The organism is Amycolatopsis sp. Poz14, from assembly GCF_006704225.1.
In the GTDB taxonomy this organism is placed as follows: domain Bacteria; phylum Actinomycetota; class Actinomycetes; order Mycobacteriales; family Pseudonocardiaceae; genus Amycolatopsis; species Amycolatopsis nivea.
On record NZ_JACLHD010000001.1, the window covers coordinates 6,702,379 to 6,760,049 of the forward strand.

Consider the following 57,671-nt stretch of genomic DNA (forward strand, 5'->3'; position numbering starts at 1 on the left):
GGGTCTACCAGACAGATGTCGTGCGCGACCGGGCCGCCGTCCACGGCGAACAGGGCGGTCGCCGCGCCCACGGAGGAGATCCACGACCGGATCTGTTCGTAGGCCGGAGCGACGGTCCGCACGTGCCGTCCGCCGGGCGCGTTGTCCGGGCTGACCGGCGCGGCGGCGAACGAGAACTGGTGCGCCAGCTCGGTTTCCTCGGCCGAGGACGACTGCGGAACGACTGTGAACGCGAACACCGCCGCGCAGCCGAACAACGCGACCACGCGGGCGAGATGCCGGCGCAGAAAAGGCCTCATCGGCTCTTCCTCTCCCAGAGATACCGGATTTCCGCGCGCCAGCGCTGGTAGTGCGCGAGCGTCGACGGAGCGGGCAGCCGGCCGAGCGCCTGGTCGGTCCAGTCCGCGGCGGCGCCGGTGCTGGTCCCGGCCAGCACCTCGGCCGCTTTGTCGGTGTGCGCGGGCACGATTCCGCTGACCCGCCGCGCGGCGCAGGCGAACGCGCACCCCTGTGCCAGGTGCGCGCGCAGCGGCCCGGACAGATCGGCGAGCCGGGCGAGCTCCCCGGCATCGGCACCGCCCGCGTACGTCGCGGCGAGGCCGACTCCGCTCCACAGGTCCGCCTGCCGTTCGACGGGGAATTCCGCGATCCGCAGCGCGACGCCGTCCGGGTCGGCGCATTCGCAGAACCACAGCGCCCGACCGAGCCCCTGGTCGCGGATATGCCGTGGTCCCGGCCCGATCCCGGGTTCGACGCGATGGCGGCCGACTGTCCGGTCGGTGTGGAAAAAGCCTTGGTGGAAGCCGAATCCGTCCCAGGCCAGCCACCGCAGCAACGGATCCGTTCCCGCGTTCCGCGACGGGCGCAGCCGCAGACGCGCATAGGCCCAGCCGATGCCGACGTGCACGAGGTGCGGATAGTCCGCAGCCGGTCCGTTCAGCAGGGCCGCGACCCGCCCGCGCCGGGCCGGGAGGAGCAGGTCCAGCAGGGCGCAGCCCATTCCCGCACCCTCGAACGCGAACCCGCGCAGCTCCGGTTCGAGCGCGGACACCCGCTGCCCGAGCGCGTCCCGGTCCGGCTCGACCGAGGCGTTCAGTCCGGTCAGGAACGCTCGTCCGGACGCCTCCAGGACACCGCGGGCGGGGCCGGGACGAAGCCGGAACCGGCGCAGCCCGAAGTCGACCTGCCGCATGTCCTGGCGCAGCGCCCGGGCCACGACGCCGGGCATCACCGCGTTTCCTGAGGCATGGCGACGACGCGTTCCATCAGGGCGGTGACCAGCATGGGCCGGGCTTCGCGCTGGAAATCGACGTCGGGATGGAATTCGCGCACTGTGCCCTCCAGGACCAGCAGGGACAGAATCGGGAACACGAACTGCGGATCGGCGTGGAGGCCGTGGCGGCGCTGGAGGTCGAACAGCTTGGCGGCGAACGAAACCAGGTCGAAGTCGGCCGCGCTGCGCCCGGTGTGCTCATCGACCAGTGCGGACAGTTCGGCGCGGAATCCCGCGGGGTCGGACCCGGGCGGTGCCGTCGCGGTCGACAGCACGATGTCGGCGCAAGCTTCGCCGTCGCCCTGGCTCATGCAGTAGAAGAACGCCGCGAACTTCTCCCGCGCGGACTCGGACAGCTGGACGATGAAACCCGCGTCCAGCACGACGATCGAGCCGTCCTCCCGGAAGTAGAGGTTGCCGGGGTGCAGGTCGCAGTGGACCACGCCGTCCAGGAACAGCATCCGGTACACCGCGCGCAACGCCGTGACCACCGCGTTCCGGCGCTCCTCCTCGCCGAGGTCTTCCGGACGGCGACGCGCCAGGCCGTCCAGGAAGTCCATCACCAGAATGTCCTCAGTGGACAGTCCGCGATGAACTCCGGGCACCGTCACTCCGTCGGCGGCGCTGAGCGCTTCACGGAAGCCTTCCAGCCGCTCTGCTTCCCGCGAGAAATCCAGTTGCGCACGAATGCTTTCGGCGAGTTGCGCGGCCACCGCGTTGACCGGCACCCCGCGCAGCATCGGCAGCCGAGCCGCCAAGCGCGCGCCGCATTCCAGCATCGCGAGATCAGCCGAGAGGGACCGGACGATCCCCGGCCTGCGCACTTTCGCCGCGACCGTCCGGCCGTCCGGGAGGCCCACCCGGTACACACAGGCGATACTGCCCGCACCGACCAGCCGCGGTTCGGCCGCGCCGAACCGCAGCGCGGGCGGCATCGTGCGCAGCGGTGCTGGGCGAACCTGGTCGTGCAACCGGGAAAGCGCGCGGCATCCGCGAGGCGGCAGGAGGTCCGCCCGGGTGCTCAACAGCTGGGCCGCCTTCACGAACGCCGGTCCCAGCGCCACCACGGTGTCCGCCAGCCAGACGTCCCGATCGAACCGTTCGCCGCGCAGCCACGCCGCTGCCGTCGCCGGTCCCAGCAGCAGCGTTCGTCCGGCGAGGACCGCCAAGGCCCGCGCCGTCCGCAGCGCCACCGCGCCGCCGCTGATTCTCGAAAACGTCATCTCTCCCCTTCGCCGTCCGGCCGCACTGCCGACGACCGACGTTACAACCAGTAGCGCGGCGAATGCACCCTGTTACTACAGGACCATCCGTTCCAGCGAAACCGGGCCAGAAACACCCGGCCGGGCAAGCCGTTTCCCTTTCGTGGCCGGGAATCCGGCCCGGTTTCCTGCGCATGGTCGGCCGCGGGTCACCGCCGCCGCCTCGGCCGTACCCTCGCCTGCCCCGATCCAGGCACGGAAAAACACGGTGCGTAGCGACCGCGGGGCGATTTCCCTTACCGCGCGCGATAATCAGTCGACAGCGGCGGCATGGTGCGCATCCTGGCCAGTGCGGGCAGCGGGAAAACCGACGCCGAGCTGTTCCGCCGCGAGCGCGGTGCCTTCCAGCCGCGCGCGGATCTTGGCGAACGCGGTCTGCCGCGAGGTCGACTGGTCGTCCGCGAACGGGGAAAAGCCGCAGTCGTCACAGGTTCCGAGCTGCTCCACCGGGATATGACGAGCAGCGCGCAGAACCCGGTCGCGCACCTCTTCGGCCGTCTCCACGCGCGGGTCGATCGGGTCGATCACCCCGACGAACACGCGGACGCCCGGCCTGAGCTGATCCGCGATGACGCGCAGGACCCGGTCCGGGTCGGGTTCACTGGCCAGCTGGACGTAGAAATTGCCGACGGTGTGCCGGAACAGCGTCGGGAGCAGGTCGGCGTAGTCGACGTCGAGGCTGTGCGTCGAGTCCAGGTCGCCGCCGGGGCAGGTGTGGACGCCGATGCGCGCCCGCTCGGATTCGCCGAACCTCGCCAGGACCCGGTTGTTCAGCTCGACGAAATCGCGCAGCACCTGACCGCTGGGATCGAGTTTGAGCGACAGGCGTCCCTCGGTGAAATCCAGCTGGACGACGTGCGCGCCCGCGTCGAGGCACCCGCGGATATCGGCCTCGGCCCCGTCGACCAGGTCCTCGAGGAATTTCTCGCGCGAATAGCCGTCGATGCCCGAGGCCGGGTAAAGCAGCGACAGCGCGGAAGGCGCGATAACCGCTTGTTTCACCGGAATATTCGTGCACTGCCGCGCGGCCCGCACATACTGCTCGGCGTGCTCCTGGTAACGGAACGGCCCGGAGGTCAAACAGGGCAGCTGCCGCTGGTGGCCGTCGGCGAACGGGATGACGACGCCGTCCGCGGAAAGGTTGCCCGAGCCCGCGATCGGGTAGGTGACGAAGCTGGGTTTGCGCTGCTCGCCGTCGGTGACCACGGTCGCGCCCAGCTCCGCTTGCGTTTCGATGGTCTCGCGGACGGCCCGGTCGAGAACGGAGGCGAAGGCCGCGTCGCCGAGCTGCCCGCTTTGGCGCGCGGCGAGAGCGCCGAGCAATTCGGGCGAACGCGGGACGCTGCCGATGGGTTCGGAAGGAATGGTCATGCGGCGAGCCTAGAAGCGGCGGCACGGAGCGGAACAGGAAAGGAACACCGGAGAACGCCGTTCTCCTTCTTTCGAGCCATTACCGGTTCGAAAGTGTTGACACGGCACTTCGACGAGAAAAGCGCTTTATTGGCGCAGTGCAAAAAGCATTTTCACCAGCAGCACAAAACCGAGGGGACGGCGGCCGGTTCCAGCCGCCGCCCCCTCGGTCAGCGTGCGCTCAACGCCAGCCCAGCTCCGGAGCGACGTGCGTCAGGATGCTCTCCAGCACATGGGCGTTGTAGTCGACACCCAGCTGGTTCGGCACGGTCAGCAGCAAGGTGTCCGCGGCCTGCAGGGCCTCGTCCTCCTTCAGTTCCCGCACCAGTTCGTCCGGTTCGGCGGCGTACGAACGACCGAAGATCGCCCGGGTGTTCTCGTCGATCATGCCGATCTGGTCGCGCGAGTTGCGGTCGCTGCCGAAGTACGCGCGGTCCAGGTCGTTGGTCAGCGCGAAGATGCTGCGGCTGACCGAAACGCGCGGCTCGCGTTCGTGGCCCGCCTCCTTCCACGCCTCGCGGTAGGCCTCGATCTGCTTGCGCTGCTGGACGTGCAGCGGTTCGCCCGTCTCGTCGTCCTTGAGCGTGGAACTCTGCAGGTTCATGCCGAGTTTCGCCGCCCAGACGGCCGTCGCGTTCGAGCCCGAACCCCACCAGATGCGGTCGCGCAGGCCCTCGGAGTGCGGTTCGAGCCGGAGCAGGCCCGGCGGGTTGGCGAACATCGGCCGCGGGTTCGGCTTCGCGAAGCCCTCGCCTTCGAGGAGCTTCAGGAAGACCTCGACGCGGTCGCGGGCCATGTCCGCGTCGGTCTCGCCCTCCGCGGGGGCGTAGCCGAAGTACCGCCAGCCGTCGATCACCTGCTCGGGGGATCCCCGGCTCACGCCGAGCTGGAGCCTGCCCCGCGAGATGAGGTCGGCGGCGCCGGCGTCCTCGACCATGTACAACGGGTTCTCGTAGCGCATGTCGATCACGCCGGTGCCGATCTCGATCTTCGACGTCCGCGCGCCGATGGCCGCGAGCAGCGGGAACGGGCTGCCCGCCTGCCGCGCGAAGTGGTGCACGCGGAAGTACGCGCCGTCGACGCCCAGCTCCTCGGCCGCGACCGCGAGGTCGATCGACTGGTGCAGGAAGTCGGCGGCCGACCGGGTCTCGGAGTGCGGGCTCGGCGACCAGTGGCCGAACGACAGGAAGCCAATGTTCTTCACGCATCGTCAAACGTTCAACTACCCCGTCTCATTCCCCGGCGGCCGCCGCGGCGTCGAGATGTGCCGGTGCGGGACGGCTGAGTGCCCGGTCGACCACGTTCCGCAGCACCTGCGCCACCACCGGGTCCACCCGGACGGCGCCGTTGAACGTCAGCGACGACGCGCTGAACACGAACCCGCCGCCGGGCAGTTCCTTGCACGCCATCGCGGCGCCCGCGCGGTCGGTCGGGTTCGTGCCCTGCGCGATGACCCCGCTCGGCGGCACCTCGCCGTCGAGGCCTTGGAGGGTGTCGAACTCCCAGGCGCTCGCCGCGCCGTTGCGGCCGTGCGCGCCGAACTCGCTGCCGACCGTCAGGCCGGTCCCGGCCAGGAACGGGTGGTCGCGCAACACGCGGTACGGCGCGAAGGTCATCCAGCCGTCGTACTCGAAATTCACCCCGAGCAGCTGCGACTCCGGCAGGTCGTAGTGGTCGAGGAACAGGTCGCGGCTGCCGTCGGCGGCACGGAACGTCAGCGTGGTGCCCGCGGCGTCGAACTCCGCGCGTTCGTAGATCTGGTTGCCGCCGGTGGCGATCACGCTGCCGCCGGCCGCGAGGTAGCCGGCCAGGTTGGTGCGCATGGCCATCGAGAAGTACTCCGGGTGCGAGCCGAGCACGACGGCGCTGTAGTCCTCGAGCCAGCCGCCGGTGTGCAGGTCGTGGTCGGTGTAGCAGTCGAACCCGACCTGCTCGGCACTCAGCCAGCGCAGCAGTTCCAGATCGCTGTAGAGCTCCAGGTCGTACTGGCCTTTCGGCGCGATCAGCCAGGTGTAGCTGGGCCGCAGGAACGAGATCACGCGGCGGACGCCGTCCTGGCCCTCGGAGTACTGGTCGTGCCCGCTCCAGCCGTTGTACGCGTGGTAGGTGTTGGTCGGCAGGACAACGGCGATCTTCTGCGCGGGCGCCGCGGGCCGCACCACGAACGGGATGTGCTGCACCCGGCCGAACCGGCCGGTCAGCCGCGCCGCGTACACCCCGGACGGCCAGGTCGTGGGGATGTCCGCGGCGTAGCGCTCGGCCCAGCCGCATCCGGCGGACCGGTAGTTCGCGCCCACCATCTGCAGGCCGCCGGTGACAGTGGTCGTCCCGGTGACCGCCTCCGGGGTGTCCCCGCCGGGCGCGACGCGCACGAGCTGCGCGGTGACCGTGCTGAACGCCGTCGACAGCGCGATGGACACCCGCCCGCCGGCGGGCACGCTCTGCTGCTGCGGGTACCCCTGCAGCCCGGCGCTGCGTTCGACGGTGAACCCGTGCCCGACGACGATCCCGGTGCCGTTGTTGATCCAGCGCGGCCCGCCGTCGGTGTCGACCGTCTCGTGGTTGGTGAGGCGCAGTTCGACGAGATCGCCGTCGTCGCCCGGCACCGTCGAGTGGTCGATCCGGATGAGGTAGACCGCGCCGTTGCCGCCTCCGGAGAACAGGTCCCGGCGGAACAGCTCGAACCAGTCGTTGTCGCCGATCGCGATGGGCTGCCCGTTGTTCGCCCATCCGCTGCCGTCGCGGTAGCGGAACCAGGTGAGCGCGCCGGTGCCGCTGACCGCGTAGATGACGTTCGCGGTGTCGGAGAACAGATAGCGCGCGACGTTGAACCCGTCGCCGAGCGCCTGCGGAGTTTCGAAGGTGCCGTTGATCCGCCGCGACCGGTACAGGATCCCGTTGGCGTCCACGCACCAGATGACGCCGCCCGGGCCGCCGAAAATGCGCGGGAAGGCGTTGAATCCGGTCCCGACGACGACCCCGGTGCCGTTGTTGGCCCAACTGCCCGCGCCGGTGTCCAGGTTGGTGACGAGCCGCTGGTAGTACAGCACCGTCCCGTCCGCGCGCACGCCGTAAAGGACGCCGTTCAAATCGCCGAGCACCGTGACGAAGTCCTGCCAGCCGGACCCGATCAGCAGCCCGCTGCCCTGGTTGGCCCAGTCGAACGCGCCGGTGGCCCAGCCCCGGTGCCGGTACCAGTAAAGGGCGCCGTCCGCCTGCACGGCGTAGACGATCCCGTCGCCTCCGCCGACGAGCCTGCTCCAGCGCTGGTGCGGATCGAACGCTCCGGTTTCCAGCGCTGCTTCCGGACGTGCTTCTGTCGCTTCGGCGATCGGCAATGCCGGACGGCCGCTGAGAATCCCCATGTCTCCCCCAGGAGTTCGGTGTGCGTCCCCTCGCACACGTCTGATGGGGTAAACGCTCGCCCGGCCGCCGGGCGTTTACCCGGCGGCCGGACTACCACCCGATCAGCCCAACGGCTCAGCGGGCGAGGCGTTCGAGCAGGACGACGGTCACCGTGTCCCCGGCCTCCTTGCCGATCGCTTTCCGCAGCGAGGCGTTGACCGGGAGTTTGTGGGTGCCGTCGCCGAGCGCCATGAAGGAACTGCGGAACGGTTCGCCGTCGACGGTGCCGCGGACCTTAACCAGGCCGCGGGTGCCGAAGAACTCCGCGGACCCGGGCCAGATCAGGTACGTGTGGCCGCCTTTGGCCGGGCTCTTGCGCAGGGTCGCGGTGAATTTCTCGTCGAGTTCGCCGGTCTTCATCGGGTTCTCCTTCGGATCGGGCGGGACGTTCACCTCGAGGTACGAACCTGGCCGCGGGATTTCGACACGGTACCGGCGGATCCGCGGAAATACCCTGGCTCGCGCACGCCCGGCGCCGGAACGGTCACCCGTCCCAGCGCCGGACCGCTCCCCCTTTACCGCGTCCCGCGCCGGCCCCGCGCCGCCGCCGGGACTGGGCCTCCGGTGATCGTGAACTGCGAGCCCGGTTCGCGGACCACGTCGCCGGCCGACGAGTTCGTGATCGTCACGTTCGACAGCGTCGCGCTGCCCCGGGCGCCGCTCATCGCGAGGATGCCCGCGCCGTTGTTCGACTTGTCGATCTTGACGTTGCTGATCGTCACGTCCGGCATCGAGCCGCCGCCGGTTTTGAATTGGATTCCGTCGTAGGTCGAATCGTGGATTTCCGTGTCCCGCAGCACGATGCCGGGGATGTCCTTGCCCTGGGCGAAGAACGTGATCGCGCCGAATTTCTGCTGCTCGCCCCAGAACACTCCGCCGCAGCGGTACAGGGCGTTGTTCGCGATCAGCGTCTGCCCGGAGAACGGCAGCGGGTCGTGGTCGGTCGCCAGCATGATGCCCGGGTAGTTCATCGTGTCGGAGACCAGGTTGTTCTCGATCTTGTTCCCGTACCCGCCGTAGACCGCGATTCCGTTGGCCCGCCACGGAAGCTGGACGGTGTTGTTGCGGAACACGTTGTCGTGCGCGATGTCGACGGCCGGGTCCTTCACGTACTGGTTCGCCCAGACGGCGAGCGAATCGTCGCCGGTGGTGCGGAACGACGAGTTCACCACCCGCGAGTTCCGGGTGCCGTTGGTGAAGTTGATGCCGTCGGCGTAGGTGTCGCGGATCCGCATGCCGCTGAACTCCAGTCCGTCGGCAGGGCCCCACAGCGCCGGGATGTTGCTGTAGTCCCGGCCGACCCACACGCCCACGTTCGCGTGCTCGATCCACACGTTCGAGATCTTCGTGCCGGTGCCGAACCGGCCGTTCAGCCCGACGCCGCCTTCCGCCCCGCCGTCGCCGCCGCGGATCCGGCCGGAGCCGAAGATCGCCAGGTCGGAGATCTGGACGTTCTTGTCGATGTCGAACCCGAAGTTGCCCTCGTGCGGATGGTTGATGCCGCCCGCGTCCTGCGGCTGGATCAGCGAGTACAGCTGCGAGTACCACATCCCGGCGCCGCGGATGGTGGCGTTCGAGATGCCGATCTGGTTGTACTGCCCGCCGCCGTTGGGCACGTTCGGGTCGTCGGTCAGGATCTTGCGTTCCTGCCGCCACTGGCCCGGCGGGATCCAGACGCAGCTGATCACGCCGTTCTGGTCGTCGGTGACCGCGCGCTGGATCGCCGCCGAGTCGTCGATCCCGTCGTCGGGCACGGCGCCGTAGTCGGTGATCGACGTGCACCCGGCCGGTTTCGGCAGGGCCGGTGCGACCTGTTCGAGGTCGATCAGGTCGATGACGTAGTACGCGGCGGAGTCGCCGTTGTCGCGTTGCAGCTTGAACTTCGTGCCCGGCGGGTACGACTGCGTCAGCAACGCGTGCGATTCGTCGAACAGCCGCCGCGCGTCGCCGCCAGGAGTGTTCGTCAGGCCTTCGGGATCGTCGGTGGTGCCGTAGAGCCAGCTGTGCGTGGACGACAGGTTCAGCTTCTGCGCGAAGGCGCCGTTGACGTACAGGCTGATCGTCGCGTCCTGTCCCCCGCCGCCGGGCGCGTCCGGGATCGAGTTGCGGACCACGATCGAGTTCGCCTGGTTCGTCGAGGTGAATTCCACGTACTGGCCCTGGTTCGCCAGGCGCACGGACTTCCGGCCGGACGATTCGGTGGCGAAGTTCGTGTGCCCGAACGTGCGCAGCGGATCGGTCTCCAGCAGTTGGCCTTGGTACTGCGCGGCTTCCGCTTCGTACTCCACGTACGGCAGCGCTGCGCCTCGGCCGACCACCATCGCTTGCGAAAGCGTGTTGTTGGCTTCGTTGGTTTCCTCGACCGTGTCCGTCGCGTCGGCCGTCGCGGTGAGGGTCGCGTTCGCGGCGGTCCAGGTGCCGGCCAGCGCGACGTTCGCCGTGGCCCCGGCTGCGATCGCGGGGGTGTCGCCGTTCAGAGTGGTTTCACCGGCGGTCAGCCGGGTCACCGAGGCTCCCGCGCCGCTCGTGCCGCGGTTGTGCACGGCGACGGTGAACGACACCGGCGCGCCGACGGCCGGGTTCGGCGGGTTCGACGTGATGCCGGTGACCTCGAGGTCCGGTCCCGGGGCCTGCGCGATCACCAGCTGCGTCGGCGCGGTGAACGTGTTGTTGGTTTCGTCCTGCTCGATCACCGAGTTGCCCGGGTCGACGGTGGCGGCCACGCGGTAGGTGCCCTGCGGTCGCTTGCCCGCCTGCACGGTCACCGTGGTGGACGCTCCGGCGGCGAGTGCACCGACCGGCGCGGACCCGAGGACGGTGCCGCCCAGGCTGACGTTGACCGTCGTCGCGGCGGCAGCGGCCGAACCCGCGTTTCGCACGGTCGCCGACACGGCGAGGTCGCTGCTTTCCGTCGGGTTCGACGGGGTCCAGGTCGTGTCGGTGACGACCAGGTCCGGGTTGGGCGCGGGCGTGCCGATTACCTGGAATTCGGCGGCCTGTCCGCCGGGTGCGCCGGAATTGGCGAAGAACCGCAGCTGCACGTCCGAGGCGCGGCCGGTGACCGGGATCGTCACGATGTTCTGGTTGGCGGCCGGGTCGAAGCGATAGTCGGCTCGTGCGGACAGCGTGGTGAACTCCCCTGCGCCCTGGGCGCGGCCGAGGATCTCGAAGTTCTGCGTCCGCGCGCCCCAGATCGGGTCCGGGTTGAGCTTCACGACGACGGAAGACAGGTCTGCGTCGGCGCCGAGCTTTACTGTCAGGGTGTTCGGGTAGCCTGCGGAAGACTCCCAGTAAGTACCCGTGTTGTTGTCATTCGCGTTGGCGGCCGCGAACGCGCCGACCGTCGAGGACGCTTCGATCGGCTTGCCCGCGGCGAGGTTCTGGCCGGTCTGCGTCCCGGCCCGGACGACGTGGTTGCTGTCCGCGGACTCGTTCCCGGCCGCGTCCTTGGCGCGGACGAAGTACTCGATCCGCGTGCCCGCCGGCCGGTTCTCGGTGAACGCGGTGCCGGTGACCGTGGTGACGGGCGTGCCGTCGCGGTAGACGGTGTAGCCGGTGACGCCGACGTCATCGGTCGACGCCGACCACGTCAGCTTGACCTGCCCGGAGGCGGGTTCGGTCAGCGTCACGTTCGCGGGTGCGGTCGGTGCCTGCGTGTCGCCGGTGTCCGGGCCGTACAGCTCGAACTCCGAGAGTTGCGCGGCGGGCCACTGCGTGTTCGCGGTGACGTCCAGCCGTACGTAACGCGCGGACGCGGTCACCGGGATGGTCACCGTGCCGGAGGCGAACGTGTAGCCGGTCGAGCGGACCAGGTCGGTGAACGACGTGCCGTCCGCGCTGCCGCGCACGGTGAGCGTCTGGGTGCGGGATTCCCAGGCGGAAGGCAGTTTCAGCACGATCCGCGAGAGCGGCTTGACGGAGCCGAGGTCGGCTTGGATCCACTGCGGGAAGGCGTTGTTGGCCGATTCCCAGTAGGTGGCTTGGTTGCCGTCGAAGGCGTTGGCGACCGGGTAGCCGGGCTGCACGCTGCTCGCCGAGACCGTGCGCGTCAACGGCACGTCGGCGGCGTTCGGAGCCGGACCTGGCGAGGGGCCGCCGGCCGCGGCGGCGGGGGTGAGGCCTGCCGCGAGGAGCCCTGCGGCGAGGAATCCGGTGACGAGCCGGGACAAACGCATGCGTGTCATGGCATCTCTTCTTTCGCGGGGACGGGGAGAAAGGGCGGGTGCCCGCCGGGAGGACCGGACGGGCACCCGCGCGCTCAGCTGCGGTTGATCGTGAACGTGGTCGTCGTGTTCCGGATGTCCTGGTCGTTGTCGCTCAACGCGAGGCCGGTGAACGTCGCCGACCCGACCGCCGGGCCCTGGCCGGGTTCGGGCAGTTCGTTGGCCCAGATCCCGATGCCGGACTTGGCGTCGAACTCGTCGCCGCTGCGGTGCGCCCCGCTGATCGACACGTTCGTCAGCACCGTGTCCTGGACCGGGTTCTCCGGCTGGCTGCCGTCGTATTTGGTCTGGAACATGATGCCGCTGTAGGTCGGGCTCTGGATGTCCACATCGGACACCCGAATGCCGCGGAACTCCTTGGACGCGGAGAACATCCAGATCGCCGGGAACGTCTGCTTGCCCCAGAAATGGCCGCCGGTGCGGACAAGCGAGGCGTTCTGGACAGTCGTCGGCTGCGGGCCGAACCCGAGGAACGGGTAGCCGAAGTCGAGCGAGCTGAGCGTGATCCCGGAGTACGTCAGCGTGTCCGCGATGTAGAGGTTCCGGAAGGTGTTGTTGTACCCGCCGTACACCGCGATGCCCGCCGCGCGCCACGGAAGCAGCACGGTGAGGTTCTCGAACACGTTGTCGTACTGGTTGCCCTGGTTGAGGTCCGTGGCGGCGAACAACGCGAAGCTGTCGTCGCCGGTGGACCGGGCCTCGTTATTCGTGACGTGGTTTCCGGTGCTGCCGTTGGTGAAGTTGACGCCGTCGGCGAAGGTGTCGCGGATGCGGGAGTTCTTCACCGTGGAGTTGTCCACATTGGTCGCCCAGAGCAGGCACATCTGGTGTTCCACCCAGATGTTGTCGATGGTCATGTTCGTGACGCCGGTGAAGTTGAAGACCTTGCCCGGGCCGTCGATGCGGGACGTGTAGTTCCCGAACACGGCGAACCCACTGAAGGTCGACCCGCTCGCGCTGGTCTGGGCGTCGAATCCGATGTCGGTGTTCTCCTGCCCGGTCGGCGCGGTGAACCTGGTGAACCACGGCCCGGCGCCGAGCACCGTGACCGGCTTGCCGTACACGGTGACCTTGCTCGTCATCGGGTACTGCCCGGCCGGAAGGTAGACGCCGGTCAGATTCGGGTCCTGGCGGACTTTGTCCAGCGCGGCCTGCACGTCCTGCTGGCTGAACCCGGCCGGGACCGCGTAGTGCGCCGGATCCGGGTTCGCGGTCGCGGCGGCGAGCTCGAAGTTCACGAAGTCGATCGCGTAGTTCGAGCTGTTAGCGGCGTCCTTCTGCAGTTTGATCTTGTGCCCGGCGGGGACCGTCGTGCCGAGCAGCATGCTGGCCTCGTCGTAGATGTGGCGGGCCGGTCCGGCGCCCGGCGAGTTGCCCGGCGAGGCTTCGGCGCCGTAGAGCCACGCGTAATGCGAGGTCAGGTCGATGGCCTTGAGGAACGTGCCGTCGACGTAGACGTTCAGCGTCGAGTTCTGCCCGCCGCCGCCCGCGGCGTCCGGCATCGAGAACCGGGTGACGAGCGTGTTGGTCGCCGCGCGCGTGGTGAACTCGACCGAGGAGCCGGTCGCGTTCAGCGTCACGGCTTTGCGGCCCGACGCCTCGCCCGCGAGATCGCCGATCGTCCGATTCGGACCGATCACCGCCGCACCGCCCGCGACGACGCCGTCTTCGGCTTCGTACATGTCGTACGGCATGTTGGCGCCGCGGCCGACGAACAGCGATTGCGTACTGGTGTTGTTGCCCTGCTTAGCCGGAAGCTCGTTGGCATCGTTCGTGACGACGGTCTTCACCGTGTACCGGCCGTTCGCGGCGGTCCAGTTCCCGAGGTTGACCGATGCGGTGTCTCCGGGCGCGAGAACACCGGCGGAGGAACCGCTCAACGTCTTGACGACCGTCCCATTCTGGTCGGCGACCGTGACCGTGACGCCGTGGGCACCGTCCGCCGAGGCGACTGTGCCTTGGTTGCGCAGGGTCGCGGTGAAGGCCACCGTGTTGCCCGCCGCCGGATTGTTCGGCGACCACGCGGTGGCCGCGACGAGGTCGGAACTCTGCACCGGGCTGACGACCAGCGGCGCCGAACTGGTGTAGGAGTTGTTGTCCTCGTTCTGCTCGACGACGGTGTTGGCCTCGTCGACCTTCGCGGTCACGTCGTAACTGCCCGCGTCCCGGGCGCCGATGTCCGCCGACACCGTCGCGGACGCTCCGGCCGCGAGCGCGCCGACCGCCGCCGTGCCGACCTTCGTCTTGCCCAGGTACAGGTTGAACTCGGTCGCGCCCGAGGCGGCCGTCCCGGCGTTGCGGACGGTCGCCGACGCCGTGATCGCGTCGGTCTCCACCGGTTTCTGCGGCGTCCAGGACACGGCCGAGACCGTCAGGTCCGGGTTCGGCGCGGGCACGCCGAAGACCTGGAATTCCGCCGCCTGGCCGCCGCCCGCGCCGGAGTTGGCGGTGAAGCGCAGGCGGACGTCGCTGGCCCGGCCGCTGACCGGGATGGTCACGAGGTTGCCGCTCGCCGGGTCGAAGGTGTACGGCTGCGCGGGCGCCAGCGTGGTGAAGTCAGTCGCTCCCTGGTCGCGGCCCTCGACGGCGATCGTCTGCGTCCGCGTGCTCCACGCCGGGTCCGGGTTGAGCTTCACGACGACCCGGTCGAGGTCGGCGTGCGCGCCGAGCGCGACGGTCAGCAGGTTCGGGTACGCCCCGCTGCCCTCCCAGTACGTGGTCGCCGAGTCGTCGTTCGCATTGGCCGCGACGTAGGTCTGCTGGGTCGACGAGGCCGTGATCGGCTTGTGCAGCGCGAGATTCGTGCCGCTCTGGGTGCCGTTGCGGGTCACGGTGGCACTGTTCGCCGACTGGTTGCCCGCCGCGTCGCGAGCCCGGACGTAATACGCGACGCTCGCGCTGGCTGGCTGATTGTCGGTGTACGTCAGCACATCCCCCGCGACGCTGCCGCGGAGTTGGCCGTTGGCGTACACGTCATAGCCGGTGACACCGGTGTTGTCCGTGGACGCCGACCAGGTCAGCCGGATCTGGCCGCTCGCCGGTTCGGTGTAGGCGAGGTTGCCGGGCGCGGACGGCGGCTGCGTGTCGCCGCCCGCCGGGCCGTGCACCTCGAATTCCGACAGTTGCGCGGCGGGCCAGCCGGTGTTGGCGGTGATGTTCAGCCGGACGTAGCGCGTGTTGCCGGTGACGTTCACCGTGACCGTGTTGCCGGTCGCCGGGTCGAACCGGTAACCGGCCGACGGCACGAGGTCGCTGAAGCTCGCTCCGTTCGCGCTGACCTGCACCGCGAAGGTTTCGGTGCGGGCTTCCCAGTTCGCGGGGAGTTTGAGCACGAGCTGGGCGACGTTCGTCGCGGCGCCGAGATCGGCCTGAATCCATTGCGGGAACTGGTTGTTCGTGCTTTCCCAGTAGGTGGCCTGGTTGCCGTCGCCCACGTTGGCGACGGGATAGCCGGGGAGCTGGCTGCTCGCGGTGTACGTCGCGGTGGCGGCTTGGGCGGCGGGCTGGACAGCTGGTCTGGCGGCAAGGGGCGGCGCGGCGCTCGCCGGCCAGGCGGGCGCGGTCAGGAGCAGGGACAGGGCGGCGATCGCGGCGCGCGCGAGCAGTCGCTTCGTTCTCATGGGGTTCCTCTGATCCAAGGAGGAGGGAGACGACTCGGGCAGAAGCGCCCCGCGTGGCGCGGGACGGCGGGGACCAGGGAGCGGACCGGCGGGGCGCCGGGTCCGGGGGCGCACGAGAACAGCGCGGAGCAGTCGGCATGGCACCTCTTCGTTGAGGCTGGGCAGGACGCTGGCGCGATTGCCCGGGATCTCGTCAGGTATTTTCACTGATTCGTTCAAGAATTACAGCCGACCGTCGCCGGTAAGTCAACGCCGTTCGTCGATCCGCGGCGTGCGCGACCAGCGGTTTCACCGGGAGAGCAAGCAAACCGCCCGCCTCGTCGGAAACTTGCGCTGGTTTGCGGTAACTTTCACTCATGACACGTCGTCTTGCCGAAGTCGCCCGCCAGGTCGGGGTCAGCGAAGCCACGGTCAGCCGGGTGCTCAACGGCAAGGCCGGGGTGTCCGCGAGCACCCGGGCCGCCGTGCTCACCGCGCTGGACGTGCTGGGCTACGAGCGGCCGACGCAGCTGCGCGGCGAGCGGGCCCGGCTCGTCGGGCTGGTGCTGCCCGAGCTGCAGAACCCGATTTTCCCGGCATTGGCCGAGGTCATGGGCAACGCGCTGGCGCAGCAGGGTTTCACGCCGGTGCTGTGCACGCGGACCGCGGGCGGGGTGTCGGAGGCGGAGTACGTCGAGATGCTGCTGCAGCAGCAGGTGTCCGGCGTGGTGTTCGCCGGCGGGATGTACGCGCAGGCCGACGCCGCGCACACGCACTACCACCACCTCGTGGAACGCCGGCTGCCGACGGTGCTGATCAACGCGGCGGTCGACCACCTCGGGCTGCCGCAGGTGTCGTGCGACGACGCGGTGGCCGTCGAGCAGGCGGTCGGGCACTTGAGCTCGCTCGGCCACGAAAAGATCGGCCTGGTGCTGGGGCCGAGCGACCACGTGCCGTCGCGGCGCAAGCTCGAGGCGTTCCGGGTGCACGCCGCGAAACTCGGGCTCCCGGTGCTCGACGAACTGGTGGAGCACGGGATGTTCTCCATCGAAGGCGGGCACGCGGCCGCCGCCCGGCTGTACCCGCGCGGCGCCACGGCGGTGCTGTGCGCGAGCGATCCGCTGGCGCTGGGCGCGATCCGCGCGGCCCGGCGGCAGGGGCTGTCCGTGCCGGGCGACATTTCGGTGGTCGGCTACGACGACTCGGCGCTCATGAACTGCACCGACCCGCCGCTGACCACGACCCGCCAGCCGATCGAGGCGATGGGCCGGGCGGTGGTCGAACTGCTGGTGAAACGCATCAACGGCGGCGAGGTCGCGGTGGAGGAGCTGCTGTTCGCGCCGGAACTGGTGGTGCGCGGGTCCACCGCCCGCCGGACGGCGTGAGTGGCTGTCCATAAATTGCAGATTCTCATCTGATTCTTGCGGAGACGCCGTCCGCGGCTCTAGGGTGACCGCCATCACCTGCTGTGCTCCCCCGCGAGATGAGGCTTGAGATGAGCAGACCCTGGTCCCCCGCCGTTCCCCGCCGGACGTTCGCCCTGCTCGCCGCGGCGGGCCTGCTCCTGGGCGCCAGCGCGTGCGGGGGCGGCGGCGATCCGGGGAGCTCGGCCGGGGGCAAGGTCACCATCACCGTCACCGGCCAGCCGCCGACGAGCCAGCCGTTCGAACGCGGCGTGTTCGACGCCGACGTCAAGGAATTCGAGGCGACGCACCCGAATATCCGCATCGAACCGCACGAAGGGTTCATGGACCCGAAGACGTTCGGCGCGAAGCTGGCGGGCGGGCAGCTCGAAGACGTCTACTACGTCTACTTCACCGATCCCGCGCAGATCATCGCCCGGCACCAGGCCGCGGACATCACCGAAGCGGTCAAGAAAGTCCCGCACATCAACGACCTCAAACCCGAACTGCTCGACAATTTCCGCGGCCCGGACGGCAAGCTCTACGGCCTGCCGACGATGAATTACACGATGGGCCTGCTCTACAGCCGCCCGCTGTTCCAGAAGGCCGGGCTCGACCCGGACAAGCCGCCGCGGACCTGGGACGAGGTGCGCGCGGCGGCCAAGAAGATTTCCGCGCTGGGCAACGGAATCGTCGGATACGCCGACTACAGCAAGAACAACCAGGGCGGCTGGCACCTCACCGGCTGGCTCGCGTCGATGGGCGGCTCCGTCGCGCGCAAGGACGGCAGCAAATGGGTCGCCGATTTCGACAACGAAAAAGGCAAAGCCGCGCTCACCATGCTCCACGACCTGCGCTGGACCGACGATTCCATGGGCAGCAAGCAATTGCTGGAGGCCCAGGACGTGCAGCGGATGATGGGCGCGGGCCAGCTCGGCATGTACATGGCCGCCCCGGACAACGTCCCCGTGCTCGTCAAGCAGTTCAACGGCAAGTACGCGGACTACGGCATCGCCGGGATGCCGGACGGCAAGGGCACGCTGCTCGGCGGCGAGGGCTACATGATCAACCCGAAGGCGTCGCCGGAGAAGATCAAGGCCGGTCTCGAGTGGATCCAGTGGAAGTACCTCAACCCGGACCGGTTCGAGAAGCACATCAAGCAGTACGTCGACGGCAAGCAGCCGGTCGGGCTCCCGGCCGAGCCGACTCCGGACGTCTGGCAGGGCGCGGTGCGCGACCAGCAGCTGGCGCTGAAGGCCAAGTACGCCAACGTCCCCGCGCGGAACTACCAGTCCTATGTGGACTCCACAGGCACGATCAAGGGCAGCGTCGAACCGCCGAACGCACAGCAGGTCTACGCGATCCTGGACAGCGTGATGCAGGCGGTGCTCACCGATCGGAACGCGAATATCGACCAGCAGCTCTCGTCCGCCGCGGCGAAGGTCACCAGTGTCCTCGCCCAGGTCAAGTAGCCTCCTCGCCTGGCCCGCGACGTCCTCGTCGCCGGCCAGGCGACCGGCCGCCTCCCCCGCCGCGCGGCGCCGGGCCCGGCTGCGCCGCAAGCTCAAGGAGAACCTCACCGCCTACGGCCTGCTCTGCGCCGCGCTGGTCGTGTTCGCGATGTTCTCCTGGTACCCGATCGTGCGCGGAGTGCTGCTGAGCTTCCAGCAGGTCGACTTCGTGAACCCGCCCACCTGGGTCGGGCTCGACAACTTCGCCCGGCTGTTCGCGGACCCGCTGTTCGGCGTCGCCTGGCGGAACACGCTGCTGTTCACCGGTCTCGCGCTGGTTTTCGGGTTCGCGGTCCCGTTCCTGACCGCGGTGCTGCTCAACGAGATGCGGCACGCCCGCGCGTTCTTCCGGCTCGCGGTGTACCTGCCGGTGATGCTGCCGCCGGTGGTGACCGCGCTGATGTGGAAGTGGTTCTACGACCCGGGTTCCGGCCTGTTCAACTCCGCGCTCGGCGCGGTGGGCCTGTCCGGGCCGCAGTGGCTCGATTCGAGCGGCACCGCGATGCTGTCGCTGGTGTTCGTCTCGACCTGGGCGAACATGGGCAGCACCACGCTGATCTACCTGGCCGCGCTCGGCACGATCCCCGGCGAACTGTACGAGGCCGCGGAACTCGACGGGGCCGGGATGTGGAAGCGGCTGCGGCACGTGACGTTCCCGCAGACCCGGTTCGTCCTGCTGATGCTCCTGCTGCTGCAGATCGTCGCGACCATGCAGGTGTTCACCGAACCGTACGTGATGACCGGCGGCGGCCCGGACGATTCGACGGTGACCGTGCTCCTGCTGCTCTACCGCTATGCCTTCGTCTACAACGACTTCGGCTCGGCGAGCGCGATGAGCCTGCTGCTGTTCCTGGCGCTCGGAGTGTTCTCGGCGCTGTACGTCCGGCTGACCAGGAAGGCGGACCAGGCATGAGGACGCTCGTCTCGCCCGGCGCGCTGCGCAGCCGCCGCGGCAAGGTGGTCTACGGCGTCGTTTTCGCCTGCACGCTCCTGGTGTTCGTGCTCGCCTTCCTGTTCCCGCTGTACTGGGCGGTGACCGGGGCGATGAAGACGCCCCAGGAACTGGCGCAGACCCCGGCGACCCTCGTCCCGCACGAGTGGCATCCGGAGACCTTCGGCGAGGCCTGGGACCAGCTGAACCTCGGCAAGTACTTCCTCAACACCCTGGTCGTCGCGGGCGGCGCGTGGCTGGCGCAGATGGCCATCGACGTGCCCGCCGCCTTCGCGCTGTCGAAGCTGCGGCCGAAGTTCGGCAACGCCGTCCTCGGGATCATGCTCGCCACCCTGATGCTGCCCGCGGCCGCGTTGCTGGTGCCGACCTACGTCACCATCACCGATCTGCCGCTGCTGCACCTGAACCTGATCGACTCGCCCGCCGCGGTCTGGCTGCCTGCCGCCGCGAACGCGTTCAACGTCTACGTGCTGAAACGGTTCTTCGACCGGATCCCGGACGAGCTGATCGAGGCCGCGCGGCTCGACGGCGCCGGACCGGTGCGCACGCTGTGGCGGATCGTGCTGCCGATCTCGCGGCCGATCCTGGCCGTGGTGTCGATCCTCGCGGTGGTCACCGCGTGGAAGGACTTCATTTGGCCGCTGCTGGTGTTCCCGGACAGCGGCAAGCAGACGCTTTCGGTGATGCTGCAACGAGTCGCGATCGACATGCCGCTCAACGTGCTGACCGCCGGGATGGTGCTCGCCAGCCTGCCGATGGTGGCGCTGTTCCTGGTGTTCCAGCGGCAGATCCTGTCCGGGCTCACCGCGGGCGGGCTCAAGGGCTGAGCCCGTCCCGCACCTCTCGCTTTCCCCCACCACGAGGAGGGTTTTTTCCGTGACCGCATCGCGAAGACAAGACAGCTGGTGGCGCACCGCGGCGATCTACCAGATCTACGTCCGCAGTTTCGCCGACGGCAACGGCGACGGCATCGGCGATCTCGCCGGCGTCCGCGCCCGGCTCGACCACCTGGCCGCGCTCGGCGTCGACACGCTCTGGTTCACCCCGTGGTACCCGTCGCCGATGGACGACGGCGGCTACGACGTCGCCGATTTCCGCGACATCGACCCGCTTTTCGGTTCGCTCGCCGAGGCCGAGGCATTGATCGCCGAGGCGCACGGACGCGGCTTGCGGGTGATCATCGACATCGTGCCGAACCACTGTTCCGACGAGCACCGCTGGTTCCGCGAGGCACTCGCCGCCGGTCCGGGTTCGCTTGAGCGGCAACGGTTCTGGTTCCGCCCGGGCCGCGGTCCGGACGGCGCGGATCCGCCGAACAACTGGAAGTCGCGCTTCGGCGGATCCGCCTGGACGCGGGTGCCGGACGGCGAGTGGTACCTGCACCTCTACAGCTCGCGGCAGCCGGATTTCAACTGGGACAACCAGGACGTGCGCGCGGAGTTCGAGGACGTCCTGCGGTTCTGGTTCGACCGCGGCGCGGACGGCTTCCGCATCGACGTCGCCGACGGGCTGGTGAAGGACGCGCGGCTGCCGGACGTCGAGGCGGGCGACGAGACGCCGTTCTCCGATCAGGAGGGGCTGCACGAGATCTACCGGTCGTGGCGCAAGATCGCCGACAGCTACCCGGGCGAGCGCGTGCTGGTCGGCGAGATGTGGCTGCCGGACATGTCCCGCACCGCGCGGTACCTGCGCCGCGACGAACTGCATTCGGCGTTCAACTTCGATTTCCTGGTCTGCCCGTGGGACTCCGCGCGCTTCCGGGAGGTCATCGAGCGGACGCTGGACGCGCACGACGCCGTCGGCGCGCCGCCCGCCTGGGTCCTGTCGAACCACGACGTCACCCGGCACGTCACGCGGTACGGGCGCGCGGGCGACACCGGGTTCTCGTTCGCGGACCGGCTGCACGGCAGTTCGGTGGACCTGGTGCTGGGCACCCGGCGCGCCCGCGCGGCGGCGTTGCTGACCATGGCGCTGCCCGGCGGGATGTACGTCTACCAGGGCGAAGAGCTGGGGCTGTGGGAGGTCGAGGACATTCCCGCCGAACTGCGGCAGGACCCGGTGTGGACGCGCACGAACGGCGCCGACCCCGGCCGGGACGGCTGCCGGGTGCCGCTGCCGTGGTCCGGCGACGCGCCGCCGTTCGGCTTCGGCCCCGGCGGCGCATGGCTGCCGCAGCCCGCGGAATGGCAGGCGTACACGGCGGAAGCGCAAGCGGGCGACCCGGCGTCGATGCTCAGCCTGTACCGCGCCGGACTGCGGCTGCGCGCGGAACTCAGCGGGGAGCTCGAGTGGCTTTCGCTGGGTGACGGCGTGCTGGCTTTCCGCCGGGGGCCGGGATTCACGTTCGTCCTCAACTTCTCCGGTGCCCCGGTCGCACTGCCGCCGCACGCGGAAATCCTGCTGGCCAGCGACCCGGTGACCGCCGAACTGCCGACGGACACGGCGGTCTGGCTGCGCTCCTGACCCTCGCTCGCGAAAAGCCGATCACCGCTGCGGTGGTCGGCTTTTCGCGGTGCTCCGCTGAGCGGGATCTCCTTGACAGCACCCCAGTGCGCGCCGACGATGATTCATCAGATGTATCGGCCACTCACTTGCCCTGATTCCCCGGATGATCGAGAAATTCCGCGCTAGGCATCGGACCACTGGACTTCACTGTGGAGGTTCCATGACGACCTATCCTCGTCGGCACGCACTCGGCATGGCACTCGGCGGCGCGGTGCTGCTCGGACTGCCGAGCACCGCGGCAGCGGCGGGCGGGCCGGCGCAGCCGGTGTTGACGGACGCGACGGGCACGCCGGTCGTGCCGCCGCCCCCGCCGGTGCCGGTCCCGCTCGACGCGTGGTTCGACAACGACGGCATCGACTCCGCGAGCGCGCACGACGGGAACTTCGACGGCTCCGGCTACACCTTCCCGGCGGAGCAGATCCCGGCGGGCAGCACGGTCACCGCGGGCGGCGTGCCGTATCTGCTCGGCTCGGCGGCCGCCGGGGCGAAGAACAACGTCATCGCGCTCGGCCAGCGCATCGACCTGCCGAAAGGCCGGTACTACGGCGCCGCGTTCCTCGTCGCGTGCAGTTACGGCAGCACCGGAGGCGACGCGACCGTCCACTACGCCGACGGCAGCACCAGCACCGCCACCCTGTCCGGCTCCGACTGGTGGGGCTCCGGCGGCGCTGTCGTCTCGACCTTCCGCTACGGCCCGGGCGGCGTCACCGACCAGAACCCGGTGTCGATCAGCACCGCGCAGGTGTGGATCGACCCGGCGCGCGAGGCGGTCGCGCTGACTCTGCCCAAGACCGCCGCACCGGCGGTGAACGTGGCGAGCCTGCACGTGTTCGCCTTGACGCTGCAGCCGATCGCGCAAGGCCGTTCGGCGACGGTCCTCGACGCCCGGGCGACCGCGAACCTGCTGCAGGACGGTGGTCCGCAGGCCGTCGAGGCGACGATCGTCAACACCGGCACCGTCTGGCTCGAAACACGCGACCGGATCACCGTCACGCTCGACGTACCCGGCGGCCGGGTGCGCACGCCCGCGCCGATCCCCCGCCTCGCGCCCGGCGAACAGACCACGGTGCGGCTCGGCCTCACCGCCGACCGCGGCCTGCCCGCGGGGACTCCGGCGACCGGCCGGATCCGGGTGCTCGCCGACCGGTCGACGATCGCCACCCGGACCCTGCCGGTGCCGCTCGGCATCCCGGATTTCCGGCCGACCGACGCGTCGCTGTCCACGCACCGCGCGCCGTATTGGTTCTGCGACGCCAAATTCGGCATCTTCATCCACTGGGGCGTGTACTCGGTGCCCGCGTGGGCTCCGGTCGGGCAGCAGTACGCCGAGTGGTACTGGAACAACCAGCAAGATCCCCACGGAGCGACCTACGCCTATCACGCGAAGACCTACGGCGAATCGTTCGTCTACGACGACTTCATCCCGAAGTTCACCGCCGCCCGGTTCGATCCGCGTTCGTGGGTGCGCCTGATCGAGGACGCGGGCGCGCAGTACTACGTGCTCACGTCCAAGCATCACGACGGTTTTGCCTTGTGGGACACCAAAGTCAGCGGCCGCAACGCCAAGAAGCTAGGCCCGCGCCGCGACCTCGTCGCCGACCTGTTCGCCGCCTCGCGCAAGTACACGCCGGGCCTGCGCAACGGCCTGTATTTCTCGCTGCCGGAATGGTTCAACCCGGACAACCCGTGGATGGGCCACGCGCCGCGCAATCCGTACACCGGCGCGCCGCTGCCCTACACCGGGTACACCGCCGGACGCGATTTCGTGAAGGACTTGCAGGCGCCGCAGGTGCTGGAGCTGATCTCCGGCTTCGACCCGGACGTGCTGTGGTTCGACATCGGCGGCGTGAACGACAGCCGCGAAGTGCTCACCGAGTACTTCAACCGGGCCAAGAACCGGCGTCGCCCCAAGGACGTCACGTACAACGACCGCGGCGGCATCCCGGACCACGACTTCACCACGCCGGAGTACACGACGTACCCGAACACAGTCGTCGCGAAGTGGGAGTCGAGCCGGGGCCTGGATCCGTTCTCCTACGGCTACAACCGCGCGACGCCGGACGACAAGTACATGACCACCGACGACGTGGTGCACACGCTGGTCGACGTGGTGTCGAAGAACGGCAACTTCCTGCTGGACATCGGCCCCGATTTCGACGGCACCATCCCGGCGGTGATGCAGCAGCGGCTGCGCGAGACCGGGGCCTGGCTGCGCACGAACGGGGAAGCGATCTACGGCACCACGTACTGGTCGCGCATGGCGCAGCTCGGCGACCTGCGGTTCACCGTGCGGCCCGGTTCGGCGTTCTACGTCATGTCGCTCGTCGCGCCCGGCTCGCAGCTCGTGGTGGACGCCCCGGTCCCGATCCGCCGCCGCGACCGCGTGAGCATGCTCGGTTACGGCGGTCCGCTGCACTGGAGCCAGAGCGACGGCCGGCTGGTCATCGACGTTCCGGCGGCGGCGCGTGCGGCGGGGAAGCACGCGTGGGTGTTCAAAGTGGACTGGCGCTGAAACTCACCGGGGCGGTCCGCGACGGGCCGCCCCGGCAACCGCTCTCCCGGTCTTGCGCACGGGCCGCCACGTCGGCGTCCGAGCAGAATCCGCGGCCGCTGCGCTTCAGACACAGCAGCCCCAGCAACCGGCCGCTCGCGTCCACCACCGCCAGCCTGCGCCGCGACATCCTCAGCCACGTCGCGTACAGGTCGGCTTCCGGGGTCACGACCCGGCCGGTCAACTGGCCCGCCCGGTACGCCGGAAGCGCGTCCGGCTGCCCGTCCAGATCCGGCCGTTCCACGACGCTCAGCAGCGTTCCCCCGGAAACGACCAGTGCGGCGTGCACGTGATCGTCCGCGAAGAGCGCGCGCACCTCGCCGACCGTCGCCGACGCGTCGAGCACCTTCGGCGCCCGGAGCATCGCCTCGCCGACGGTCGACGCGCCGCGGAAATCCGGTTCCGTCACTGCGGGTTGTTCCACTCCGCGTCAGCCTGGTCCTCCGCCTTCGTGCGTTCGCGCGCCAGTTCCAGCGCCCGCCGCGCGGTGGCCTCGTCCGGGTACGGGCCGAGCCGGTCGACGCCGCGCGCTTGGCGGCCGCGCTCGACCTCGTTCGTGCGGGTGTTGTAGTACCACTCATCAGACATCGTCAGCTCCCAAGAGAATCGATCGAGCGCACCGAATCGACCCGCAGCGCCTGCATCGCCGTGACCAGTTCGGCCAGGTCCCGCGGATCGGTCAGCGTCCGGTCGGTCAGTTCCCGGATCCGGCGCAACCGGTACCGGACGGTGTTGGCGTGGCAGTGCAGCACCTGCCCCGCGCGTTCGGAGGAGCCGCCGTGCGCGAAGTACGCGTCCAGCGTCTCCAGCAGCACGTCGCGTTCCTCGGCGGGCAGTTCCAGCACCGCCCCGAAGACCTGCTCCCCCAGGCGGCGGCCCTCGTCCGGGTCGTAGGCGACGAACGCGGCCAGCGGGCTCGGGTCGAACGCGCGGACCTCGCCCCGCTCGGGCGGGATGCCGGACAGCGCCGTGCGCGCCAGGTGGACCGCGCGCGGGGTTTCGGTCAGCGAGCGGAACAGCGGGCTGACGCCGGTGCGGGCCAGCGCCAGTTCGCGAAGCAGGCCGAGCATCGTGTCGTACTGCTCCTCGCGCAGCGACACCACGCCGGCCTGCAGCGTCGGCGACAGATGCCACGCCGACACGATGCCGAGCTGGCCGAGCCGCCGCTCGACGCCGACCAGGCTTTCTTCGGCCAGCCCGCGCGTCTCGGCGGCGACCACGGTCAGCTTGCCGTCCAGCGACAGGCCGAGCAGCCGTCCCGCCTCCCACGGCCCGGAATCGGACCCGCGCGCGCCGGTCAGCAGCGCTTCGGCCAGCGCGGACCGCCGCCGCTGCTGCGCGACCAGCAGTTCCGCGCTCGCCGCCCGGTACGCCTCGGTGACGCGGACCGCGTGCTCGTCGGTGACCTGCCACAACAGGCTCGCGACGTCGATCAGCACGTCGGTGCTCCCGGTCTCGCGGGCGCGGCCCACGAGCAGGTCCCACAGCATCGCGCAGGCGATCCGGTACACCTGCAGCACCTCGGGCAACGGCGCGCCCTGGTGCGCCCGGCGGCGGCCGGTCTCCTTCGGCGCGCGCTGGTCCGGCGCCTCGCCGCCGCCGAGCGCGTCGACCATGAACCGGAGGTTCACCGCGATCGAGCGGTGCAGGTCGGCGCGCGGGACGATCTTCTCGTCCCGGTACATCCCGATCCGCTCGCAGCTCGCCGAGCAGACGTCGTCGATCAGCCGGGGCAGCCGTTCGTCGGCCCAGGCGACGAGTTCGGTCAGGGCGGCGGTCCGCACAGCGTTTTCCTCCCGGTCGGCCACGTCCGGGATCGTACCCGCGTCCCGGAGCGGCCGCCCGCGCGGATTTCCCTCCCGGGGAAACGTTCTCCGTTTTCCCGCGCATTTTGTGGACCGGCACAGAAATGTTTGTCGCGCTCCACAATAAGCCTGTTCGCATTCCCCGCCCGGATGCCCGGAGCGGGCCGTCGTGCTTGAATCGACAGGGAAGCACAGACGCGGTCGAGAGGGTTACGGTGGACGAGCAGCGCGAGGGCCAGCCGGAGTTCAAGCCATACCACCACCCGGCCGCGGGCTGGGGCGCGGCGAAAAGCGTGACGCAGTTCCTCGTCCGGGAACGGGAACTCGTCGCCGGACCGCGCGCGATCGTGAAGATGAACCACGAGAACGGCGGCTTCGACTGCCCGGGCTGCGCGTGGCCGGACGACACCAAGGGCCTGCATCTCGACATTTGCGAAAACGGGATCAAGCACGTCACCTGGGAGATGACGCGGAAACGCGTCGGCGCGGAATTCTTCGCCGCGCACACCGTGTCCGAACTGGACGGCTGGAGCGACACCGCGCTGGAGGCGCAGGGCAGGCTCACCGAACCGCTGCGCTACGACGAGAAGACCGACCGGTACGTGCCGATCTCGTGGGCCAAGGCGTTCGAGCTGGTCGGCGCGACGCTGCGCGGTCTCGACTCCCCGGACCAGGCGGCGTTCTACACCTCCGGACGGCTCGGCAACGAGGCGACTTTCCTGTACCAGCTGTGGGCGCGGGAGTTCGGCACGAACAACCTGCCGGACTGCTCGAACATGTGCCACGAGGCGAGCGGCCGCGCGCTGCAGGCCGCCCTCGGCACCGGCAAGGGCACCGCGGACATCCACGACTGGGAGGCCGCCGACGCGCTGTTCATCATGGGCGTGAACGCGGCGTCGAACGCGCCCCGGATGCTCACCGCGCTCGCCGAAGCGCACCGGCGCGGCGCGCAGATCGTGCACGTCAACCCGCTGGTCGAGGCCGGGGCCACGCGCACGATCATCCCGCACGACTTCGTCCGGATGGCGACCTTCCAGGCGACCCCGACGTCCACGCTCAACCTCCAGCCGCGCATCGGCGGCGACCTGGCGTTCATCCGCGGCATGGCGAAAGCCCTGCTCGAGATGGCCGAGACCGATCCCGGGGCAATCGACTCGGAGTTCCTGGAGACCTACACCAGCGGCGTCGAGAAGTACCGGATCGTCTGCGAAACCACGTCCTGGGCCGAACTGGAGCGGCAGTCCGGGCTGACCGAGTCCGAAATCCGCGCGGCGGCGAAGATCTACCGCGACGCCGACCGGTCGGTCATCAGCTGGTGCCTCGGCGTGACCCAGCACGAGCACGGCGTGGACACCGTCCGCGAGATCGTGAACCTGTTGCTGCTGCGCGGAAACATCGGCCGCCCCGGGACCGGCCCGTCGCCGGTGCGCGGGCACAGCAACGTGCAGGGCAACCGCACCTGCGGCATCGACCACCGCCCGGCGCCGGAGTTCCTCGACAAGCTCGCCGAGGTCTGCGGCATCGACCCGCCGCGCCACCACGGGCTCGACACGGTCGGCACCATCGAAGCGATGCACCGCGGCGACGTGCGCGTATTCGTCGGCATGGGCGGCAACTTCGCCCTCGCCGCACCCGACACGCCCTACACCGCGGCCGGGCTGCGCAAGTGCGAGCTGACCGTGCAGGTCAGCACCAAACTCAACCGCAGCCACCTCGAACACGGCAAGCAGGCGCTGATCCTGCCCTGCCTGGGCCGGACCGAAAAAGACTTCCAGACGGCCGGGCTGCAGTCGACGTCCGTCGAGGACGCGATGAGCATGGTCCACCTGTCTACCGGCATGAAGAAGCCCGCCTCGCCGCACCTGCTGTCCGAACCCGCGATCATCGCCGGGATGGCGAGCGCGACGCTGCCGGAAAGCCCGACGCCATGGGCGGATTATGTCGGCGACTACGACCGGATCCGCGACACGATGGCGCGGGTGCTGGACGGTTTCGAGGATTTCAACACGCGGGTCCGGCAGCCTCTGGGCTTCCGCATCCACCAGGCCGCGCGCGAACGGGTCTTCCACACGCCGTCCGAACGGGCCGAGTTCTCCACCGCGGAGCTGCCGGACGTGGTCCCCGCCGCCGGGACGCTGGCGCTGGGCACGATGCGCTCGCACGACCAGTGGAACACGACGATCTATTCGGACGACGACCGGTACCGCGGCATCAAGAATCTCCGCACGCTGGTGTTCCTGAACGCCGAGGACATGCGGGACCGGGGGCTGAGCGAGTTCGACGAGGTGGACATCACGGCCACGGCGAAGGACGGGACAACGCGTTCGGTGCAGCGGTACCGGGCAATCCCGTACGACATCCCGCGCGGGTGCGCGGCGGGGTATATGCCGGAGATGAACGTGTTGTGCGCGATTGGTGATTACAGCACGCAGAGCGATCAGCCGTTGATGAAGCATCTCAAGGTCACGGTCGAACGCTCCGCCTGAGCGCCGTGGTTCGGCACGGGGCGCGGACCAGCACCGCGCCCGGGTGGCGGCAACTGCGCGGCCGGGGATGAACGTGTTGTGCGCCACCGGCTACACAGCAACGTCACGGTCGAATGCTCCGTCTAAGCGCCGCAGTCCGGCACGGGGCGCGGACCAGCACCGCCGCCCCGATGCCCGCCGCCACGCCTACCAGGGTGTCCGCCACCCGCGCCGTCAGCAGCGTCGCGGGGGCGGCGGGGGCGGCCAGTTCCGTCATCACCAGGATCAGCGGCGTGAAGAACCCCAGCGCGATCCCGTAATGCCGGGACATGAACAACTCCGTCGGGAACAGCAGCACGACCACCGCCAACGCCAGCGGCGCGGCCGCGAATCCCGGCAAGAGCAGCAAGGCCGTGACGACCAGTCCGGCGAGCGTCCCGACGACCCGGTGCGCGCTGCGGTCCAGCACGCTGCGCAGGCCGGGATGCAACCGGCTGCGCGGGTCCGCCGCTGCCAGCGGGACCGCCGCCGACGCCATCGCCCAGTTCGCGTGGTCCACGCCGAGCAGCAGACCGACCGCACCCGCAGCGGCGATCGCCAACGCGTACCGGGCGGCGTGCACGACGGCACAGGCGACACCGCATTCCGGGGCGCACGTCGGCGTCCCCGGCGTGGGCGGGCGTTCCGGACCGGTCAGTCCAATGAGGACGCAACCAGCGATTGTGCCCGCACACAAAGCGATTCCAGCCCACGGTTCGACCCGCCCAGCGGGCACCAACGCGATCGCACCGAGCGCGAAGATGCCGAAGAACGGTCCGCGCGGACTCAAGTCCAGGCGATTCGTCACCAGTGCGCAACCGAACGAGAACGTGGCCTCGGTGACGACCAGGAGCCAAGGCGGCGCGTGACAGGCGGACAGCAGCACGCCCAGCGAGACGCCGCTCAGGAGCACCGCACCCGCCTGGAGCTGGTGCCGGAAGCGGAGTGCGCGCGACTCGGCCCGGCCGTACATCCCGGCGAACGAACCGAACGCGGCGAAAATGATCAAGTCCGGACGTCCCGCCGCGAGCAGCGCCAGCCCGGGAATCAGCAGCCCGGCCGCGACCCGGCCGGCGTGCCACCATTCGCCGCCGTCGAACGAGCGCGCGGCTGCGGCCGAGGTCGCCACCGGCACCTGTCCTCCGCTTGATCGTCTGACGGGAAGTCACCGGGATCGGCCGGTCGTCCTACGATACCTGCGCGAAGGGCGGGGGAAGGCCGGATTGTGGGGCGCCACAATAATGTCTGCGCCGTCAGCCAAGCTGGCCGAGAGTGCGGACGACGTTCTGGTCCACGATGTCCAGCATCGCTTCCCGGTGCGGGAAGTCGCCGTCGAGCAACCGCAATGGTCCCGCGACGAGGGACAAATACATCGCGAGGCGATAGAACCGCATTCGGCGGTCGTCCAGGCTCGCAGCATGGAAATAGCGATAGTTTTCGCCGAAGCGCAATTCCAAGAAAGCGTGTTCCCATTCGACGTCGAAGAACATCGCGCCCTCGATGTCGATGAGCACCGACTGGTCGTGCTCGTCGACGAGGACATGGTCAGGGCCTAGTTCGCCGTGGATCAACCCGTACTCGGTGCGTGGCTCCACTGCTGCGTGCCGTTCCCCGAGCAGCGAGGCGAGGAGGTGTTCGACGGCCGCGATCTCCGGCACCCGGGCGGCGGCCTGGGCGAGGTGATCCAGTGCGCGGCGCAGCACAACATCTTGCACCGGCAAGCCAGGCTTATCGGCGCCCGGACGGCCGTAGTGAGCACGCCGGGTGCGGTGCAGGGACCGGACCGCGTCGCCGAGGCGGGCCAGCACGCGCGGCCGGTCCCCGAGGGTTTCCAGCGTGCCGCCGCGCACGTCCTCGACCACCGCGACGTCACCGGCGAGGAGGGTTTTGCTGCAGTCGAGCAGGAAGATCCGCGGCACCCGGACGCCAGCTCTGGACAGCGCGGCGTGCGCGGCCTCGAACAACCCGATGCCGGTGCTGTGCCCGAAGGGATCGCTGTGGTCGGGCGATGCCGCGTCCGGCCAGTAGTCCTCGTCAGCGTTCCAGACGTAGGCGACGCTGGTCGTGCGGTCGTCGAGCGTCAGCCGGTAGACGCCCTTCTTCGAACCGCCGCGCAATCGTTCCGCTGACACCAATTCGCGGGCGCCGAACGCCGCGCGCGCCACCTCGGCCAGGTCGTGACGGCCGAGCCTCCCCCGGGGTTCGCTCACTTTCGCACCCTACCGCCGCGCCGCATGTCACTCTTGGCGGGAAACGTGGTACTCCCTGCCGCTGGCGTGCCGGTCCTCGCCGATTGCGGCGCACACTCTTCCCACGAAAGGACAAGAGACCACCAGCCGCCTCGGGAGCTTCCAGTGAGACGCACCAGAATCGCTCTCTTCGCCCTGCTCGTCCTCTGCGCCGCGAGCCCCGCCGCCGCGTCGGCGAGTCCGGGGGACGCACCAGAATCGCTCTCTTCGCCCTGCTCGTCCTCTGCGCCGCGAGCCCCGCCGCCGCGTCGGCGAGTCCGGGGCGCGCCGCTTTCGCGCTCTCCAGCACCGCCTTCGCCGACGGCGGGATGATCCCCAAGGTCCACGACTGCGCCAGCAGCGGCGACGGCGACCCCGAGAAGAAGGACGAGTCGCCGCCGCTGGCCTGGTCCGGGGCGCCGGAGCAGGCGAAGAGCTACGCGATCGTCATGCACGACCTCGACAACGGCATCATCCACTGGGTCATCTACGACATTCCGGCGACCGCCGCCGAGCTGCCGCAGAACGTCGACCACGCGTACCAGCCCTCGGTTCCTGCCGGGTCACGGCAGGCGTACTACCGCGGCAGCGCGAACTTCTTCGGATACCAGGGGCCGTGCACGACGAACCACACCTACGAGTGGGCCGTGCACGCGTTGAACAAGGAATCGCTCACCGAGCTCGACGCCAACTCGTCCACCCAGGCCGCCGAGACCGCGATCGACGCGGCGACTATCGCGACCGCTTCGCTGCGCGGCAACTCGTAGCGGAGCAGGGGACGCGGTTCAGAAAGTGATCACCTGACGGACCGCGCCCCCGTCCCGCAGCCGGGCGAAACCGGCGTTGATCTCGTCCAGCGCGATCGAATGCGTCAGCAACGCCTCCACCGGCAGCAACCCCGCCTGGTACAGCGCGATGAACCGGGGCACATCCCGCCGCGGCACGCACGAACCCAGGTAGCTCCCCCGCAGGGTTTTCTCCTCGGCTACCAGGCTTTGCGCGGGCAGAGTGAGTCCGGCGGACGGGTCCGGCAGGCCCACGGTGACGGTCGTCCCGCCGGGTCGGGTCGCGTCGTAAGCCTGGCTCAGTGCGGCGACCACGCCGGTGGTGTCGACGGCGTAATCCACCCCGCTGCCGGTCCGCTCGCGGATCTCCGCGACGTCACTCACCACCGTGGCGCCCAGCGAACGCGCCAGTTCCCGCTTGCTCGCGACCGGATCGATCGCGAGCAGCGTGCTGGCACCCGCGGCCTTCGCGGCGAGCAACGCGGAGAGGCCGACCCCGCCGAGGCCGAACACGGCCACGCTGTCGCCGGGACGCACGTCCGCCGCGTTGAACACCGCTCCGGCGCCGGTCAGCACCGCGCAGCCGAACAATGCCGCGATGTCGAACGGCAGCGCTTCGTCGATCCGCACCGCCGACCGGTCGGACACGACCACGTGCGAGGCGAACGCCGAAACCCCGAGGTGGTGCAACGGGTTCCCGGCCGGCGACGACCACCGGACATCGCCGCCCAGCAGCGTGCCCTCGCGGTTGGCCGCCGCGGCGGGGCCGCACAGCGCGGGACGGCCGGCCGTGCACGGGGCGCAGTCGCCGCAGGAGGGAACGAAGGTCAGGACTACGTGTTCGCCGGGCCGGAAGTCGCTGCCCGGACCGGCTTCGACGACCTCGCCGGCGGCCTCGTGGCCGAGCACCATCGGCACCGGACGGGGCCTCGACCCGTCGATCACCGACAGGTCCGAATGGCACAGCCCGGCCGCGCGCACCCGCACCAGCAGTTCGCCGGGACCGGGCGGGGCCAGCGTCAGCGTCTCGATCTCCAGCGGTTTCCCGACCTCGCGCAGGACCGCGCCGCGCACCTCCATCACGCGCCGACCGGGACGCAGCGGGTGACCTGCCGGTCGGACAGCAGCGGCACGACCTCGCCGAGCACGATCCGGGTGAAGTGCTCCGACGCGCAGTGCGCGGTGAAGTCCGCCTCGCTGTCGTACTCCTCGACGATCACCACGACGCCGTCCTCGATTCCCGTGTGGACGGTGTACTGCCGGCACCCGGGCTCGCGCCGCGACGCCTCCGCCATCGGGCCGAGCAGTTCGACGACCCGGTCCCGTTCCGCGGTTGCATACCGGGCCACCACTACGAAACTCATTCTTCTCCTGTACGCAGCCGGGACCGGGTCAGCGACCACAGCCCCGGATCGGAGGACGCGGCAGCCGCCGCGCCCATCGCCAACGAATGCGCCACCCCGTCGCGGTCGGTGACGAAACCGGCCGCGACGAACGGCGACATGACTTCCCTCGCGGACTCGGACATCCACGGGATGATCGGGGCGGGCATCAGCTCCACCAGATCCGGCCCGCTGCGCTTGACCGCTTCCAGGCTCCGGTTCAGGTTCGAGCGGTCGGTGACGAACACCTTGTGCATGGTCAGCATCGACAGCGCCCGGGCCCGTTCGATCGGCGCGACCCGCGTGCTGACCACCCCGGCCGCCCCGATCTCCTGGAGGAAGTCCACGCCCGCGCGGTCGGTGGCGAGCCCGGGGCACGAATCGATGTTGACGAACACGAGCTTGTCCCGCCCGGCGAGCGCCGCCACGATCTTCGGCAGCTGCCCGACCGGAACCGACGCCAGGATCCCGACCCGGGACGCCGCGGCCACGAAATCCGGCACCTTCGCGACGCCGACGACCGACGCGCACACCGGGACGTCCTCGAACGCCGCCGTGATCTTCTCGTTCATGGCCTCCACCGTTTCATGCCCGCTGCCGCTCCCCCGTCCCCGCCGCCTCGAAGGTCCGTGAGGGGAACCCTGAAGGAATCTGGTTCCGTGCGGGTAGCCCCCACGGACCGGCACAGCCCCGCCAGCCGCGGCCGGTCAGCTCGCGAACCCACTGGACTCCCGCCGCTGTCCGTGAAGGGCTCCTTGAGGGAATCAGATTCCCTCAAGGAGTCCTTCACGGACCTCAAGCCCGGCTCAGCCGGCCGAGTCCAGCGGGTTCGGGCCCAGGTCGGAGGGAAGCCCGAGCTTCCCCGGGTTCAGCAGCCCGGCCGGGTCCAGCGCCCGCTTCACCTCGACGAACGTCCCGAACCCGCTGCCGAGCGCATCCTCCAGATACGGCCCGCGCAGCAGCCCCGACCCGTGGTGGTGGCTCAGCGCCGCCCCGTGCCGTACCAGCACCGCGTTCGCGGCATCCCACGCCGACCGGTACCAGTGCCGTCGCTTCTCCGGCTCCACGTCGCCGCGCAGCGAGAAGTACAGGCAGGCCCCGTCGGTGTAAGCGTGCGACTGGTGCGCCGACGCCGCCAAAGTCCCCGGCACGGCCTGGATCGCGGCCACCACCTCGTCGTAGATCGCCGGGAGTGCGGACCACGCACCGGCCATCTCGAGGGTGTCGGCGACGAAGCCCGGACCCGGGGTGAACCCGTCGGCGGACTTGCCGACCAGCATCCGCTCGTCCAGCCAGCGGTCGAACACCGGCTGACCGTCCAATGCGGACCCGGTCGCGGCACATTCCTCGGCGCTCACCTGGATCATCGCGTCGACCAGCACCGGGTCGCCCTCGTCGGCGATGAGCAGCAGGTTGGTGTCCGGCTGCCCGAAGTGCGTGCCGCTCTCGTGCTTGTCGTACAGCCGCATCGCGGCCGGGGTCGCGCCGCGCTGCATGATCCGGCGGCAGGCGTCGAGCCCGGCGGCGAAGGTCTCGAAGCCGTACGCGATGGCCTTCGAGTACGTCGGCAGCGGGTGCGTGCGCAGCCGCACCGCGGTGATCACGCCGAGGGTGCCTTCCGAGCCGACGAACAGCTGCCGCAGGTCGGGGCCGGTCGCGGCGCGCGGGTAGTCGCCGAAGCGGGCCAGGGAGCCGTCGGCGAGGACGACGTCGAGGCCGACGACCATGTCCTCGATTTTCCCGTACCGGGTGGACAGCTGGCCCGCGCCGCGGCAGGCCACCCAGCCGCCGACGGTGGAGATCGCGAACGCGGACGGCCAGTGCCCGGTGGTCGCGCCGTGCGTTTCCTGCAGTTCCTTCTCGAACAGGTCGCCGAACATGCCCGCCTGGACTTCGACGATCTGCGATTCGGCGTCGAAGGACACGATCTTGTTGAGACCGCACACATCCAGCACGACCCCGCCGTACACCGGCAGCGCGGCCCCGGTGACGTTGCTGCGGCCCGCCGACACGGTCAGCGGCACCCGGTGCTCGGCGCACAGCCGCACCGCGGCCTGGATCTGCTCGACGGTGCTCACCTCGGCGATCACCGCGTCCGGGGTCGCCGGGGCGCCCGCGGTCTCGCCGATCATCGAGCCCGCCCACCAGTCGCGGGTGCGCAGCACGACCTCGTCGCGTTCGGTGTGCACCGCGTCCGCCAGCTCGCGCAGCGCCTCGGTCAGCGCGGCGGGCACGGCCACCGCGGCGGTCTGCAGCGACGCGTCGCCCTTGCCCGGTTCGGTGCGTCCGCCCCAGCGCGGCGGCGTCGGCGCGCCGACCACGTAATTGCCCCGGTTGAACGGGTGCGTGACGGTCTGACGGCTGATCATGCGTTGGCTCCCAACAGGTTGTCTCCGAACAGGATCGACTTCTCCCGGGCGACGTCCGCCCGGTACTGCTCCACTTGCGCCGCAACGGTTTCCGGGCTCAGGCCGAGTTCCGCACCGAGCAGTTCGCCGACAAGCGGGGCGGCCTCGACCGACGCGTCCCGCGCGAACAGCCGCAGCCGGGTCCGCCGCGACAGCACGTCGTCCACCGAACGCGCCATCTCCGAGCGCGCCGCGAACACGACCTCCGCCTTGAGGAACGGCTGCCCCTCGATGAGCGGCTCCCCCAGCGCCGGGTTCTCGTCGACCAGCGCGCTCACGAACCGCGCCTCGGTGCCGTACCGGCCGCCGAGGTGCGCGGCGACGCCACCTGTCGCGGCCGTCGCCTCCGCGTCGTATCCGGCACCGCCGATCAGCGGCAGATTCTTGGTGCGGCACTTGGCTTTCCGGCCCAGCAGCCCGAGCGCCTTGTCCACGACCAGCTCGCCCATGTGCCTGCTCGTGGTGAGCTTGCCGCCGGTCACCGTGACCATCCCCGCGGACACGGTGATGTGGTGGTCGCGGCGCATGTCCAGCGTCGCGCCCTCCTTGCCGCCGACGAGCGGACGCAGGCCCGCGTAGCTGCCCAGCACGTCGCTGGCGTCGAGCTTGGTGTCGAAGGCGATCTGGGCGCCTTCGAGGAGGAAGTCCATTTCCTCGCGGGTGCAGTGCACGTCGTCGGTCGAGCCGGTGTAGTCGGTGTCAGTCGTACCGACCACGACGACGTCGCCCCAGCGCGTGCAGGTGGCCCGCCGCGCGCGGCCCGGGATCGGCACGGTGACCGTGCAGTCGTTGCGGATCTTCGACCACGGCAGCACGATGTGCACGCCCTTGGCCGGACGGACCTGCGGCTGGTGCCCGCTGTCGGCCATGCCCTCGACCCGGTCCGCCCACACGCCGGTCGCGTTGACCACGACGCGCGCCCGGATGTCGATCTGCTCGCCGTCAGCCTGCACGGTCGCGCCGGTGACCCGCCCGCCCGCGGTGCGCAATCCGGTCACCTCGGCGCCGTTGACCACCACCGCGCCGAGCCGGGCGGCACTGCGGACGATCGCCAGCGTCAGCCGTGCGTCGTCAGCGCGGCTGTCGTAATACATCAGCCCGCCCTTGAGGTTTTCCGCGCGCAACGTCGGCGCGTGCGCGAGCACCTCGTCCACGGTCAACCGCTGGTGCAGCTTGCCGATCCGCCAGCCGCCCGCGAGGTCGTAGGTCCACAAGAGACTCTCGAACGCCTTGGCGATGCGCGCGTCGAAAACACCGTCCTTGGCCAGGATCGGGAACAGGAAAGGCAGCCGCTGCACCAGATGCGGGGCGTTGCGGCGGAACCGCTGCCGTTCCAGCAGCGAATGCCGGACCAGGTCGAGGTTGCCCTGCTCGATGTAGCGCAGCCCGCCGTGCACCATTTTGGACGACTTCGACGAGGTTCCGGACGCGAAGTCGTCGCGCTCCACCAGCGCCACTTTGAGGCCGCGGGAGGCGGCGTCGAGCGCGGTGTAGGCGCCGGTGACGCCGCCGCCGATCACCAGCACGTCGAACGTGCCGGTTTCGAGGTCGGTCAGCGCGGTGCGGCGGTCCAGCCGCAACGGCGCGGACAGGGTCGCCCTCGCGGCGACGGCGTTCGGCCGTCGGGACGGCAGTGTGAACATGAGCTTGTCTCTCCACTCAACAGTTGAAAGCGTCCACAGAGGACGGTCAGGACAGCGAAGCCGCGAGCACGCTCTGCCAGCGGGCACGCAGTTCGCGCCGTTCGTCCTCGGGCAGCCGAGGCTCGAAGACCTCGCCGTTCCCCAGGTTCGCAACGGCTTCGGCCAACGACGGCCACACGCCGAGCCGGACGCCCGCGAGATACGCGGCGCCCCGCAGGCTGGCGGTCGCCGAATCGGCCACTCGCTCGATCTCGACTCCGGCGAAATCGGCTTGGCTTTGCAACAAGACGTCGCTGGCGGCCAATCCGCCGCCGGCACGCAGGCGGGTCACCGGCCGGTTCATCGTCGTCCGCAGCGCGTCGACGGTGTCGCTCACCGCGTGCGCGATCCCGTCGAGCACCGCCCGCGCCACCACGTCGCGGGTGGTGGCCAGGCTCAGCCCGGTCAGCAATCCGCGCGCACCGGGCCGCTGCACCGGCGTGCGCAGCCCGGCCAGCGTCGGCACGAACCAGGTCGAGGTGCTTCCCGGCTGGGCCGCCGCCAGTTCGCTGATCTCGGCGGCGGAACGGAACAGCCCGAGATCCTCGGTGAGCCACCGCAAGGCGGAACCGGTGGTGGAGGTGTAGGCCTCCAGGCTGAACCGGCTGTGTCCCGCGCTGCGCCAGCCGACGAGGCACAGCACGCCGTCGACCTGGCCGAGCCCGTCCGGCGGTTCGTCCCCGGCCAGCGCGCCGACGAACGTGCCGGTGCCGTGCACGCAGGTGCCCTGGCCCGGGGTCAGCGCGCCGAGCGCGATCAGCGAGGCGTGCTGGTCGCCCATCACCGCGGCGATCGGCACCTCGATGCCGAGCAGACCCGGGTCGGTGCGCCCGAAATCGCCGTCGTCGTCGACCGGCGGCGGGGCCAGCTCGGCCGGGAAACCCAGTGCGGCCAGCCATTCCCGGTCCCACGCGTGCTCGCGCAGCCGGTACCCGCCGAAGGCGACAGCGTTGGTCGCCGACATGACATACCTGGTGCGGCCGCTGAGATGCCACACGAGCCAGGTGTCGACCGAGCCGAACAACACGCGCTCGGCGGGCACGTCGAGCTGGTCGAGCTGCCGCGCCGCCCAGAGGAACGGCGCGCGGGTGCCGACCGGGCGGCCGGTCCGCTCCCACAGCACCGGATCCCACTCCGGAGCGAGCTTCGCCAGCTCGTCCGCGTACCGGGTGTCCTGCCACACCACCGCCGGAGCCAGCGGCCGCCCGGTCTCGCGGTCCCACAGGATCGCGGTGGCGCGCTGCGTGCACACCGACATCCCCACGATCTCGACACCGTTCTCCCCCGCCCACGCGATCGCCTGGCGGGCGACGTCGACGGTGCGCTCCAGCAGTTGCGCCGCGTCCTGCTCCACCCGCGACGGTTCCGGATGGACGACGTCGACGGCGGTGTAGAACGACGGACCGGACATCCCGTCCTCGCCGACCACCGCTGCCCTCGTGCCGGTCGAACCCTCGTCGACCGCCAGGATTCCGCGCCGCGTCACGCCGTCCTCCCCGGCAGCGAGATCTCCTCGTCGTCCGGGTCGACGCCGCTGCGGGTCGGGTCCCAGCGCACGACCAGGCAGGACACCAGGCCGAGCGCGGGCACCGCGGCGAGCAGCGCGATCGTCGGCCCGAGGCCGATCGCCTCCTTGATCTGCGGGAACACGTACAGCCCGATGACGCTGCCGAAGCTGCCGAGCATGCCGGTCACGCCGGTGCCGAGGGTGCGCACGTCGCTGCGGTAGGACAGCGCCGCGATCGACTTGCCGTTCGCGCCGGGGCCGGCGGAATGGAAGAAGATGAACAGGAACGGCAGCAGGAACCCGATCGCGATCGGCAGCTTCCCGAAGCCCAGCCCCATCACCAGCAGGATGGCGAACGCGAAGGCGTAGCCGACCGCCGAGCTGACCCGCAGCCCGATCTTCCGGCCGAACCACGCCGACAGCGCGCCGCCGACGATCCCGGCGACGTTGAAGACCATCGACCCGAGCGTGGCCGTCTCGAATTCGTTGCCGAAGATCGCGAGGCTGATCACCGGCAGGTACCAGCCGATCGCGAAGTACTGCATCGCCTGGGTCAGCGAGATCGCCGTGGACAGGAAGGTGCGCTGCAGGTACGGCTTGCGGAACAGCACGCCCGCGTGCCGGAACCCGATCTTGCGCTCCTCAGCCGCGGCGTCGCCGCCGCTGGCCGTTCCCGGCTCCACGTCGAAACCGTAGATCCGGCGGAGGCTGCGCGCCGCTTCAGCCAGGCGGCCCTTGGACGCGAGCCAGGACGGGCTTTCGGCGAGGAACGCGATCTGCAGCACCAGCAGCGCGAGCGCGAAGACCCCGGCCGAGCCGACCGACCAGCGCCAGATCTCCACCGAAACGCCGGCTTGGTAGAAAAGCAGCGTCAGGGCGAGGTTCACCGTGGTGGCGACGTACCAGACGGACTGCCACAGGTTCAGCCGTCCGCGCAGCTTCGCCGGGGTGTACTCGGCGAGCAGCGCCATCGCGACCGCGAAGTCGATGCCGTAGGCGACGCCGACCAGCGCGCGACCGGCCCAGACCGCCTCGAAACTGCCGCCGGTCGCGGTGAGCACCGCGCCGAGCCCGGCGATCGCTTTCGCCGCGATCAGCGGCTTGACCCGGCCGATCCGGGCGGCCAGCCAGCCGCCCGCCGGGTTGAACAGGATGGCGACCGCGGGTGCGGTCGCGGTGAGCAGGCCGACCTGGCCCGCGCTGAGCCCCAGTTCCTTGGTCATCGGAGCGAGGCCGGCGCCGAGCGCGGCGTTCGAGTAGGCGTCGAGGAACAGCCCGCCCAGGACCAGGTACCACAGCAGGTTCGCCTTGCGCGGCAACTTCGACAACGTGTTGATCAGCGCGGTGACCTGCGAAACATTCGCGATCGATCGCGGCGCTGCGACCGTGGGTGAACTCATGGACCGCCAACTTTCTGCGCTGGCTGTCAGCGATCCCGGCATACAAAAAACAGACACGACGAAGACCGCTGACAGTGGCTCTTCGTCTGTGCCTGTCTGAGAACGCAAGATTAAGCGGCGTGCTCGCGGGCGTCAAGCGGCCCGCGAGCACGCGTCGGTCAGAGCACCTTTTCCAGGAAGGCCTGGGCGCGCGGATTCGCGTTGCCCGCGGAGAAGAACTCGGCAGGCGGCAGGTCGGCGGCGATCTTCCCGCCGTCGACGAAGACCACGCGGTCGGCGACCTTGCGGGCGAACCCCATCTCGTGGGTGACCACGAGCATCGTCATGCCGTCCTTGGCGAGCTCGGACATGATGTCGAGGACGTCCTGCACCACCTCGGGATCCAGCGCCGAGGTCGGTTCGTCGAAGAGCATCAGCTTCGGGTCCATCGCGGCCGCGCGGACGATCGCGACGCGCTGTTTCTGCCCGCCGGACAACCGGTTCGGGTACGCGCCGGCGCGGTCGAGCATGCCGACGCGTTCCAGCAAGGCGCGCGCCTTCGCCTCGGCCTCCTCTTTGGACCGTTTGAGCACGTTCATCTGTGGCAGCACGACATTGCGCAGCACTGTCATGTTCGGGAACAGGTTGAAGTGCTGGAACACCATGCCCATCCGGGACCGCAGCCGGTCAAGATCGACGCCGCGCCCGGTCAGTTCCTCGCCGTCGAACGAGACGCGGCCCGACGTCGGGGTCTCCAGGAGGTTGAGGCAGCGCAGGAAGGTGGACTTCCCGCCGCCGCTGGGCCCGATCACCGCGACGACCTGACCGGGTTCGATCGCGAAGTCGATCCCGTCGAGTACCTGGACGTCCCCGTAGGACTTGGCGAGGCCGTGAACTTCCAACAGTGCCATCAGATGTACACCGCCATCTTCTTCTCGAGGGTGCGCGTGGTGCCGCTGATCAGGTTGGTGAGCAGGTAATACAGCAGGCCGATGAACAGGTACACGGTCAGCGCGTCGAAGGTGCGGGAGATGATGGTCTGCCCGACCAGGAACAGCTCGTGGATGGTCACGAAGGAGACCAGCGCCGAGTTCTTCGTCAGCGACACGAATTCGTTGCCCAGCGGCGGAAGCATCCGCAGGAACGCCTGCGGGATGATCACGTGCCGCATCGCCGACACCTGCGACATGCCGCACGACCGCGCCGCTTCCAGCTGTCCGCGGTCGATCGACTGCACGGCCCCGCGGAAGATCTCGGTCACGTACGAACCGCTGTAGAGCCCGAGCGAGATGATGCCCGCGGTCATCGGCGGGAGTTGCAGGCCGAGCTGCGGCAGTCCGAAGTAGATGAAGAACAGCTGCACCACGAACGGCGTCCCGCGGATCACCGACACGTAGACGTTGCCGATCCACCGGACCGGCGCGATCTTGCTGAGCTTGGCGAATCCGCCGAGCGCGCCGAGCAGCAGGCTCAGCGCCAGCGCGAGCAGGATGACCTGGAGGCTGACCAGCAGGCCCTGCCAGAGCTGTCCCGAGGAGTCGACGATGGTGGAGAAGTTGAACAGCGAGTGCCCGCCCGACTTCGCAGCGGTGCTCTCCGCGCCGAACCACTTTTCGGTGGACTGCTTGTAAGTGCCGTCGTCGCGCATCTGCTTGAGCGCGGTGTTGAACGCGGTCCGCAGTTCGGTGTCGGCCTTCTGGAAGGCGTAGCCGTAGTTCTCCTCGGTCAGCCGGTCGCCGACCTGCTTGAGGCCGCCCTGCTGCGCGATGAAGTACTTCCCGGCGGGAGCCCCGGTGACGACCGCGTCGGCCTGGCCGAGTTTCACCGACGAGAACATCTGCTCGTTGGTCTGCGCCGTGATCAGCTGCGCGGCGGGCTGGTGCTGGGTGAGCCAGTCGACCGACTTCGTGCCCACCTGGACCGCGACCCGCTTGCCGGCGAGATCCTTGAGCGAGGTGACGGAGTTGTCCTTGTCGGACACGAAAACCGCGAGCCCGCCCGGATAGTAGATGTCCGAGAAGTCGACGGCCTTCTCGCGCGCCGGGCTGATGTAGATCGCCGACGCGCCGACGTCGATCTGGTTCGCCTGCAGCGCCGGGACGATGTTCCCGAACGGCATCTGGACGAAGTCGACCTTCTTGATGCCCGCGCGCTGCGCGAGCGCCCGGACGAGGTCGATGTCGAAACCGAGCTGGCCGCCCTTGGCGTCGGTGAACTCGAACGGCGGGAACGTGGCGTCGGTGCCGACCCGGAGCGCGGTCTGCCCGGACCGCAGCGCGGCGAGCTTCCCGCCCTGCGGCTCGGCCGCGCTCGCCGCGCTCACGGGCAGGAACGCGAGCAGGCAGGCCAGCAGCACGGCGCCGAGCCGCGGCCAGATTCGCTGAGGGGGCATGGTCAGTGTCCTTCCGGGACCGGACGGCTCGTCACGAGCGTGTGCGCGAGACGGGCCGCGATCCGGGCTGTGCGGTGGTCGACGTCGTAGACGGGGTTCAGTTCGGTGAGGTCGGCGAGGGCGAGCTTCGGGTCGCTCGCGACCAGCCGGCACACCTCGAGGACGACCGCGGCGGGTACGCCGAGGGTCGAGGGAGCGCTGACGCCCGGTGCCTGCGCGGCGGGGAGCACGTCGAGATCGATCGACAGGTACAGCGCGTCGACGTCCGCGACGAAGGCCCGGACGAAGTCGAGAACTCTTTCCAGATGGCGTTCCTGGCAGTCGACGTCCAGGAGGTGGCGGACGTTCAGCCCGGCGGCCGTCTCGAACAACGCGGCGGTGTTGCCGGGTTCGCTGATTCCGACCACGGCGTAGGCGAATTCCGCGCCGCGTTCGGCTTCCGCGGCGGCGATCTGCCGGAACGGGGTGCCTGAGGACGCCCGATCGGCCGTCCGCAGGTCGAAATGCGCGTCGAGGTTGAGGATGCCGAGGCGGCGGCCGTCCAGCAGGCCGCTGCGGGCGAGGCCGAGGTAGGAGCCGTACGCCGTTTCGTGGCCGCCGCCGAGCACCAGCGGGAGATTTCCGTCGCTGAGCTGCTTCGCGACCAGCTCGCCGAGGTTTTCCTGCCCCGCTTCCAGCTCGTCGCCTTCGACGACGACGTCCCCCGCGTCGCTGAGCACGAACTCCGGCCGGATCGCGAACGACGCCAGCGCCTGCCGGATCGCTTCCGGTCCGCCTCGTGCTCCCGGCCGTCCGCCGTTGCGCCGGACCCCGGCGTCGCTGGCGAACCCGATCAGCGAAACCCCGGGGCCGCTGGAGAATTCGTTGACGGCGTGGTGCCATCGGCGGTGTTCCGGACCGCTGCCGTCCTCGCGTCCGGTCCACTTCCTGGTGCTCACACGTGCTCCTGCAATCGGCTGATGTCCTGCGCGGCGGCGTGGGTGAGCGTGACGAGGGAATCGCGGCGCGGACGCACGCGGAAATCCGGGGCCATCGTGCTCACCGCGCCGACGAGCTTGCGGTGCCGGTCCAGCACCGGCACGCTCACGCCCCACACCCCCGGGTCGACCTGGCCGACGCTCTCCGCGAAGCCCTGGTCCCGGACCCGGCGCAGCTCCGTTTCGAGCTTCGCGACCTGCTCCCCGCTCAGCCCGTGCGCCTTCGCCGAATTCGCGACCCGGTCCTCCGGCAGGTGCGCCAGCAACGCCTGCGCACTCGCCCCGAAGACGAGCGGCTTGCTCAGCCCCGGCGAGAAACTGCACCGGATGACGCGGGTCCCCTCGGCCGCTTCGACGCAGAGCACGTCGTTGTCGCGCGCGATGAGGAACGCGGCGAGCTCGTCGGTGTCCGCGGCGAGCTGCCGGAGCCGCCGCTTGACGCCGCCCTGGCCGAGCGCCTCGCGGCGGTAGTTCTCGGCCATCTGGACGGTGAGCGAGCCCGCGCAATACCTGCCGCGGGTGCGCGACTGGTGCACGAGGCCGGTCTCGACGAACGTCGTCAGGTAGCGGTACACGGCGCTGGACGGGATCCCGGTGCCGACGGAGATCTCCTCCGCCGTGGCGCTCTCCCGCTCGGCGAACACCGCCAGGATCCGCGCCGCCCTGGTCCCGGCTCTCCGGTTGGCATCCGCGCTTGTCATGGCGGGCACGCTACGTCGCGGACGGGCGGGTTCCTAGCCGCTTTTCCCAGTTAATGGGAAGTTTATTCCCGGTGATTGGCTGTGTGCGGAGCGTCCGGAGCCCGCGGCTGCTCAGGGGGAGCGTTCTCCGCTGGGCGGGCACGTCGGGTCCCGATAGCCCGGGCCGGTGATCCTGCTGCGGAGATCCGTGTTGTCGCTGACTTTCCGGGCCTCGGGGAACTGGACGCGGAGTTGTTCGGCGATGCCTTCGGTGTCGGTCTGGTCCTTCGGCACCACGGTCACCGAAGCGGGCAGGGCGTCGGCTGACGTCAGCTCGAGCAGCTCCGGCTCGTTCGCGAACATCTTCCGGAACCTCACGTAGCTGTCCTGCTTGTTCTCGGTGTAGGACCGCAGGACCCGGGGATCGCCGCGCAGCGCCCGGGCGACCGCCGTCATCTCGGCATCGGTGCCGAGCATGACCGTCACGGTGTTGGCGCAGACGTCACGGTCGCCGATCGGGATCGCGCCGTCCGGCAGCGCGTACCCGCCCACGGTGCGTCCGCTGAACAGCCACCAGCCCGAACCGCCCAGCACGGCTGTGACGGCCAGCACGACCGCCGCGGTCGCCAGCCGGTATCGGCGATCCGTGCGCGGTGCGGCGGAGTCCTGGTCGATCATCGTGTTTCCCTGTTCTGGACCAGCCGTGGTCGTCGAAGAAATTGACAGTGCTCGGGTAAGCCGCACAGGCAGTGCACCGTTGCCGCCTGAAAGAACTCCCCGTCTCGTGCTCGGTGGTAGATCTTTCCGGTTTCGCGAATCGTTACCGGCGCTGGACGTCATCAAAGACACATCCGGAAACTCCCGCGACACGGGCGAATGCCATCCGGAATACTCCCCTGGTGTTCCTGACAGTCACCACCACCCACCAGCCCGCGTCCGACCTGGGGTACCTGCTGCACAAGCACCCGGGCCGGGTGCAGTCGTTCGAGCACTCCGCCGGGCAAGCGCACGTCTTCTACCCCGAGACGTCCGACGAGCGGTGCACCGCCGCGCTCATGCTCGAGGTCGACCCAGTGGCGCTGGTGCGCGGCAAGACCGGTGCCGGCGACGGGTTCACGCTCGGCCAGTACGTCAACGACCGTCCCTATGCCGCGTCGAGCCTGCTTTCCGTGGCGCTCAAGGAAGTTTTCCGCACCGCGCTGGCCGGGCGGTGCAAGTCGCATCCGGAGCTGGCGGCCGCTGCGATCCCGCTCGACATCCGGGTGCCCGCGTGTCCGGGCGGCGCCGACCTGGTGCGCCGGATGTTCGAACCGCTCGGCTGGACGGTCGAGGCCACCGTGCTTCCGCTGGATCCGCAGTTCCCGCAGTGGGGCGATTCACGCTATGTCGACCTGCGGCTCACCGGCGAGTTCCGGCTGTCCGACGCGCTCAACCACGTCTACGTGCTGCTTCCGGTCCTCGACAACGCGAAGCATTACTGGGTCAGCGAAGAGGAGATCGACAAGCTGCTGCGCGCCGGCGGCGACTGGCTCGCCGGGCATCCCGAGAAGGAGCTGATCACCCGCCGCTACCTCGCGCATCGCCGGGCATTGACGACCGCTGCGTTGACGCGGCTGGCCGAAGTGGACGATTCCGAGCCCGAGGAAATCGACAACGCGCTCGCTGCGCCCGCGGTCCTCGAAGCGCCGGATCGTCCGGTGCCGTTGGCCGAGCAGCGGCGCGGCACGATCATGGCCGTGCTCCGGTCGCTGCAAGCGCGTTCGGTCGGCGACTTCGGCTGCGGCGAGGGCGCGCTGGTGCGCGATCTGCTGGCCGAGAAGTCGGTGGAGCGGATCGTGGCTACGGACGTCTCGGCTCGCGCGCTGCAGGTCGCGGCGCGGAAGCTGCGGCTGGAGCGCAGGTCCGAAATGGAGCGTTCGAGGCTGGAAATGCTGCAGTCCTCGCTCACCTACCGCGACGACCGGCTCGCCGGGCTCGACGCGGCGGTGCTGATGGAGGTCGTCGAGCACGTCGACCCGCCGCGGCTCGAAGCGCTGGAGCGCACGGTGTTCGAGTTCGCCGCGCCGCGAGCGGTCATCGTGACCACGCCCAACCGCGAGTACAACGTGCGTTTCGAGTCGCTGCCCGCGGGCAAGCTGCGCCACCGCGACCACCGTTTCGAGTGGACGCGCGCCGAGTTCCGCGTGTGGGCGGAGCGGGTCGCGAGCAGTCACGGCTACGGCGTGCGGATGCTGCCGGTCGGTTCCGACGACCCCGAGGTCGGTCCGGCGACGCAGCTGGCCCTGTTCACGAAAGGAGACGCGGCATGAGCACCCTTGAGATCCCCGATTTGTGCCTGGTCGTGCTCGTCGGCGCGAGCGGGTCCGGCAAATCGACGTTCGGCCGCGCGCATTTCAAGCCGACCGAGGTGATTTCGTCGGACTTCTGCCGCGGGCTGGTGTCCGACGACGAGAACGACCAGTCGGCGACCAACGACGCCTTCGACGTCCTGCACTACATCGCCGGCAAGCGGCTCGCCGCCGGACGGCTGACCGTGATCGACGCCACCAACGTGCAGCCCGACTCGCGCAAATCGCTGGTCGCGCTGGCGAAGGAACACGACGTCCTGCCGGTGGCGATCGTTTTGGACCCGCCGGAATCACTGTGCGTCGCGCGCAACGCCGAGCGCCCGGACCGGACCTTCGGCGCGCACGTGGTCCGGCGGCAGCGAGATCAGCTGCGCCGCGGGTTGCGGAGTCTGCAGAAGGAAGGCTTCCGGACAGTGCACGTCTTGCGTACGCCGGAGGAGACCGCAGAGGCGACGATCACGCGCGTCCCGCTGTACAACGACTTGCGGCACGAGACCGGGCCGTTCGACATCGTCGGCGACATCCACGGCTGCCGCGTAGAGCTTGAAGCGCTGCTCGGCGAACTCGGCTATGCCGTCGAGCGCGACGACGAGGGCCGTGCGATCGGGGCGCGGCATCCGGAGCGAAGGGCGGTGTTCGTCGGCGATCTCGTCGACCGCGGCCCGGACACGCCGGGCGTGCTGCGGCTCGTCATGGGCATGGTCCGCGCGGGAAATGCCTTCTGTGTCACCGGAAACCACGAGCACAAGCTGCTGCGCGCGCTGCGCGGCCGGAACGTGCAGGTCACGCACGGGCTCGCGGAGTCGATCGAGCAGCTCGCGGCGGAGACGGCCGAGTTCCGGGCCGAAGCACAGGAATTCATGGACGGCCTGATCAGCCACTACGTCCTGGACGGCGGCAAGCTGGTCGTCGCGCACGCGGGGATCACCGAACGCTTCCAGGGCCGCGCGTCCGGACGGGTGCGGAGCTTCTGCATGTACGGGCAGAGCACCGGCGAGACCGACGAATTCGGCCTGCCCGTGCGTTATCCGTGGGCGAACGAGTACCGCGGCCGCGCGATGGTCGTCTACGGCCACACCCCGGTGCCCTCCGCGGAATGGGTGAACAACACCCTGTGCCTGGACACCGGTTGCGTGTTCGGCGGGACGCTCACGGCCTTGCGGTATCCGGAAAAGGAGATCGTCTCCGTCCCGGCGGCCGAGGTTTATTACGAGCCCGCCAAGCCGTTCCCCGCCAACCCGGCCGCCGCGGAGCCGGTCGCACGGCGCGACCCGGGCGTTCTCGACGTCACCGACGTCCTGGGCCGCCGCGTGATCGAGACTGCCTACCAGAAGCGGATCGGCGTCCGCGAGGAGAACGCCGCGGCGGCTTTGGAGGTGATGTCGCGGTTCGCGATCGACCCGCGCTGGCTGGTCTACCTGCCGCCGACGATGTCGCCGGTCGCCACCGCGACGGCCGACGGGCTGCTGGAACACCCTTCGCAGGCGTTCGACTATTTCCGCGCGGAAGGCGTGGATTCCGTGGTGTGCGAGGAAAAGCACATGGGTTCGCGCGCCGTCGCCCTCGTGTGCCGCTCGCTCGACGCGGCCCGCGCCCGCTTCGGCGCACCCGGCGACGCCCTCGGCGCGGTGTGGACGCGGACCGGACGGCATTTCTTCCCCGAAACGCTTACGGCCGAAGCGGTCGACCGCATCCGCGCGGCCGCGGAGAAGGCCGGTCTGTTCGACGAACTCGGCTCAGACTGGCTGCTGCTCGACGGCGAACTGCTGCCGTGGAGCGTGAAGGCCGAGCAGTTGCTGCGCGACCAGTACGCGGCGGTCGGCGCTGCTGCGCGCTCGGCTCTCCCGGCTGCCGTGAGTGCGCTGGCCGCCGCTGAGAAGTCCGGTCTCGACGTGTCCGCTTTGCTGGAGCGCACGCGTTCCCGCGCCACCAACGCGGACGCGTTCGCCGAGTCGTACCGACGCTATTGCTGGCCGACCGACGGCCTCGACGGCGTGCGCTTCGCGCCGTTCCAGGTGCTGGCGTCGGCGGGCCAGGCCCACCACAAGCGGCCGCACGATTGGCATCTCGCCCTGGCGGACCGACTCGTCGAAAGCAGCGACGGTTTCCTGGCCCCGACGGGACGTTTGCCGGTCAACACCACCGACCCCGCCTCAGTCGCGGCGGCCCTCGACTGGTGGACCGAACTCACCGCGAACGGCGGCGAGGGCATGGTGGTCAAACCGGCCGCCAACCTGGTCCGCGGCTCGCGCGGGCTGGTGCAGCCAGGGCTGAAGGTGCGCGGACGGGAGTACCTGCGGATCATCTACGGCCCCGACTACACCGAAGAACGCCACCTGACCCGGCTGCGGCAACGAGGCCTCGGCCACAAGCGATCGCTGGCGCTGCGGGAGTACGGCCTCGGCCTCGAAGCCTTGGACCGACTCGCCCGCGACGAGCCGATGTGGCGCGTGCACGAGTGCGTTTTCGCCGTGCTGGCCTTGGAATCGGAGCCGGTCGACCCTCGCTTGTAGACAGTGCGGCATACAGAGAGACCGGTGCGTTTCCGCGGTGTTTTCGCGGAAACGCACCGGTCCCTGCGCACTCACTCAAGCCGTATACGGCGACCGCTGCTCCAACGACGGGCTCACATCCGGATGCCGGCCCTCCTGACCCGGCACCGGCGTCACCGTCGGAGCCTGCAGGTCCGTCTCCGACCGGCGCGCCCGCCGCTCGTCCCGATGCGCGATCGCGTCCGCCACGTCCTGCTCCCCGCGAATCCGCGCCAGCGCACCCAGCGTCGCCGCGTGCGCCAACGCCAGGATCAGCAACAGCACGCCCACCCGGCCGACCACGCCCGGCAAGTCGCTGCCGCCGAGGTCGACGAGCGACACCAGGGCCAGGACGCCCAGGGTCACGAGGTGGAACAACACGGTCACCAGCCGGGTCATCGACGCACCGGCTCCGGGGTCCCCGTAGGCGTTCGCGAGGTAACGGCGGCCGCTGCGGTAGATGATCTGGCCGTCCACCAGGACCAGCGCGATCCCGATCGCGAGGAACGAGAGGTATGCGTTGGTGCTCATGCCGGGTACTCCTTTCCCTGCGTGCTCCGATCCCCCGGTTACCCGCCGTGCCGCGCCGGAAACGGGCCGTTCGGGTGCCGCCGGACGGGGATGGTTGGCGGGGCGCGGACGGGGTAACCCGAAACGCATGGTTCAGCGCGACACGGACGGAACGGGCGTGCTGGCCGCGGTTTCCCCCGTGGTCGAGCTGCGTCTTCCGGCACACGGAGAACTGCTCTTCCTCGCCCGGATGGTGGCCGAGGACGTCGCCGCCCCGGCGGAGTTCACCGTCGACGAGGTGGCCGATCTCCGGCTGGCCGTGGACGAGGCGGTGGCGGCGCAGGCCCGCCGGGCGGACGACGGCGCGGTTCTCGAATGCGCGTTCCGCTGCGCCGGCCGGATGACGGTCACCGTCGCCACCACGTCGTCGTGGGCGTTCCCGCCCGGACCGGACGAGGTCGGCTGGCACATCCTGCGCGCGCTGACCGACGCGCTCGACGCCTGGACCGAACCCGCGCCCGGCACGGACGGCTGGCGGCTGTGCGTCGAGTTCGCCAAGGAACCTTTCCCTGACCAGCGCTGAGTTTTGCTTCCGCCCGAACGGGAAACCGGCCCGCATGCGCCGAGTGGACGAACTCCTCGCCGAACACGGCACGACGTTCGCCGAGGAAGCCGGGATCAAGCTGGCCGACAAACCGCAGCCGCTGTACCGGTTGCTGGTTCTCGCCACCCTGTTGTCGACGCGGATCAGCGCCGGCATCGCGGTCGCCGCCGCACGCGAACTCTCCCGTTCGGGCTGGCGGTCCCCGGCCGCGATGCGCGATTCCACGTGGCAGCAACGCGTTGACGCGCTCGGCCGCGCCCACTACGTCCGGTATGACGAAAGCACTTCGCACCACCTCGGCGAAGGCGCCGAGTTCATCCGCGACCAGTATCGCGACGATCTGCGCCGCATGGCCGACGCCGCCGACGGCGACCCGCGACGGCTGGAAAAGCTCATCGCCGAGTTCCCCCGGATCGGCCCGACCGGCGCGCAGATCTTCTGCCGCGAGGCACAGGCGGTGTGGCCGTGGCTGCGCCCGTACTTCGACCGAAAAGCCTTGGCCGGCGCGAAGAAAGCCGGTCTGCCCGACGATCCGAAACGTCTCGCGAAACTGGTGCCTGGCGAAGATCCGGCCCGGCTGGCGGCAGCGCTGGTGCGGCGGAGCTTGCAGCGCTAGCCCGGGTGTTCCTCGACGCCCTCCCGGACGATCGCGACCGGGCACGGTGCGTGATAGGCCATCGCGTGGCTCACCGAACCGAGGAACGCACCCCGCAACGCACCGCGACCGTGCCCGCCGACCACCAGCAGCGTCGCCGATTCCGCGTGGTCCAGCAGCACCTCGGCCACGCTGCCGAGCGCGACCTCCCGCCGCACCACGACGTCCGGATGCCGCTCGCCGAGACCGGTCAGCGATTCCGCGAGCAGCCGTTCGCCCTCGTCCTCCGGGGTCTGCTGCCCCTCGCCGCCGGAGCGGGCCGGGCCGAAGACGTCCTCCGGCGGTTCCGACCACACGTGCACCGCGTGCAAGGCGCAACCGTGCCGGTCGGCGAAGTCGTACGCGTACCGCACCGCCGCGACGCTCGCCGGCGATCCGTCCACGCCGACCACGACGCGCCCGGTCTTCTTCCCCGACGGACGGACCACGACGACCGGACGCGCGCTCGTGTGCACCACCTGCGAGGCGGTCGACCCGAGCAGCAGCCGGGGCAGCCCGCCGCGGCCGGACGCGCCGACCACGATCAGCTCCGCCTGCCGTCCGATGTCCGCCAGTTCCCAGCTCGCCCGGCCGAACCGCACCCGCGTGCGCACCGGCAGCCCCGGCCGTTTCCGGCCGATCTCGGCGGCGACCTCGGCCAGCTCCTTCTCCGCGTAGTCCACCACGGACTGATCGGCCACGATCTCGCCCGCGACCGGGGTGATCACGCCGGGCACGAAGTCCACGTTCGGCATCGGCAGCGTCATCGTCCGGACGAGCACGAGACAGGTCCCGAGCGCCTCCGCCTCGGCGGCCGCCCAGTCGACGGCCAGGCGGGCGCCGTCGGATCCGTCGTCCCCGACCACGACTCCCGGTTCGGCCCGGTCCGCTTCGTCCATCACCGGCCTCCGTTCCCGTGCGGCGCTTTCCCGGGAGGTACCCGGTCGCCTCGCCCGGCAATCGGGCCCCGCGCCCAAGCTGGCTACCCCGTCACCGCGGCTTCGGCGGGACGGGCGGCTCCGGCGGCGGCAACGGTCCCGGCCCGGGACGCGGCGGCGGGGCGGGCTCCGGCGGGAACGGCGGCACCGGCTCCGGCGGCGACGGGACGGGCTCCGGTCCGGGCGGCACGGGGTGCACCATGACGGGCTCCTTCCTCAGTCGAATCCTCCGTCCCCGGCTACCCGGCGGAGCGGCTCCGGACACCTCGTATTCGGCGGTCAGTCGCGCTGCCCGAGTGGGGAAACCGAGTCCGTGCTCCGCACGCTGCGTCTGCTGCTGAGGAAGCGAAACCCGTATCGGACGCCCCCGACCGCGACGAGAGCCGGAAGCCCGCGCCCGGAGCTCAGCAAGCAGGAAGCCGTGCCCGACTCGCGATCACCCGAGCCCACGTCCCCGGCCGTTCCCCACGCAGAGAGCCGGAAGCCAGCCGCTGCTCAACCGGCAAAAACCATCCCCGCCACGCGATCGCCCGGCCAGTGCCCTCGACACCCCGCCCGCGACGCCCCGGCCGTCACACCGGGTCGGGCTCCCCCAGCTCCGCGATCGGCCCGTCCAGTTCCTCGTGCCGGGCGGCGAGCGTGCCCGCCAGGTGGACCAGCTTCACGTTCAGCTGCTGCGAGGTCCGGCGCAGCAGGTCGAACGCCTGCTGCGCGTCGAGCCCCCGGCGCGCCATGATGATGCCTTTCGCCTGGCCGATCACGTCGCGGCTGTCCAGCGCGCGCCGCAACTGGGCCTGGTTCAGCTCGTTGCGGGTCACCGCGTCCGTTTCGGCCACCGCGAGGGTCGCGTGGCTGGCCAGGAGCAGCACGACGTCGCGGTCGGCATCGGTCAGGCCGCCGGGAGTGCGCGAGTAGAGGTTGAGCGCGCCGGAGAACCGCGCCACGGCGTCGTCGGCCAGTGCGGTCGCCAGCACCGCGCGCCAGCCCAGCTCGGCTACCGCCGGGGACCACCGCGGCCACTGTGCGTCCCGGCGCAGGTCAGCGGCTTCCAGGAACTCGGGGCGGTCCGGCACCGCCGCGTCGTGGCACGGGCCTTCCTCGAGCTTGTACTGCAGCAGGTCCAGGTCGGCGGCCGCCGGATCGGTGTAGGCCGCGGTGTGGAAGTTGCCGTCCGGCGCGCGCAGGGTGATCGACACCAGATCCGCGGCGGGCACCAGCGAAGCCGTCGCGTCCACGATCAGCTGCAGGACATCGCCGACGCTCCGCGCCGCCAGAAGCATCTCCGTGAGAGTCCGGAACCGCTCGCCGGACGGCCGCAGCGATTTGTCGTCGTACGCCAGCGCCTCGGACGCCGAATCGGAGAACAGGACGCCCTCCTCCTCGAGCACCTGGCGGGCCACCCCGCCCTCCTGGCAGGCGAAGACCGCTTCGCTCGGCTGGGCGGTCTCGCGCAGCGCTGCGAGGTCTTCGCGGGAGAACGAGGTCAGCTCGCTCAGCTCGAAAACCACCGTCCGCGGCTCCGCGGCCAGCGCCTTGCCCACCTCTCCGCGCAACCCCGTGGGGTCGCCGCTCAGCCGCACCACGGCCGAGCAATCGACCGTTCCGCCCTCCACGGTTACCTCCCTTCGGCCCGGACGTTCTCCAGCGCTTGCCACGGTACTCGGATCTCGGGCGCGCGGCAGGGTCCTCGCTCGGCTCCGCCCAGCTCACGGGCACAGTTCGAGCCCGGCCCGCTGAGCGGGCCGGGCCGGGCGAACGGGGTTAACGGACGTCAGCCGCCAGCGTGCTCGGGGCAGCGCTCGGCGCGAGGGCGTCGGAGAGGCGTTCGACCACCCGCAGCTCCCGGTCGAGCCCGAGAACGCGCAGCGGCCGCAGGACGGCGTGCTGTGCGGCGACCACGACGAACGCGACGCCCGCCAGGGACGCCTCCCGCGCGGCTTCGACCAGTACTTCCAGGCCGCTGACCGAACAGAACGTGAGGCCGGAGACGTCGACGACCACCTTCGGCGGGCCCAGCGCGGTCTCCTCGGCCAGCACGTCGCGGAGCCGGTCGGTGGAGCGCCGGTCCAGTTCGTCGGACACCGCGACGACGGTTTCGCCGGCGGTGGCGGTGATCGCGATTCTCGCCGGTGCGCCCGGCAGGCAAGCAAACGTTTCGTGCATCGAGCCCTCCTCGCGGATGCGAGACCGGGCCGAATCAGTGCGGCCCGGCCCCGGGCCCGGATCAAGCGGGCCGCTTGGGGTAAGGCGACGGCACGTGGGCTGAACCGCTCCTGAGACGACGGTACCGCAGCGCAGTGCCCGCGACCAGCCCGAATCCGGCCCCGCCGACGGCATTGTGGACTGTCCGGACCTCGCTCTCGCCCGCGGAACCGTTCCGCACCTGGCGGTTCCAATCGTCCACAATGGACACGAGCATCGCCAGGTTTCGCCCGGACCGGCCCGGGTATCCGAACAGCATGGCGACTACCCACGCGACCGCGAGCCCGGACTTGTCCGAACTGCCCCCGGCCGACATCCGCCCGCAGCGGGCGTCGGCCCGCGACACCGGACGCATCCTCGCGCGGGTGGTCGCCCCCACCGTCGGCATCGGACTGATCAAACGCCGCCCCCGCGCGATGGCCGCGGCGCAGAAACTGCACGTCGACCGCTCGGGCATCCGCCTGCTGCACGACCTGCGCGCCCGCTACGGGCCCGGTCCGCTCGACCTGCCGGTCCCGGGCCGCTCGTTCCGCCTGGTGCTCGAGGCGAACCACGTCGGCTCGCTGCTGGCGGGCACGCCGAGCCCGTTCAGCCCGGACACCACTGAAAAAGACGCGGCCCTGCGCCATTTCCAGCCGCACGGCGTCCTGATCTCCGGCGGCGCCAACCGCGCGCGGCGGCGGAAGCTCAACGAAACCGTCCTCGAACCAGGCCGGGCCGCACACGAACTCGCGGGCACCTGGGCAGACACCATCCGCACCGAGGCGCACGAAATGCTTTCCGGCTTCCCCGACCTCGACGCGACCCAGTTCACCGAGCACTTCTGGACGATCATCCGCAAGATCGTGCTCGGCGGCGACACCACGGCCGACCGGCGCGTCACCGATCTGCTGGACCAGCTGCGGCTCAACGCCAACTGGGCCTTCGCGCACCCGCGCCGCGAGGACCAGCGCCGCCAGTTCCAGTCTTTGCTCGACCGTCAGCTCGGCCTGGACCGCCCGGGCAGCCTCGGCGCGGCGATGGCGAACCAGCCGGCCGATGAGGAGGACGACCCGACCGGGCAGGTGCCGCACTGGCTGTTCGCCTTCGACGCCGCCGCGATCGCCACCCTGCGCGCACTTGCCTTGCTCGCAACGCATCCGGACGAGCTCGCCGAGGCCCGCCGGGAAGTCGCCGAAGCGGATCTCTCGAAGCCGCAACAGCTTCCGTACTTGCGCGCCTGTGTCCTGGAGTCCATCCGGCTCTGGCCGACGACACCCGCTCTGCTGCGCGAAAGCACCGAGGACACCGCGTGGGGCCCCGAGGGAACGTCGTTCCTGATCTACACGCCGTTCTTCCATCGCGACCCGGAAACGTTGCCGTACGCGGATTCCTTCGTCCCGGACATCTGGCTGGACGGCCGCGCCAAAGCCAATCCCGCGCTCGTGCCGTTCAGCGCCGGGCCGGGCGTGTGCCCGGGCCGCGACGTCGTGCTCTTCACCGCGTCAACGCTGCTCGCCGCTCTGTTGCAGCAAGCGGGTTTCGCGCCGCGAGGCACCGCCGCCGGCCTCCAGCCGGGGCGGCTCCCCGCGACACTCAACCACTTCGGCATCCGGTTCGCGCTGTCCTGAGCCTTAGCCGCCACGGCGAAACAGAGATACGTGAGGGGAACCCTGAAGGAATCTGATTCCTTCAGGGTTCCCCTCACGTACGTCCAGCTCTACTTCAGCCGTTCCAGCAGCGCGTCGCAGAACGCGGGCAGGTCGTCCGGATTCCGCGACGTGATCACGCCGTCGTCCGTCACGACTTCGCGGTCGACCCACTCCGCACCGGCGTTGCGCAGGTCGGTCTGGAGCGACGGCCACGACGTCACCGTCCGGCCGCGCGCCAATCCGGACTCGGCGAGCAGCCAAGGACCGTGGCACACGGCCGCGACCGGCTTGCCCGCGGCGGCCGTTTCCCGGACCAGCGCGACCATCGGCTCGCTGGTGCGGATCTTGTCCGGCGAGTACCCGCCGGGCACCACGACCGCGTCGAAGTCCGCCGCGGCCACGTCGTCCACGGCCTGGTCGGTCGTGATTTCGGTGCCGTGCAACGCGGTCAGCTTCTTGCCCTTCGCCAGGCCGACCACCACCGGCTCGTGCCCGGCGGAGCGCAACCGCTCGCACGGCACCCGGAATTCGTCGTCCTCGGTCATTTCGTCCACGAGCACTGCCACGCGGGCCATGCTGTTCTCCTTTCGCTACGGATCTTGTGCGGGGTTCGCTACCCCGCGAATCAGCTCGGGCGTTCCACGTCGCCGCGCCACGCGCCCGTTTCGCGTCCGCGCTGTTCGATGAACTGCTTGAACCGCAGCATGTCGCCCTTCACGCGCCGGTCGAGGATGCCGAGCTTGTCGGCGGCGTTCTCGGCGAGGCCCTCGGGGTCGAGCTCCATCTGCGCGGTGACGCGCGTCTTGGTGTCCCCCAGCCGGTGGAAGGTGATCACCCCGGCGTGGTCCGGCCCGGAATCCGAGCGCCACGCGACCCGCTCGTCCGGGTGCTGCTCGGTGATCGTCGCGTCGAACTCCCTGCCGACGCCGCCGAACCGGGTCACCCAGTGCGTGTGCGTGGCGTCGAGCTGGCGGATCTCCTCCACGCCCTCCATGAACTCGGGGAACGATTCGAACTGCGTCCACTGGTTGTACGCGGTCGACACCGGGACGTCCACGTCCACGATTTCGGTGATCGTGCTGCTCATGCGCTCCTCCTCGCCATCGGGTACCGGACCCGGGTGCCCGGGACGCGGCGGGGCGAAACCGGCGCGATTGCGCGGCCGCGCTCCGGGTACCCGTCGAGCGAAAGGAGGCCGCCCATGCGAGTCGTGATCGTCGGCGGCGGGTTCGCCGGGTACCACGCGGCGCACAAACTGCTGCGCACCCTCGGGGACCGCGCCGAGATCGTCGTGCTGAACCCCACCGACTATTTCCTGTACCTGCCGTTGCTGCCGGAGGTGGCCAGCGGGATCGTCGACCCCCGGCACGTCGCGGTGTCCATTCCGGACACTCTGCGCGGCGTGCGGCTGGCGCTGGGCACCGCCGGATCGGTCGACCTCGACGCCCGCACCGTGACCTACACCGACCCCGAGAACCGCGAGCGGAAGCTGGACTACGACCGGCTGATCCTCGCCGCGGGCAGCGTCAACAAGCTGCTGCCGATCCCCGGCGTCGCCGAGTGCGCGCACGGATTCCGCGGCCTGCCCGAAGCGCTGTACCTGCGCGACCACGTGACCCGGCAGATCGAACTGGCCGCCGCGACCGACGACCAGGCCGAGCGCGACGCGCGGTGCACGTTCGTCGTCGTCGGCGCGGGGTACACCGGCACGGAGGTCGCCGCGCAGGGCCCGGAGTTCACCGCCGCCCTCGCGCGCCGCCACCCCGAACTCGAAGGGCAGCAGATTCGCTGGCTGCTGCTGGACATCGCCGAACGCGTGCTGCCCGAACTGGACCCCCGGCTCGGCGCCACCGCCGACCGGGTGCTGCGCGAGCGCGGCGTCGAGGTCCGGATGAAGACCTCGGTCGACCAGGCGGACGTCGAAGGCGTCACGCTGACCACCGGCGACGCTGTCCCGACGCACACGCTCGTGTGGTGCGTGGGCGTCCGCCCCGATCCGCTGGTCTCCGACCTCGGCCTGGAAACCGTGAAGGGCCGGCTGGTCGTCACGCCGGAGCTGAACGTGCCGGGCCGCGACGACGTGTTCGCCTGCGGCGACGCGGCGGCGGTGCCGGACCTGACCCGCCCCGGCGAAACCACGCCGATGACCGCGCAACACGCGCAGCGGCAAGGAAAACTGGCCGGGAACAACGTCGCCGCGTCGCTCGGCGTCGGCCGCGCGCGCAAGTACCGGCACCACGACCTCGGCTTCGCGGTCGACCTCGGGTCCGGCCAGGGCGCGGCCAATCCGCTGCACATCCCGCTGGCGGGCCTTCCCGCCCGGCTGGTGACCCGCGGCTACCACCTGCTGTCGCTGCCGGGAAACCGCCTGCGCACCGCGACCGACTGGGCGCTGGAGAAGGCGGGCCGGCGACAGACTGTCCAGCTGGGACTCGTCCGTTCCGGCGGGG

At 70.1% G+C, this 57,671-nt stretch carries 48 protein-coding genes (2 of these 48 only partly in view); 14 read left to right on the forward strand and 34 right to left on the reverse strand.

The window, feature by feature from the left end; all coding sequences use genetic code 11:
- The 9 genes from FKO37_RS31365 to FKO37_RS31405 all read right to left on the reverse strand — a co-directional run.
- Positions 1-299 carry the beginning of a CRTAC1 family protein gene (locus FKO37_RS31365; protein WP_238606828.1) on the reverse strand. Its footprint begins 1,615 nt before the window's first position, so only the first 299 of its 1,914 coding nucleotides appear in the window; its start codon is at positions 297-299; its stop codon lies beyond the left edge, outside the window.
- Positions 296-1,228, reverse strand: a complete 933-nt coding sequence (locus FKO37_RS31370) for a DUF1702 family protein (protein ID WP_037812896.1) — start codon at positions 1,226-1,228, stop codon at positions 296-298. Before FKO37_RS31370 ends, FKO37_RS31365 begins: the two co-directional genes overlap by 4 nt.
- Positions 1,228-2,496 (reverse strand): AarF/ABC1/UbiB kinase family protein, encoded by a 1,269-nt coding sequence (locus tag FKO37_RS31375; RefSeq protein ID WP_051728940.1) that lies wholly within the window; start codon positions 2,494-2,496, stop codon positions 1,228-1,230. Before FKO37_RS31375 ends, FKO37_RS31370 begins: the two co-directional genes overlap by 1 nt.
- A gap of 291 nt (positions 2,497-2,787) precedes the next feature.
- Positions 2,788-3,906: a cobalamin-independent methionine synthase II family protein gene (locus tag FKO37_RS31380; RefSeq protein WP_238606829.1), complete on the reverse strand. Its 1,119-nt coding sequence runs from the start codon at positions 3,904-3,906 to the stop codon at positions 2,788-2,790.
- A 220-nt stretch (positions 3,907-4,126) separates the two neighbouring features.
- Entirely contained in the window at positions 4,127-5,149 is a 1,023-nt protein-coding gene (locus FKO37_RS31385) for an LLM class flavin-dependent oxidoreductase (RefSeq protein WP_238606830.1), read from the reverse strand.
- Between the two features lie 28 nt (positions 5,150-5,177).
- Positions 5,178-7,310 (reverse strand): N,N-dimethylformamidase beta subunit family domain-containing protein, encoded by a 2,133-nt coding sequence (locus tag FKO37_RS31390; RefSeq protein ID WP_238606831.1) that lies wholly within the window; start codon positions 7,308-7,310, stop codon positions 5,178-5,180.
- Between the two features lie 115 nt (positions 7,311-7,425).
- Positions 7,426-7,710, reverse strand: coding sequence for a DUF1905 domain-containing protein (locus FKO37_RS31395; RefSeq protein WP_037813387.1), 285 nt, complete (start codon positions 7,708-7,710; stop codon positions 7,426-7,428).
- 155 nt (positions 7,711-7,865) lie between these two features.
- Complete coding sequence (locus FKO37_RS31400; RefSeq protein ID WP_238606832.1) at positions 7,866-11,534, reverse strand: CARDB domain-containing protein; 3,669 nt, start codon at positions 11,532-11,534, stop codon at positions 7,866-7,868.
- Positions 11,535-11,608: 74 nt separating this feature from the next.
- The gene (locus FKO37_RS31405; RefSeq protein ID WP_238606833.1) at positions 11,609-15,193 is read right to left on the reverse strand and encodes a discoidin domain-containing protein; all 3,585 of its coding nucleotides are present in this window, start codon (positions 15,191-15,193) and stop codon (positions 11,609-11,611) included.
- Between the two features lie 356 nt (positions 15,194-15,549).
- On the opposite strand from FKO37_RS31405, the gene FKO37_RS31410 reads away from it, so the two are divergent.
- The 6 genes from FKO37_RS31410 to FKO37_RS31435 all read left to right on the forward strand — a co-directional run bounded on the left by FKO37_RS31410 (position 15,550) and on the right by FKO37_RS31435 (position 24,055).
- Positions 15,550-16,557: a LacI family DNA-binding transcriptional regulator gene (locus tag FKO37_RS31410; RefSeq protein ID WP_037812904.1), complete on the forward strand. Its 1,008-nt coding sequence runs from the start codon at positions 15,550-15,552 to the stop codon at positions 16,555-16,557.
- A 110-nt stretch (positions 16,558-16,667) separates the two neighbouring features.
- Entirely contained in the window at positions 16,668-18,047 is a 1,380-nt protein-coding gene (locus FKO37_RS31415; protein ID WP_238606834.1) for an ABC transporter substrate-binding protein, read from the forward strand.
- Complete coding sequence (locus FKO37_RS31420) at positions 18,025-18,999, forward strand: carbohydrate ABC transporter permease (protein WP_037812909.1); 975 nt, start codon at positions 18,025-18,027, stop codon at positions 18,997-18,999. The genes FKO37_RS31415 and FKO37_RS31420 overlap by 23 nt, the downstream gene beginning before the upstream one ends.
- On the forward strand, positions 18,996-19,865 hold the full coding sequence (locus FKO37_RS31425) for a carbohydrate ABC transporter permease (protein WP_037812911.1): 870 nt from the start codon (positions 18,996-18,998) through the stop codon (positions 19,863-19,865). Before FKO37_RS31420 ends, FKO37_RS31425 begins: the two co-directional genes overlap by 4 nt.
- A 49-nt stretch (positions 19,866-19,914) precedes the next feature.
- On the forward strand, positions 19,915-21,501 hold the full coding sequence (locus FKO37_RS31430; protein ID WP_238606835.1) for a glycoside hydrolase family 13 protein: 1,587 nt from the start codon (positions 19,915-19,917) through the stop codon (positions 21,499-21,501).
- Between the two features lie 202 nt (positions 21,502-21,703).
- On the forward strand, positions 21,704-24,055 hold the full coding sequence (locus tag FKO37_RS31435; protein ID WP_238606836.1) for an alpha-L-fucosidase: 2,352 nt from the start codon (positions 21,704-21,706) through the stop codon (positions 24,053-24,055).
- Here the strand turns inward: FKO37_RS31435 and FKO37_RS31440 are convergent.
- Genes FKO37_RS31440 through FKO37_RS31450 form a run of 3 tightly spaced genes read right to left on the reverse strand, consistent with a single transcriptional unit; the run spans position 24,036 to position 25,902 of the window.
- Complete coding sequence (locus tag FKO37_RS31440) at positions 24,036-24,503, reverse strand: CBS domain-containing protein (RefSeq protein ID WP_238606837.1); 468 nt, start codon at positions 24,501-24,503, stop codon at positions 24,036-24,038. The genes FKO37_RS31435 and FKO37_RS31440 overlap by 20 nt on opposite strands.
- Positions 24,500-24,682, reverse strand: a complete 183-nt coding sequence (locus FKO37_RS31445; RefSeq protein WP_238606838.1) for a hypothetical protein — start codon at positions 24,680-24,682, stop codon at positions 24,500-24,502. Before FKO37_RS31445 ends, FKO37_RS31440 begins: the two co-directional genes overlap by 4 nt.
- Before the next feature lie 2 nt (positions 24,683-24,684).
- Positions 24,685-25,902 (reverse strand): CdaR family transcriptional regulator, encoded by a 1,218-nt coding sequence (locus FKO37_RS31450; RefSeq protein WP_238606839.1) that lies wholly within the window; start codon positions 25,900-25,902, stop codon positions 24,685-24,687.
- A 212-nt stretch (positions 25,903-26,114) separates the two neighbouring features.
- On the opposite strand from FKO37_RS31450, the gene FKO37_RS31455 reads away from it, so the two are divergent.
- Positions 26,115-28,385 carry an FdhF/YdeP family oxidoreductase gene (locus FKO37_RS31455; RefSeq protein WP_238606840.1) on the forward strand — a complete coding sequence of 757 codons (2,271 nt, stop codon included), beginning with the start codon at positions 26,115-26,117 and terminating at the stop codon, positions 28,383-28,385.
- A 103-nt stretch (positions 28,386-28,488) separates the two neighbouring features.
- Here the strand turns inward: FKO37_RS31455 and FKO37_RS47280 are convergent, their stop codons facing one another.
- Positions 28,489-29,538, reverse strand: coding sequence for an FUSC family protein (locus FKO37_RS47280; RefSeq protein WP_238606842.1), 1,050 nt, complete (start codon positions 29,536-29,538; stop codon positions 28,489-28,491).
- Between the two features lie 118 nt (positions 29,539-29,656).
- Entirely contained in the window at positions 29,657-30,613 is a 957-nt protein-coding gene (locus tag FKO37_RS31465; RefSeq protein WP_238606844.1) for a phosphotransferase, read from the reverse strand.
- 347 nt (positions 30,614-30,960) lie between these two features.
- Here FKO37_RS31465 and FKO37_RS31470 point away from each other — a divergent pair, with 347 nt between their 5' ends.
- Positions 30,961-31,398 (forward strand): YbhB/YbcL family Raf kinase inhibitor-like protein, encoded by a 438-nt coding sequence (locus FKO37_RS31470; RefSeq protein WP_238606845.1) that lies wholly within the window; start codon positions 30,961-30,963, stop codon positions 31,396-31,398.
- Positions 31,399-31,416: 18 nt separating this feature from the next.
- On the opposite strand, the gene FKO37_RS31475 is transcribed toward FKO37_RS31470, so the two are convergent.
- The 12 genes from FKO37_RS31475 to FKO37_RS31530 all read right to left on the reverse strand — a co-directional run bounded on the left by FKO37_RS31475 (position 31,417) and on the right by FKO37_RS31530 (position 44,501).
- Complete coding sequence (locus tag FKO37_RS31475; RefSeq protein WP_238608361.1) at positions 31,417-32,496, reverse strand: zinc-binding dehydrogenase; 1,080 nt, start codon at positions 32,494-32,496, stop codon at positions 31,417-31,419.
- Entirely contained in the window at positions 32,496-32,780 is a 285-nt protein-coding gene (locus FKO37_RS31480; RefSeq protein WP_238606846.1) for a putative quinol monooxygenase, read from the reverse strand. The genes FKO37_RS31475 and FKO37_RS31480 overlap by 1 nt, the downstream gene beginning before the upstream one ends.
- Positions 32,777-33,370, reverse strand: a complete 594-nt coding sequence (locus tag FKO37_RS31485; RefSeq protein WP_134662227.1) for a glycerol-3-phosphate responsive antiterminator — start codon at positions 33,368-33,370, stop codon at positions 32,777-32,779. Before FKO37_RS31485 ends, FKO37_RS31480 begins: the two co-directional genes overlap by 4 nt.
- A 234-nt stretch (positions 33,371-33,604) precedes the next feature.
- Positions 33,605-35,167 (reverse strand): FAD-binding oxidoreductase, encoded by a 1,563-nt coding sequence (locus FKO37_RS31490; protein ID WP_238606848.1) that lies wholly within the window; start codon positions 35,165-35,167, stop codon positions 33,605-33,607.
- Positions 35,164-36,849, reverse strand: coding sequence for a glycerol-3-phosphate dehydrogenase/oxidase (locus FKO37_RS31495; RefSeq protein WP_037812933.1), 1,686 nt, complete (start codon positions 36,847-36,849; stop codon positions 35,164-35,166). The genes FKO37_RS31490 and FKO37_RS31495 overlap by 4 nt, the downstream gene beginning before the upstream one ends.
- A 46-nt stretch (positions 36,850-36,895) precedes the next feature.
- Complete coding sequence (locus tag FKO37_RS31500) at positions 36,896-38,374, reverse strand: FGGY family carbohydrate kinase (protein WP_238606850.1); 1,479 nt, start codon at positions 38,372-38,374, stop codon at positions 36,896-36,898.
- The gene (locus tag FKO37_RS31505; protein ID WP_238606852.1) at positions 38,371-39,795 is read right to left on the reverse strand and encodes an MFS transporter; all 1,425 of its coding nucleotides are present in this window, start codon (positions 39,793-39,795) and stop codon (positions 38,371-38,373) included. Before FKO37_RS31505 ends, FKO37_RS31500 begins: the two co-directional genes overlap by 4 nt.
- A gap of 158 nt (positions 39,796-39,953) precedes the next feature.
- Entirely contained in the window at positions 39,954-40,685 is a 732-nt protein-coding gene (locus FKO37_RS31510) for an amino acid ABC transporter ATP-binding protein (protein ID WP_134730131.1), read from the reverse strand.
- Positions 40,685-42,166: an ABC transporter substrate-binding protein/permease gene (locus FKO37_RS31515; RefSeq protein ID WP_134730133.1), complete on the reverse strand. Its 1,482-nt coding sequence runs from the start codon at positions 42,164-42,166 to the stop codon at positions 40,685-40,687. The genes FKO37_RS31510 and FKO37_RS31515 overlap by 1 nt, the downstream gene beginning before the upstream one ends.
- Positions 42,167-42,168: 2 nt before the next feature.
- The gene (gene hutG, locus FKO37_RS31520) at positions 42,169-43,104 is read right to left on the reverse strand and encodes a formimidoylglutamase (protein WP_238606853.1); all 936 of its coding nucleotides are present in this window, start codon (positions 43,102-43,104) and stop codon (positions 42,169-42,171) included.
- Positions 43,101-43,844: an IclR family transcriptional regulator gene (locus FKO37_RS31525; protein WP_043840082.1), complete on the reverse strand. Its 744-nt coding sequence runs from the start codon at positions 43,842-43,844 to the stop codon at positions 43,101-43,103. Before FKO37_RS31525 ends, hutG begins: the two co-directional genes overlap by 4 nt.
- A gap of 111 nt (positions 43,845-43,955) precedes the next feature.
- A complete protein-coding gene (locus FKO37_RS31530; RefSeq protein ID WP_238606854.1) occupies positions 43,956-44,501 on the reverse strand; it encodes a permease-like cell division protein FtsX in 546 nt (181 codons plus the stop codon).
- A 221-nt stretch (positions 44,502-44,722) separates the two neighbouring features.
- On the opposite strand from FKO37_RS31530, the gene FKO37_RS31535 reads away from it, so the two are divergent.
- Together FKO37_RS31535 and FKO37_RS31540 are read left to right on the forward strand one after the other, a co-directional pair.
- Positions 44,723-46,132 (forward strand): 3' terminal RNA ribose 2'-O-methyltransferase Hen1, encoded by a 1,410-nt coding sequence (locus tag FKO37_RS31535; RefSeq protein ID WP_238606855.1) that lies wholly within the window; start codon positions 44,723-44,725, stop codon positions 46,130-46,132.
- Entirely contained in the window at positions 46,129-48,684 is a 2,556-nt protein-coding gene (locus FKO37_RS31540) for a polynucleotide kinase-phosphatase (protein ID WP_238606856.1), read from the forward strand. Before FKO37_RS31535 ends, FKO37_RS31540 begins: the two co-directional genes overlap by 4 nt.
- Before the next feature lie 75 nt (positions 48,685-48,759).
- Here the strand turns inward: FKO37_RS31540 and FKO37_RS31545 are convergent, their stop codons facing one another.
- The gene (locus tag FKO37_RS31545) at positions 48,760-49,233 is read right to left on the reverse strand and encodes a hypothetical protein (RefSeq protein ID WP_037812946.1); all 474 of its coding nucleotides are present in this window, start codon (positions 49,231-49,233) and stop codon (positions 48,760-48,762) included.
- 127 nt (positions 49,234-49,360) lie between these two features.
- Here FKO37_RS31545 and FKO37_RS31550 point away from each other — a divergent pair, with 127 nt between their 5' ends.
- Together FKO37_RS31550 and FKO37_RS31555 are read left to right on the forward strand one after the other, a co-directional pair.
- On the forward strand, positions 49,361-49,795 hold the full coding sequence (locus tag FKO37_RS31550; RefSeq protein WP_238606858.1) for an anti-sigma factor: 435 nt from the start codon (positions 49,361-49,363) through the stop codon (positions 49,793-49,795).
- A 34-nt stretch (positions 49,796-49,829) separates the two neighbouring features.
- Positions 49,830-50,432, forward strand: coding sequence for an endonuclease (locus FKO37_RS31555; protein WP_238606859.1), 603 nt, complete (start codon positions 49,830-49,832; stop codon positions 50,430-50,432).
- Here FKO37_RS31555 and FKO37_RS31560 read toward each other — a convergent pair.
- From FKO37_RS31560 to FKO37_RS31580, 5 genes are all read right to left on the reverse strand, one after another.
- Complete coding sequence (locus FKO37_RS31560) at positions 50,429-51,349, reverse strand: universal stress protein (protein WP_238606861.1); 921 nt, start codon at positions 51,347-51,349, stop codon at positions 50,429-50,431. The two genes, FKO37_RS31555 and FKO37_RS31560, sit on opposite strands and share 4 nt — an antisense overlap.
- 91 nt (positions 51,350-51,440) lie before the next feature.
- A complete protein-coding gene (locus tag FKO37_RS31565) occupies positions 51,441-51,590 on the reverse strand; it encodes a hypothetical protein (protein WP_200864586.1) in 150 nt (49 codons plus the stop codon).
- 370 nt (positions 51,591-51,960) lie between these two features.
- Complete coding sequence (locus FKO37_RS31570; RefSeq protein WP_238606863.1) at positions 51,961-53,001, reverse strand: ANTAR domain-containing protein; 1,041 nt, start codon at positions 52,999-53,001, stop codon at positions 51,961-51,963.
- Between the two features lie 148 nt (positions 53,002-53,149).
- Positions 53,150-53,551, reverse strand: coding sequence for an STAS domain-containing protein (locus tag FKO37_RS31575; RefSeq protein WP_051728945.1), 402 nt, complete (start codon positions 53,549-53,551; stop codon positions 53,150-53,152).
- A 61-nt stretch (positions 53,552-53,612) separates the two neighbouring features.
- Positions 53,613-53,849 carry a hypothetical protein gene (locus FKO37_RS31580; protein ID WP_037812953.1) on the reverse strand — a complete coding sequence of 79 codons (237 nt, stop codon included), beginning with the start codon at positions 53,847-53,849 and terminating at the stop codon, positions 53,613-53,615.
- Here FKO37_RS31580 and FKO37_RS31585 point away from each other — a divergent pair.
- Positions 53,848-55,200, forward strand: a complete 1,353-nt coding sequence (locus FKO37_RS31585; protein WP_238606865.1) for a cytochrome P450 — start codon at positions 53,848-53,850, stop codon at positions 55,198-55,200. The genes FKO37_RS31580 and FKO37_RS31585 overlap by 2 nt on opposite strands.
- 89 nt (positions 55,201-55,289) lie before the next feature.
- Here the strand turns inward: FKO37_RS31585 and FKO37_RS31590 are convergent, their stop codons facing one another.
- Positions 55,290-55,796 carry a type 1 glutamine amidotransferase domain-containing protein gene (locus tag FKO37_RS31590; protein WP_043840094.1) on the reverse strand — a complete coding sequence of 169 codons (507 nt, stop codon included), beginning with the start codon at positions 55,794-55,796 and terminating at the stop codon, positions 55,290-55,292.
- Between the two features lie 50 nt (positions 55,797-55,846).
- Complete coding sequence (locus FKO37_RS31595; protein WP_134730148.1) at positions 55,847-56,308, reverse strand: SRPBCC family protein; 462 nt, start codon at positions 56,306-56,308, stop codon at positions 55,847-55,849.
- 114 nt (positions 56,309-56,422) lie between these two features.
- On the opposite strand from FKO37_RS31595, the gene FKO37_RS31600 reads away from it, so the two are divergent.
- Positions 56,423-57,671: the 5' portion of an NAD(P)/FAD-dependent oxidoreductase gene (locus tag FKO37_RS31600; protein WP_238606867.1), read on the forward strand. The gene runs 44 nt beyond the window's last position; 1,249 of the gene's 1,293 nt are visible here — the first part of the coding sequence; its start codon is at positions 56,423-56,425; its stop codon lies off the right edge, out of view.

Bases quoted from the DNA above. Each gene is read 5' to 3' on its own strand.
- FKO37_RS31370 (WP_037812896.1), bottom strand. From the start codon at position 1,228: ATGCCCGGCGTCGTGGCCCGGGCGCTGCGCCAGGACATGCGGCAGGTC.
- FKO37_RS31375 (WP_051728940.1), bottom strand. From the start codon at position 2,496: ATGACGTTTTCGAGAATCAGCGGCGGCGCGGTGGCGCTGCGGACGGCG.
- FKO37_RS31380 (WP_238606829.1), bottom strand. From the start codon at position 3,906: ATGACCATTCCTTCCGAACCCATCGGCAGCGTCCCGCGTTCGCCCGAA.
- FKO37_RS31390 (WP_238606831.1), bottom strand. From the start codon at position 7,310: ATGGGGATTCTCAGCGGCCGTCCGGCATTGCCGATCGCCGAAGCGACA.
- FKO37_RS31395 (WP_037813387.1), bottom strand. From the start codon at position 7,710: ATGAAGACCGGCGAACTCGACGAGAAATTCACCGCGACCCTGCGCAAG.
- FKO37_RS31400 (WP_238606832.1), bottom strand. From the start codon at position 11,534: ATGACACGCATGCGTTTGTCCCGGCTCGTCACCGGATTCCTCGCCGCA.
- FKO37_RS31405 (WP_238606833.1), bottom strand. From the start codon at position 15,193: ATGAGAACGAAGCGACTGCTCGCGCGCGCCGCGATCGCCGCCCTGTCC.
- FKO37_RS31410 (WP_037812904.1), top strand. From the start codon at position 15,550: ATGACACGTCGTCTTGCCGAAGTCGCCCGCCAGGTCGGGGTCAGCGAA.
- FKO37_RS31415 (WP_238606834.1), top strand. From the start codon at position 16,668: ATGAGCAGACCCTGGTCCCCCGCCGTTCCCCGCCGGACGTTCGCCCTG.
- FKO37_RS31425 (WP_037812911.1), top strand. From the start codon at position 18,996: ATGAGGACGCTCGTCTCGCCCGGCGCGCTGCGCAGCCGCCGCGGCAAG.
- FKO37_RS31435 (WP_238606836.1), top strand. From the start codon at position 21,704: ATGACGACCTATCCTCGTCGGCACGCACTCGGCATGGCACTCGGCGGC.
- FKO37_RS31445 (WP_238606838.1), bottom strand. From the start codon at position 24,682: ATGTCTGATGAGTGGTACTACAACACCCGCACGAACGAGGTCGAGCGC.
- FKO37_RS31470 (WP_238606845.1), top strand. From the start codon at position 30,961: ATGATCCCCAAGGTCCACGACTGCGCCAGCAGCGGCGACGGCGACCCC.
- FKO37_RS31475 (WP_238608361.1), bottom strand. From the start codon at position 32,496: ATGGAGGTGCGCGGCGCGGTCCTGCGCGAGGTCGGGAAACCGCTGGAG.
- FKO37_RS31480 (WP_238606846.1), bottom strand. From the start codon at position 32,780: ATGAGTTTCGTAGTGGTGGCCCGGTATGCAACCGCGGAACGGGACCGG.
- FKO37_RS31485 (WP_134662227.1), bottom strand. From the start codon at position 33,370: ATGAACGAGAAGATCACGGCGGCGTTCGAGGACGTCCCGGTGTGCGCG.
- FKO37_RS31490 (WP_238606848.1), bottom strand. From the start codon at position 35,167: ATGATCAGCCGTCAGACCGTCACGCACCCGTTCAACCGGGGCAATTAC.
- FKO37_RS31495 (WP_037812933.1), bottom strand. From the start codon at position 36,849: ATGTTCACACTGCCGTCCCGACGGCCGAACGCCGTCGCCGCGAGGGCG.
- FKO37_RS31505 (WP_238606852.1), bottom strand. From the start codon at position 39,795: ATGAGTTCACCCACGGTCGCAGCGCCGCGATCGATCGCGAATGTTTCG.
- FKO37_RS31510 (WP_134730131.1), bottom strand. From the start codon at position 40,685: ATGGCACTGTTGGAAGTTCACGGCCTCGCCAAGTCCTACGGGGACGTC.
- FKO37_RS31515 (WP_134730133.1), bottom strand. From the start codon at position 42,166: ATGCCCCCTCAGCGAATCTGGCCGCGGCTCGGCGCCGTGCTGCTGGCC.
- FKO37_RS31525 (WP_043840082.1), bottom strand. From the start codon at position 43,844: ATGACAAGCGCGGATGCCAACCGGAGAGCCGGGACCAGGGCGGCGCGG.
- FKO37_RS31530 (WP_238606854.1), bottom strand. From the start codon at position 44,501: ATGATCGACCAGGACTCCGCCGCACCGCGCACGGATCGCCGATACCGG.
- FKO37_RS31540 (WP_238606856.1), top strand. From the start codon at position 46,129: ATGAGCACCCTTGAGATCCCCGATTTGTGCCTGGTCGTGCTCGTCGGC.
- FKO37_RS31545 (WP_037812946.1), bottom strand. From the start codon at position 49,233: ATGAGCACCAACGCATACCTCTCGTTCCTCGCGATCGGGATCGCGCTG.
- FKO37_RS31550 (WP_238606858.1), top strand. From the start codon at position 49,361: ATGGTTCAGCGCGACACGGACGGAACGGGCGTGCTGGCCGCGGTTTCC.
- FKO37_RS31555 (WP_238606859.1), top strand. From the start codon at position 49,830: ATGCGCCGAGTGGACGAACTCCTCGCCGAACACGGCACGACGTTCGCC.
- FKO37_RS31560 (WP_238606861.1), bottom strand. From the start codon at position 51,349: ATGGACGAAGCGGACCGGGCCGAACCGGGAGTCGTGGTCGGGGACGAC.
- FKO37_RS31565 (WP_200864586.1), bottom strand. From the start codon at position 51,590: ATGGTGCACCCCGTGCCGCCCGGACCGGAGCCCGTCCCGTCGCCGCCG.
- FKO37_RS31575 (WP_051728945.1), bottom strand. From the start codon at position 53,551: ATGCACGAAACGTTTGCTTGCCTGCCGGGCGCACCGGCGAGAATCGCG.
- FKO37_RS31585 (WP_238606865.1), top strand. From the start codon at position 53,848: ATGGCGACTACCCACGCGACCGCGAGCCCGGACTTGTCCGAACTGCCC.
- FKO37_RS31580 (WP_037812953.1), bottom strand. From the start codon at position 53,849: ATGCTGTTCGGATACCCGGGCCGGTCCGGGCGAAACCTGGCGATGCTC.
- FKO37_RS31590 (WP_043840094.1), bottom strand. From the start codon at position 55,796: ATGGCCCGCGTGGCAGTGCTCGTGGACGAAATGACCGAGGACGACGAA.
- FKO37_RS31595 (WP_134730148.1), bottom strand. From the start codon at position 56,308: ATGAGCAGCACGATCACCGAAATCGTGGACGTGGACGTCCCGGTGTCG.